Origin of the sequence: Rathayibacter sp. PhB186 (assembly GCF_003751825.1) — a bacterium.
Lineage (GTDB): Bacteria > Actinomycetota > Actinomycetes > Actinomycetales > Microbacteriaceae > Rathayibacter > Rathayibacter festucae.
On sequence record NZ_RJKO01000001.1, the window covers coordinates 843,962 to 900,720 of the forward strand.

The following is a 56,759-nucleotide window of genomic DNA, read 5'->3' on the forward strand; positions in this document are numbered from 1 at the left end:
GGGAGGGGTGCGCCTCGCGCCCGGGTTCGCGAGCTGACGAGGACATCTGCACGATCCTAGCGGCCGTCGCGGCTCGGCCCCGTCGCCGCAGGAGCGCCCCCGCGCGCGATTAGGATCGAGCGCATGTGTGGAATCGTTGGATACGTCGGCGCGCGCGACAGCCTGGCCGTGCTGCTCGGGGGACTGAAGCGACTGGAGTACCGCGGGTACGACTCCGCCGGTGTGGCCGTGATCGACGCCGACGGCCGGATCGACAGCCGCAAGCGCTCCGGCAAGCTCAGCGTCCTCGTCGACGACCTCGAGGCGCACCCCCTCGCGCAGGGCACCACCGGCATCGGGCACACCCGCTGGGCGACGCACGGCGGCCCCACCGACCGCAACGCGCACCCGCACCTTGCGGACGACGGGCGCCTCGCCGTCATCCACAACGGCATCATCGAGAACTTCCAGCCCCTCAAGGAGGAGCTGCTCGCCGAGGGCGCGGTCTTCGAGAGCGAGACCGACACCGAGGTCGCCGCGCACCTCATCGCCCGCGAGCACCGCCGCACCGGCGACCTCGTGCTCGCGTTCCAGGCCGTCGTCGCGCGCCTCGAGGGCGCCTTCACGCTGCTCGCGCTGCACCAGGACCAGCCCGGCGTCGTCGTCGGCGCGCGCCGCAACTCGCCGCTCGTGATCGGCCTCGGCGACGGCGAGAACTTCCTCGGCTCCGACGTCGCCGCGTTCGTCGAGTTCACCCGCCGCGCGGTCGCGATCGGGCAGGACCAGATCGTCACCATCACGCCCGACGCGGTGACCGTCACCGACTTCTTCGGCAACGCGGTCGAGACCGAGCCGTTCGAGATCGCCTGGGACGCCTCCGCCTCCGAGAAGGGCGGCTGGTCGAGCTTCATGGCCAAGGAGATCAGCGAGGGCCCGGAGGCGGTCGCCAAGACGCTCCTCGGCCGCATCCAGGACGGCGCGATCGTCCTGCCGGAGCTCGCGTCGCTCGACGCGACCCTCACCGACATCGACCGCATCACCGTGATCGCCTGCGGCACCGCCGCCTACTCCGGCATGGTCGCCAAGTACGCGATCGAGAAGTGGGCGCGCGTGCCGGTCGAGGTCGAGCTGAGCCACGAGTTCCGCTACCGCGACCCGGTGCTGACTCCGCGCACGCTGGTCGTCTCGATCAGCCAGTCCGGCGAGACCATGGACACGCTGATGGCCGTGAAGTACGCCCGCGAGAAGGGCGCGAAGACGCTCTCCGTCTGCAACACCCAGGGCGCGACGATCCCCCGCGAATCCGACGCGGTGCTCTACACCCACGCCGGCCCGGAGGTCGCGGTCGCCTCGACCAAGGCGTTCGTCGCCCAGATCGCGGCGCTCTACCTCTTCGGTCTGCACCTGGCCGCGGTCCGCGGTGCGGCCACGCCCGAGCTGGTCGCCTCGCAGGCCGCGCAGCTCGCGGCGATCCCCGAGAAGCTCTCGCGCGTCCTCGACGCCTCCGAGGCGATCGCCCAGCTCGCCGGCTGGATGGCGGACACCCGCGCGGTGCTCTTCCTCGGCCGCCACGTCGGCTACCCGGTGGCACTCGAGGGCGCGCTCAAGCTCAAGGAGCTCGCCTACATCCACGCCGAGGGCTTCGCTGCGGGCGAGCTCAAGCACGGGCCGATCGCGCTGATCGAGCCGGGGCAGGTCGTCTTCGTCATCGTGCCGAGCCCGAGTGAGTCCTACGAGCTGCAGCGCAAGGTGATCTCGAACATCCAGGAGATCAAGGCGCGCGGCGCCCGGGTGATCGCGATCGCCGAGCAGGGCGACGCCGCCGCGATCCAGATCGCCGACGAGGTCGTGCCGATCCCGCTGGCCGACCCGCTGTTCGAGCCGCTGCTCGCGGTGACGCCGCTGCAGATGTTCGCGATGGAGCTCGCCTCGGCCAAGGGCCTCGACGTCGACCAGCCGCGCAACCTCGCCAAGTCGGTCACGGTCGAGTGACCCTGCCGTGATCGTCGGGATCGGCGTGGACGTGGTGGATCTCGCGCGCTTCGAGCGGGCGATCTCCCGCACGCCCCGGCTCCGCGAGCGGCTGTTCGCCGAGAGCGAACGCGACCTGCCGACGGCCTCGCTGGCGGGACGGTTCGCGGCGAAGGAGGCTCTGATCAAGGCGCTCGGCGACTCGGCCGGCGCGCGCTGGCACGACATGGTGGTCGAGCGGGACGAGCACGGGAATCCGTCCTTCGTCCTGCACGGCGCAGCGCGCGCGGCGGCGGAGTCGCGCGGGATCGCGCGGGTGCACCTCTCGATGAGCCACGACGCCGGCGTCGCCTGCGCGTTCGTGGTGGCCGAGTCGTGATCGCGCCGCTCGCCTTCCGCGAGGCGCTGATCGATCTGGACGCCGTCGCGGCGAACACGGCGCGGCTCCGGGAGCTGACGGCCGCGCCCCGGCTGATGGCGGTCGTCAAGGCGAACGCCTACGGGCACGGCGCGCTCGCCGTCGCGCAGGCGGCGCTCGCCGGCGGCGCGGACGCGCTCGGCACGGCCGATCTCGACGAGGCGGTCGCGCTCCGCGAGGCCGGGATCCTGGCGCCGGTGCTCTGCTGGCTGCACGACCCCGAGCAGGACTTCGACACCGCTCTCGAGCACGGGATCGAGGTCGCCGTCTCCTCGGTCGGTCAGCTCGACCGGCTCGCGCAGGCCGCCGAGGACCGCGGCGTGCGCGGGGCGGTGCAGCTCAAGGTCGACACCGGACTCAGCCGCAATGGGGCGGCGGAGGCGGAGTGGGTGCCGCTCGCGCAGTCCCTCGTGCAGCACGCGGCGCGCGGCTCGCTGCAGCTCACCGGGCTGTTCTCGCACCTCTCCAACACCTCGCGCGAGGAGGACCTCGCGCAGCTCGCGCTGCTGCGCCGCGCGGAGGAGGTGCTGCGCGCGCACGGGACGCCGGCGCCGCTGGTGCACCTCGCCGCCACGGCCGCGGCGCTCCGCCTGCCGGAGGCGCGGCTCGACCAGGTGCGCACCGGCATCGGCGTGTACGGGCTCTCGCCGTTCGACGACGAGACGTCCCTCGGGCTCGGCCTGGTGCCGGCGATGACCCTGCAGGGGCGGGTGGCCGGAGTGCGGCGGGTGCCCGCGGGGACGGGCGTCAGCTACGACTACGCCTACCGCGCGTCCGGCGAGACGACGCTCGCGCTGGTGCCGTTCGGCTACGCCGACGGGATCCCGCGCGCCGCCTCCGGTGTCGCCGAGGTGTCGATCGGCGGGCGCCGGCACCGCATCGCCGGGCGGGTGGCGATGGACCAGTTCGTCGTCGACGTCGGGGATGCTCCCGTCGCGGTCGGCGACCCGGTGACGCTCTGGGGCGACCCGACCACCGGAGTTCCGTCGGTCGACGAGTGGGCGCGCTGGTGCGGCACCATCAACTACGAGCTCGTCACCCGGGTCGGGCACCGCGTTCCGCGGAGGACGGTCGGCGGCTCTGCGGGAGGCGTCCGTGCCTGAGCGGGACTGGTTCGCCGACCGCACCGTCGAGATCGCGGATCCGGAGGCGATGGAGGAGCTCGGTCGCTCCCTCGGCGGGGTGCTGCGCGCCGGCGACCTGCTGGTGCTGACCGGGCCGCTCGGGGCGGGCAAGACGACCTTCACCCGCGGGCTCGGTGAGGGGCTCGGGGTGCGCGGGCCGGTGACCAGCCCGACCTTCGTGATCGCGCGGACGCACCCGCCGCTGCACGGCGGCCCGCCGCTCGTGCACGTGGACGCCTACCGCGTCGGCTCCGCGGTGGAGCTGGACGACCTCGACCTCGACATCGAGCACTCGGTCGTGGTGGTCGAGTGGGGCGCCGGTCTGCTCGACGGCGTGGCGGACTCGTGGCTCGACATCGTCCTGGAGCGCCCGACCGGCGGCTCCGACGCCGAGGACGGCGAGGAGCCCATCGAGCCGCGCACGGTGCGCTTCCGCGGCACGGGCTGGCGCTGACCGCTCTGCTGACGGCGGGTCTCGAGACGCCGCTGTGCGGCTGCTCGACCAGCATGATCTGCATGCCGATCGAGCAGCCCTCGGAGAGGGCGTATCGAGATCCACCGAGCAGCTGCGGAGCGCCGCAGGCTCCTCGGCCGGTGCCCCGTCGCCCGCGGGTACCCTGTCAGGGTGCTGCTCGCGATCGACACCTCCTCCGGTACCTCCGTCGCCGTCGTCGGCGCCGACGGGGCGGTCCGGGCCGAGCGCACCGAGACCGACACCATGCGGCACGCCGAGGTCGTCGGCCGGCTGATCGAGGAGGCCCTCGGGGCGGCCGGCATCGGCCCCGACGCGATCGAGGCCGTCGCCGTCGGCATGGGCCCCGGCCCCTTCACCGGCCTCCGGGTCGGCATCGCCGCGGCCCGCGCCTTCGCGTTCGGCCGCGACGTACCCACTCTCCCGGTCGTCTCGCACGACGCGGTCGCGCTCGGCGCCCTGCGCCACGGCCGTGCCGCCGGCTTCCTCGTCGTCACCGACGCGCGCCGCCGCGAGCTCTACTGGAGCGCCTACGCCGGCCTCGACGAGCAGGGCCTGCCCGTCCGCACCGCCGGACCCGGCCTCGACAAGCCGCCCGCGCTGCCCTTCCCCGAGCTGCCCCTCCTCGAGGCGGAGACGGTGTCCGCCGCCGAGCTCGGCGTCGTGGCCGCGCTCACCCGCGCGGCCGGCCGCGACCCCGCGGCCGACGAGCCGCTCTACCTCCGCTCGCCCGACGTCACACTCTCGGCCGGTCCCAAGCGGGTCACCGCGTGAGCGCGGAGCTGCGCGACGCCACCGTCCACGACCTCGACGCGATCATGGCGATCGAGGAGTCCGAGTTCACCAGCGACGCCTGGTCCCGCACGATGATGCGCGAGGAGATCCGCAGCCGGCACACCCGCTACCTGGTCGCCGAGGACGCGGGCGAGCTGGTCGGCTACGCCGGGCTGCTCTGCCCGGTCGGCGCGCACGAGGGCGACGTGCAGACCATCGCGGTGCTCGCCTCCGCGCGCCGCACCGGACTCGGCAGGCGCCTCCTGCGCGCGCTCGTCGCCACCGCCGCCGAGCGCGGTGCCCGCGAGGTCTTCCTCGAGGTCCGTGCCGACAACCCCGTCGCCCAGTCGCTCTACCGCTCGGAGGGCTTCGAGGAGATCGGGGTCCGCCCCGCCTACTACCAGCCCGACAACGTCGACGCGCTCGTGATGCGCGCGCCGATCGCCGCCCCTCGACAGGAGTCGCCATGACCGCCGGTCCGCTCGTCCTCGGCATCGAGACCAGCTGCGACGAGACCGGGATCGGCATCGTCCGCGGCACGACGCTCCTCGCCAACACCATCGCCTCGTCGATGGAGGAGCACGCCCGCTACGGCGGTGTGGTGCCCGAGGTCGCCGCCCGCGCGCACCTCGAGGCGCTCGAGCCGACGCTGCGGACGGCGCTCGCCGAGGCCGGCGTCACGCTGCAGGAGCTGGACGCGATCGCGGTCACCAGCGGCCCCGGGCTCTCCGGGGCGCTGATGGTCGGCGTCGGCGCGGCGAAGGCGCTGGCGGTCTCGCTCGGGAAGCCGCTCTACGCGGTCAACCACCTCGTCGGGCACGTCGGGGCCGACGTCCTGCGCGCCGACGGCGGCGAGGGCGGCCCGGTCGAGGTGCCGACCATCGCGCTGCTCGTCTCGGGCGGGCACACCTCGCTCCTGCACGTGCGCGATCTCGTCTCCGATGTCGAGCTGCTCGGCGAGACGATCGACGACGCGGCCGGCGAGGCGTTCGACAAGGTCGCCCGCGTGCTCGGCCTGCCCTACCCCGGCGGCCCGCAGATCGACCGCGTCGCCGCCGACGGCGATCCGCGGGCCATCCGCTTCCCCCGCGGCCTCACCCTCCCGAAGGACAGGGAGAAGCACCGCTACGACTTCTCCTTCTCGGGGCTGAAGACCGCCGTCGCGCGCTGGGTGGAGAAGCGCCAGGACGCGGGCGAGGAGGTGCCGGTCGCCGACGTCGCCGCGAGCTTCCGCGAGGCGGTCGCCGACGTGCTGCTCACCAAGGCGATCGCGGCCTGCGTCGACCGGGAGGTGCCCCGGCTGCTGCTGGGCGGGGGAGTGGTCGCCAACGCGCGGGTCCGCGAGCTCGCCGAGGAGCGCTGCGCGGCGGCGGGTATCGCACTGCGGATCCCCCCGCTCTCGCTCTGCACCGACAACGGCGCGATGATCGCGGCGCTCGGCGCCCAGCTGATCGAGGCGGGGCACGCGCCCTCGAGCCTCTCCTTCGGCGCCGACTCCACGCTGCCCGTCACCGAGATCCAGGTGCGCTAGGCGCTCTACCGCAGTGCCGTCTCGCGTCACAAGCGCCGTCCAGGGTTTTGACAGCCCTCCGGGGACGCTGCCACTCTGAGCGCATCCACTCGTTCCTGATCAAGGGGGATCTTCCATGACTGCTCCGTACACGCCCGCGTCCGACCGCTACAACATCCTGGCGATCATCGGCTTCATCGCCTCGTTCTTCATCGCGATCGTGGGGATCGTCCTGGGCTTCATCGCTCTCTCGCAGATCAAGCGGACCGGAGAGAAGGGCCGCGGACTCGCGATCGCCGCCGTCGTGATCGGCTTCGTCGCGATCATCGTCTACATCGTCCTGTTCGTCACCCTGTTCTCCCTCGCAGGCATCGCGGGCACGACGAACTACTGATCCACTCCGCCCCGCCCTGCACGGCGGGGACGGCGGAGCGCTCGAGGAGGGCGACGTGAACGACGAGTCCACCGGCGATCCGGCACCGGGGTCGGTGCCGCCCCCGCCGCCGCGGTACGCGCCGCCCTCCGGAGCACCGTCCCCCGCCTCCGCTCCGCCGCCGGCGGCTGCCGGCGCCGCGTCCGGCTGGACCGGGGAGGCCGTTCCCTCCGGAGCCCCGGGCGGCCCGGAGGCCTTCGACGGCGCCGCGCATCCCGGCGCTCCCGCACCGCGCCCGCCGCTGAACGGCCTCGCCGTCGCCGCCCTGATCTGCGGCATCCTCGGGCTCGCGCCCGCCGCGATCGTCCTCGGGCACGTCGGCTTCGCGCAGGCGCGCCGCTCGGGGCAGCGCGGCCGCGGACTCGCGATCGCCGGCTTCCTCCTCGGCTACTTCGCGCTCGTGCTGCTGCTGGTCGGCGCCCTCGCCTACTCGGCCTTCGTCGGCGGACTCCGGACGGACGGCTACCTCCCGGCCTGAGCCGGTCGGCGGCCTCGTTCTAGACTTCGAGGCATGAGCGACAGCAGCCGGCCCGGGTCCGACGACCGACAGGGCCCTCCCGTCCCCCCTGCTCCCCCCGTGCCGCCGGCGCCCCCGGCCCCGCCCGTGCACTCCGGTGGCACTCCGGTGCCCCCGGCCCCGCCCGCGTACTCGGGTGGCACCCCGACGGCACCGGGACAGGGTGCCCAGGACACCCCGCCGCCCGCGTACGGGACGCCGCTCCCGCCGGCCCCGAACGCCGCGCCGCCGCAGTACGCCTACGTCCCGGCGCCCACGACGGTGCCCAAGACCCTGAGCCTCACCGGCATGATCCTCGGCATCGTGGGCCTGGTGATCTCGATCTTCGGCTGGGGCTTCGGCTTCATCCTGTCCGCGCCCGCGATCGTGCTCGGCTTCCTCGGCCGCCGTCGCGAGCCGGGAGCACGCGGCTTCGCGCTGACCGCGATCATCACCGGCATCGCCGGCGTCGTGGTCTCGCTGATCTACCTCGCCGTCACGATCGTGATCTTCGTGGTCGCCCTCGACGCGGCGACCTCCTCCTCCGGCTACTAGGCGCCGGCCCCCGGTCTCACACGACGCGCTCGGCGAGCAGGGCGCGGTGGCGCCCCTGGATCCTGGTGAGGATCAGGACGGCGCTGCCCCGCCCGGCCAGGCCGAGCTTCCTGCGGAAGCGCGCGGGGTCGACGTCCACGCCGCGCTTCTTGATCTCCAGGACGCCGATGCCGCGGGCGCGCAGCTCGCGCGCGAGGGTGCGCTCGTCCAGGGGCAGCTCCGCGAGCACGCGGAAGCTCCGCAGGAACGGCGACGCGGAGGGCTCGTCGCCCGTGAGGTAGGCGATGCCGGGCGAGAGCATCCGCGAGCCGCTGGTGCGGGCCAGCTCGCCGAGCAGGCGCGCGCGGATGGCCGACCCGTCCGGCTCGTGCACGAACGCGCCGAGGTCGCCCACCTCCTCGTCCTCGCTGTCGGCCGGCGCGGTGAGCTCCACGGCGCCGGTCGCCGAGAGCAGGAGCGCGGACCGGCGGACGCCCGGCCGAGCGAGCGGACCGAACCACAGGCCCGTCTCGACGAGCTCGCCGTCGACCGACACCCACTGCGCCTCCGCGTCCGCGGGGATCCGCTCGCGGTCGAAGCCCGGCCCGAGCTTCACGCCCACGGGCCGCGCCTCGGCGAGGCCGAAGGCGAAGTCGAGCGAGGGGGAGTAGTCGTCGGGATCGTCGAGGCGCCGGGTCTCGCGGTGGCCGGCGGTGCGGCGGGCCGGATCGAGGTAGACGGCGTCGAAGCCGTCCAGGTCGAACGCCTCGGCGTCGCCGTGCACGGCCTGCGCGGAGGGGAACGGGGCGAGGTTGAAGCTGGCCAGGGTCGCGGTGATCTCGTCCGCGTCCACCGCGGTCACCTCGAGGTCGATGGCCGCCATCGCGAGGGCGTCGCCGCCGATGCCGCTGCCGAGGTCGGCGATGCGGGTGAGCCCGGCGGAGGAGAAGCGGCCGGCGTGCAGCGCGGCGACCCGGAGGCGGGTCGCCTGCTCGAGCCCGGCGTCCGTGAAGAGCATCGACCGGGCGAACTCGCCGAACTTCCCGGTCGCCTTCGCCCGCAGCCGCGCCTGGGTCAGCACGGCCGACACCAGGCCGGGGGAGTGGCCGGCGGAGCGGAGCGCCGCGACGGCGCGCACCAGGTCGTCCGCGCGGTAGCCGTCGAGCGAGTCGAGGAGCCGGAGGCCCTCGGGGGAGAGGAGCTCGACCAGCTCGGCGCGTTGCATCCGGCCATGCTAGGCCACGCCCTCCGCACGACGCGGCGCGCCTGCCTGGCACTCTGATTGCACGAGTGCCAGCGGAACCTCTACAGTGGAGCTAGCACTCTCGGAGCGTGTCTGCCAACGGCGGCGCTCCGCCCCCGTCGTCGTCAAGAAAGAGGTCAACCGTGTCGGTGTCCATCAAGCCGCTCGAAGATCGCATCGTCATCAAGCAGGTCGAGGCCGAGCAGGTCACTGCTTCCGGTCTCGTCATCCCCGACACCGCCAAGGAGAAGCCCCAGGAGGGCGAAGTCGTCGCCGTCGGCCCCGGCCGCATCGACGACAACGGCAACCGCGTCCCGCTCGACGTGGCCGTCGGTGACAAGGTCATCTACTCCAAGTACGGCGGAACCGAGGTCAAGTTCGGTGGGGACGACCTGCTGGTCCTCTCCGCCCGCGACGTCCTCGCGGTCGTGGTCCGCTAGAGACGGATCCCCGAAGGGCCCGGCGACGACAGTCGCCGGGCCCTTCGTCTTTCAGTGCAGTGGGCCCGGCGACGCGAGTCGCCGGGCCCTTCGTCGTGCGCCCGGTCCTCTTCGCGACCGGTGGCCTGATCCTGACGTCCGGTGACCGTTCCGGGCGGTCCGCGGGCGCCGGCCCTGCGTAGCATCGGACGGGTGCCCGCCTCCCGCCTCCCCGCCGACCCCGCCTCGCCGACGACGGGCGACGCCGCGGCCGGCGAGGGCGTCGAGGCCCTGCCCGTGAAGGGCGCCGGCGGCGCGCTGTCGTCGACCGGCCTCTGGTTCGGCTTCGCCGCCTACCTGCTCTGGGGCGCGATGCCGCTCTACTTCATCGCGATGGCCCCCGCCTCGCCGTTCGAGATCGTCGCGCTGCGCGTGCTCTTCTCGCTGGTCTTCTGCCTGCTCCTGCTCACGGTGACACGCAGCTGGCGCGGCTTCGCGGCGCTCTTCCGCGAGCCGCGGCTGCTCGGCGTGATGGCGATCGCCGGCGTGCTGATCTACATCAACTGGCAGGTCTACGTCATCGCGACGACCACCGGCCACGTGATCGAGGCGGCGCTCGGCTACTTCATGAACCCGCTCGTCACGGTGCTGCTCGGCGTGATAGTGCTGCGCGAGCGGCTGCGGCGGGCGCAGTGGATCGCGATGGCGATCAGCGCCGTCGCCGTCCTCGTGATCGCCGTCGGCTACGGCTCCTTCCCCTGGGTCTCGCTGGCGCTCGCCTTCTCCTTCGGTCTCTACGGCCTGGTGAAGAGCCGGGTCGGCGGCCGGATGGACGCGGTCAGCGGTCTCACGCTCGAGACGCTCTGGCTCACGCCGCTCGCGATCGTGCAGCTGCTGGTCGTCGGCTCGACCGTCGGGCTGACGCTGGCGACGGAGGGCACGGGGCACGCGCTCATCCTCGCCTCGGCCGGCATCGTCACCGCGGTGCCGCTGCTGCTCTTCGCGGGCGCCGCCCGGCGGCTGCCGCTCTCGATCGTCGGCTTCATCCAGTACCTGACGCCGGTGCTGCAGTTCGTCGTCGGCGCCTTCCTCCTGCACGAGGAGATGCCGCCGGAGCGCTGGATCGGCTTCGCGCTCGTCTGGGCGGCCCTGGCGATCTTCTCAGTGGACCTCGTCTTGGCCGAGCGCCGGAGGCGACGCGTGACGGCCGGACCTGCGGATCGCGTCGCGGGAGAGCGCTCCGACGACGAAAAGTAACGATCAGGTCGCGAAACGCATCTGAAACACCCCCGTATTGTTCACGGCTTCTCCGAAGGTTAGGTTGGCCGAGCGGTTGCCTCCGGCACCGCTCCCACGACAGAACCTCTCAAGGAGAAACATGCGCGTTCACGCGAAGGCCGGGACGGCCCGTACGCGATCCCTCCGGGCGACCCTGAGCGGGGTCGCCTTCCTGGGCGCCAGCGCTCTCGTCCTCGCCGGTTGCGCCAGCGGCGGCGGCGGAGACGCGGGCACCGACGGCGGCGAGTCCGGCGACCTGTCCCTGAAGATCGGCACGATCCTCCCGCAGACCGGCACCCTGGCCGTCCTCGGCCCGCCCGAGATCGCGGGCGTCGACCTCGCGGTCAAGGACATCAACGACGCCGCTGCCGGCATCACGGTCGATGTCGAGCAGAAGGACTCGGGCGACACCACGACCGACATCGCGACGCAGTCCGCGACCTCGCTCATCGCCGACGGCGCCAGCGTCGTCATCGGAGCGGCTTCGTCGGGCGTCTCGAAGACGTTCATCGACCAGGTGACCCAGGCGGGCGTCGTCCAGATCTCGCCGGCCAACACCTCGCCGGACTTCACGACCTACGACGACGACGGCTACTACTGGCGCACCGCCCCCTCGGACGTGCTCCAGGGCCGCATCCTCGGCAACAAGATCCTCGGCGACGGCAAGACCAACGTCTCGATCCTCTACATGAACGACGCGTACGGCACCGGACTCGAGTCCAACATCAAGGAGACCCTCGAGGCGGGCGGCGCGACCGTCGCGGCCGAGGAGATCTTCGAGCCGGCCTCGACCGACTTCAACTCGGCGATCACCTCGGTGCTCGCGCCGAACCCCGACGCGCTCGTCGTCATCTCGTTCGACGAGATCAAGACGATCGCGGAGCAGCTCGCGGCGAAGGGCTTCGACTTCTCGAAGCTCTACGGCACGGACGGCAACTACGGCGTCATCACCGACGCGGACACGAACGTCGACATCGCCGGCGCGCAGTTCACCAACCCCGGTGTGCAGGCGTCGGAGGAGTTCCAGTCGAACCTCCAGGCTCTCGTGAAGGAGCAGGGGAACGACGCGCTGACGGTGTTCAGCTACGCTCCCGAGTCGTACGACGCCACGGTGCTCGCCGCGCTCGCCGCGCTCAAGGGCGGCGCGACCGACGGTGCGACGATCCGCGACAACCTGCAGGACGTCTCTGACGAGGGCACGAAGTGCACCACGTTCGCGGACTGCGCCACGATGATCGCCGACGGCGAGGACATCGACTACGACGGCCTCTCCGGCCCGATCTCGTGGGACGAGAACGGCGACCCGAGCGAGGCCTCGGTGTCGATCTACAAGTACTCCACCGGCAACGTCACCTCGTTCGAGGAGACCGTCGAGGGCTCGCTGAAGTAGAACACCGCTCGCGGCTCCGGCCGTGACGCGCGAAGGGGCCCGGTCATCCGACCGGGCCCCTTCGTCGTCCCCGAGGTCTCGATACGCCGCTGCGCGGCTACTCGACCAGCATGAAGCGCCGGCTTCCCGTCCCGGTGGACCCGCGCCGATCTCGATCGGCAGGCCATCTCCATGCTGATCGAGTAGCCCTCGGAGAGGGCGTATCGAGATCCACCACCGAACGAACGTGGGTCCCCGCTCCGTCCCTCCCGGTGCCGCACGACGCAGCGAGCGCGCGCCCCCGGGGGGACGCGCGCTCGACGGCGGGGCGGTGCGGCCTCAGGAGGCGCGGAGGAGCTCCGCCTCCTGGGCCAGGCGGTAGGTCACGAACGAGCGGCTGTAGTTGCGGCGCTTGCCGCCGGTGGTCTCGGCGATGACGACCTGCGCGTAGACGCCGACGACGGACCAGCGCTCGTAGTCGCCGATCGCACCGGTGCCGAAGGTCGCGCCGAGGGCGACGGGTGCGGGGGTGTAGCTCTTCATGGGTCGGCTCCTTCGAAGACGGGGACCGCGGCGCCGGGAGGGGACGCGGAAGGGGAAGGAATCGGTGCCGAGGACCGCGGGAATCCGCCCCTGATCAGGGGGAGAGGAGTCCGGCCGGGGTGTCGGCGCCGATGTCTCTTGTCACCAAAATTACGGCACGGCGGCCGCTGTCCTGGCCCTCGGGCGGGGGGTGCCAGCGCAGAGAGAGACTCGATGTCCGTGCGGCGCCGGCGCTCACTGCCAGCGGCAGGAGTCCTTGGCGATGAAGCGGTAGAGCGCCCCGCGCACGGCGTCGGAGACACCGATCGCGACGACTCCCGACGTGCCGTCGTCGAGCGTGACGGCGACCGGGAAGAACGTGCCGCGCTTGTCCTCCGAGACGGTGTGCGTGTTGCAGTTGTTCGGCACGATCGCGAGGTCGACGCGGGTCGTGGCGGCGCCGGCGTCCATCCGCACCCCGACGGGTCAGCTGTCCTGTCCCGAGGCGGGACGGAGCAGGATCGTGCGTCCGACCGAGGCGATCGAGACGCCCCCGTCGGCCCCCGTCGGCGTCAGGGTGAGCGGCAGGTGTGCGACGGGCTGTCCGCCCTCCTGAGCCACCGTGACGGCGTCTCCGGGCACGATCGACACCACCTCCGCCACGCGCTGTGCGAGGCAGTCCTCGGCGTGGATGCGCGGCAGGCTGCCGAGCGGATCGTCCGGCGCGACCACCGCCGTCCCCGAGACCCCGCCCTGCGTGAAGGCGAGCCGCACACGGGCGTCCGCGCCGGGGTCCGCGCAGTCCGGGGGAGCGAGCTGCAGCCGGAGCGCGGTCGTCGTCCCCGGGCGCACCGTGGTCGGGCCGTCGGTGGCGGCCGGGTCGGTGAAGGCGGGGGAGTCGAGCCGCGCCTCCCAGACGTCCAGGGGCTCGTCGGCGGTGTTGGTCACCAGGACCTCGAGCCGGCGGGGACCGTAGTCGTCGCGGTTCTGCTGCACGCCGACGGAGACGCCCGCCGGCAGCTCCGAGACCGGCCCGGGTGCGCAGCCGGAGAGGAGCCCTGCCGCGAGCGCGACGACGACCAGAGCGGCGCTGCGGCGCATCCGGTCCTCCTCCTCGACGACGACGGGCCCGCCCCCGCCTCTCGGCGGGTGACGGGCCCGAGGGTGCGGCGCCCTCAGCCGCCGACGGTGGGCGTGCTCGTGGTGACCTCGTTGGTCGTCGCGAGCGTGCCGAGGTAGAGCTCGATCACCTTCGGATCGTTCATCAGCTCGCGGCCGGGACCCTCGTAGGCGTCGCGGCCCTGGTCGAGCACGTAGCCGCGGTCGCAGATCTGCAGCGCGCGGCGGGCGTTCTGCTCGACGATCATGATCGAGACGCCGGCGCGGTTGATCCGCTGGACGTTGACGAAGGTCTCGTCCTGGCGCATCGGCGAGAGACCTGCGCTCGGCTCGTCGAGCAGCAGCATCGACGGGTCCATCATCAGGGCCCGCGACATCGCGACCATCTGGCGCTCACCGCCCGAGAGCGAGCCGGAGCGCTGCTTGAGGCGCTTGGTCAGCTCCGGGAAGAGCTCCGTCACGAACTCGAGGCGGTCCTTGAACATCTTCGGCTTCTGGTACATGCCCATCTCGAGGTTCTCCTCGATGGTGAGCGACGGGAAGACGTTGTTGTTCTGCGGCACGAAGCCGACGCCCTTGGAGACCAGCTTGTCGGCCTTGAAGCCGGTGATGTCCTCGCCGTTGAGCAGGACCGTGCCCTGGCGGATGTTCACCAGCCCGAACATCGCCTTGAGCAGCGTCGACTTGCCGGCTCCGTTGGGGCCGATGATGCCGACGAGCTCGCCCTTCTTCACGTAGACGTTCGACCCGTTCAGGATGTTGACTCCCGGCACGTACCCCGCGTGGAGGTCGTGCGTCTCGAGCGTGTTCTGGGTCACTTCTCGTCCTTTCCGAAGTCGACGGCGGGCGCGTCGGTGGTCGGCGCGATGCTCGTCGGTGCGCCGTCCGCGGGGGCGGCCGTCGCGGGGGCGTCGTCCGCGGTGGAGGCGGTCGCGGTGGAGGCCGTCGCGGTGGAGGCCGCAGGGGTCGCCGCGGCGGCGTGCTCGCCGCCCGTGTGGTGCACGTCGACGCCGGCCGCCTCGGCCCGCTTCTCGACGTCCTCGCGGACGAGGTCCGAGTCCATCTCCTCCGCCACCTCGAGCTGGCCCTCGATCGTGCCGAGGTCGGTGTCGTGGTGCGCGCCGAGGTAGGCGTCGATGACCGCGGGGTCGTTCATCACCGTCGAGGGCGGTCCCTCGGCGACGACCTTGCCCTCGGCCATCACGATGACCCAGTCGGCGATCGTGTTGACCATGTGCATGTCGTGCTCGACGAAGAGCACGGTCATGCCCTCGTCCTTGAGGTTCACGATGTGGCCCAGCAGCGACTGCGTCAGCGCCGGGTTCACGCCGGCCATCGGCTCGTCGAGCATGACCAGCTCGGGCTCCGACATCAGGGCGCGCGCCATCTCCAGCAGCTTCTTCTGGCCGCCCGAGAGGCTGGACGCGTAGTCGTCCTTCTTGGTGTCGAGCTTGAACTTCTCCAGCAGCCGGATCGCGCGGGTCTCGATCGACTCCTCCTCCTTCGACCACAGCGGCCGGATGAGCGAGGTGAGGATGTTCTCGCCCTTCTGCCCCTTGGCGCCGAGGAGCATGTTCTCGAGCACCGTCATGCCGCCGAGGGCCTTGGTGAGCTGGAAGGTGCGCACCATGCCCATCCGGGACACCTTGTAGGCGGGGACGTTCGCGAGGTTCTTGCCCTTGAAGTTCCAGCGCCCGGTGTTGGGCTTGTCGAAGCCCGTCAGCAGGTTGAAGAACGTGGTCTTGCCGGCGCCGTTCGGGCCGATCAGGGCGGTGATCGAGCCGCGCGGGATCTCGACGTGGGCGACGTCGACCGCGGTCAGGCCGCCGAAGCGGCGGCTGACGCCGTCGGCGACGAGGATGGGGTCCTTCTTGACGACCCCGGGGACGATTTCCTGCTCGGTGATGTCCGAGACCGGCGTTTTAGGCAAAGTGCAGATCCTTCTTCTTGCCGAAGATGCCCTGGGGTCTGAAGATCACCAGGAGCATGAGGGCCACACCCACCACGATGAACCGGATCGGTCCGGTCTGCACCGTGGTGAGCTTGATGAGGTCGTTGTTGAGGACCCCGGTGTCGATCCCGAGCGTGAGCAGTCCGTCGGTCAGACCGAGGACGACCCAGAAGACGATCGAGCCGACGACCGGCCCGAAGACCGTCGCGGCACCGCCCAGCAGCATGATCGTGTAGAGGAAGAACGTCAGCTGGGTGCCGTAGTTGTCGGGCTGCAGCGAGCGCGGCAGGATGAACAGCGCTCCGGCCAGGCCGCCCAGCACGCCGCCGAGGATCAGCGCCTGGATCTTGTAGGAGAAGACGTTCTTGCCGAGCGAGCGCACGGCGTCCTCGTCCTCGCGGATGCCCTTGATGACGCGGCCCCAGGGGCTGCGCATCAGGAGGAAGACCAGCAGGCAGGCCAGGAGCACGAGGCCCCAGCCGACGATGCGCACCCACCACTGGTCCTGGTTGTAGGTGAGGATCCCGATCCCGAAGCGCCCCTCCGGCAGCGGGTTGAGGTCGTTGAACGCCTTCGCCGCGCCGTTGATGCCCTCCGAGCCGCCGGTCACCGCCGAGAACTCGGGTGTCTTGACCGAGAGCCGGACGATCTCGGCCGCCGCGATCGTGACGATCGAGAGGTAGTCCGCCCGCAGTCTCAGCGTCGGGATGCCGAGGATGAGGGCGAAGAGGGTCGCCGCGACGATCGTCGCGAGCAGGGAGCCCCAGACGGGCCATTCGAACTTGACCGAGGTGATGGCGAAGGCGTAGCCGCCCACCGCCATGAAGCCGGCCTGGCCGAAGTTGAGGAGGCCGGTGAATCCGAAGTGGATGACCAGGCCGATGGTCGCGAGCGCGTAGGCGGCGACGGTGGGATCGACGATCTGCCCGATCGCCAGCCAGATGAAGTTGAGGTTCATGGTGTCAGCCGATCCGTTCCTTGCGACCGAGGATGCCCTGCGGTCTGACCAGCAGGATGATGATCATGAGGACGAGCGGAGCCACGTACTTGAGGTTCTCCGGGATCCAGATCGTCGAGATGTTCATCATCAGGCCGATGATGAGCGAGCCGACCAGCGCTCCGTAGGCGGAGCCGAGTCCGCCGAGCGTGATCGCCGCGAAGATCAGCAGCAGGATCGACGCTCCGGTGTCCCAGCGCAGCGACTGGTAGTAGCCGATGTAGACGCCGGCCAGCGCGGCGAGGGCTCCGGAGAGCACCCAGACCACGCGGATGACGCGCTCGACGTTGATGCCGGAGGCGGAGGCGAGGGCCCGGTTGTCGGACACCGCGCGCATCGCCTTGCCGATCTTGGTCTTCGTGAGCAGCAGGGCGACACCGACGATGCAGACGATGCCGACGGCTGCGCCGACGAGGTCGGTGAACTTGAGGCTGATGCCGAGCGCCGGGACCGTGAAGAACGGCGCCGTGCTGTTCGGCAGCGAGAGGCGGTCCGCGCCGAAGAAGAAGACGAAGGTGTAGCGCAGCGCGAGCGACAGGCCGATGGTCACGATCATCAGCGGGATCAGCTGGATGTTCCTCTTGCGCAGCGGCTTCCAGAGCAGTCCGTCCTGCGCGAAGCCGAACGCCCCGCCGAGGATCACCGCGATCGGGATCGCCAGCAGCGCCGGCAGCCCGAAGACGCCGGAGAAGAGGTACGCCATCAGCGCACCGAAGGTGACCAGCTCGCCGTGGGCGAAGTTGTTCAGCCCGGTGACGCCGTAGATCAGCGAGGCGCCGATCGCCGCGAGGGCGATCAGGAGTCCGAAGATCAGGCCGGTGACGACCTTGGGCCAGAAGATGATCCAGAAGGTGTCTGCCGAGACCGGCTGGTTCACCGCGTTCGAGGTCCCGTCGGGGTTCGTCGCGTCGTTGCCCGTGGTGCCCTCGGTGGCGGGGCTCGTGGGGGCGGCGGAGTCGGTCGGGACCGGAGCGCTCGCGCCCGTGCCGATCGGGTTGGCCGTCGAGACGATGAAGTTCACGATCTGGTTCTGCGAGGAGACGATCGTCACCTGCTTCGGGTTCTGACCCGCTGCCGGATAGCCCTTGTCGGCGGGGAGCGTCTCCTCGTCGACCGTCACGCTGAAGGTGCCGGCCTCCTCGAGCGGGAAGACGGCGCGGCCGTCGTCGCCCGTGGTGAGGGTCGCGGTGGCGTCGCCGCCGAGCTCGACGGTCACCCCCACCAGGTTCTCGTTCGTGCCCTGCACGCGGACCCAGGCGATGATCGACTGGTCGGCCGTGGTCTCGGCGGTCGCAGCGGGTGCTGCAGCGGCGACGCCGGTCAGGGTCGCGGCGAGCAGGCCGAGTGCGACCAGGCCGTCGCGGAGCGTGCGGAGTGTGGGGAGCCGCCTAGGCACGGGGAGCCTCCCGGTCCGTCGGATGCAGGGTCGTCGCGCGCTTGTGGCGCGTCGAACGGCTGGCTGTGAGCAAGACGTCTACCTCTCGTCAGGGTGCACAGACGGATGGGGTCCTCGGGCGCGCCCGGATCGCCGTCGTCAAACAACGTTGGTTGACCATACGTTCCGCATGTGTCGGCGGTGTTTCCCCACCTGCACTACTGCGTGACGACATTATGCGGGGCGGAGAGCGCTCCCGTGTCCCCCGCACGGGTCGCGAGCGCGCCCGGAGCACATCCGAGGGACGTCCGGGCAGGAATACCGGGCGCGTCGCCGCGCTTAAGATTGAGCATCCGGGACACCCGTGACCGGATGCGCGACCTCCACCACCGGGCCACCCGCACGACCTGCTAAGGGGCATTGATGGACCAGCCGGATCCCTTCGGATTCCTCGGACTCACCTACGACGACGTCATGCTCCTCCCCGGGCACACCGACGTCATCCCGAGCGAGGCCGACACGGCCTCCCGGCTCACCAAGCGCATCACGGTCGCGACCCCGCTGCTCTCGGCGGCGATGGACACCGTCACCGAGTCGCGGATGGCGATCGCCATGGCCCGTCAGGGCGGGCTCGGGATCCTGCACCGCAACCTCTCGATCGCCGATCAGGCCGACCAGGTCGACCGCGTCAAGCGCAGCGAGTCGGGCATGGTGTCGAACCCCGTCACCACCACCCCCGACGCGACGGTCGCGCAGGTCGACGACCTCTGCGGGCAGTACCGGATCAGCGGCCTCCCCGTCGTCGACGCGAGCGGCGTCCTCGTCGGCATCATCACCAACCGCGACATGCGCTTCGTCTCGCCGTTCGAGAAGGCGTCCACCCTCGTCCGCGACGTGATGACGAGCGCCGGCCTGATCACCGGCCGCGTCGGCATCCCCGACAGCGAGGTGATCGCGCTCTTCGCGCAGCACAAGATCGAGAAGCTGCCCCTCGTCGACGCGCAGGGCAAGCTCGCCGGACTCATCACGGTCAAGGACTTCGACAAGTCCGAGCAGTACCCGAACGCGACCAAGGACGAGGAGGGTCGCCTGCGCGTCGGCGCCGCCATCGGCTTCTTCGGCGACGCCTGGCAGCGCGCCACCGCGCTCCTCGACGCCGGGGTCGACGTCCTCGTCGTCGACACCGCGAACGGGGACTCCGCCGGGGTCCTCGAGATCATCCGCCGCCTCAAGGCCGACCCGGCCTTCGCCGGCGTCGACGTCATCGGCGGCAACGTGGCCACCCGCTCCGGCGCCCAGGCGCTCGTCGACGCGGGCGCCGACGCCATCAAGGTCGGAGTCGGCCCCGGATCCATCTGCACCACCCGCGTCGTCGCCGGCGTCGGCGTGCCGCAGGTGACCGCCGTCTACGAGGCGTCGCTCGCCGCCCGCGAGTCGGGCGTTCCCGTGATCGCCGACGGCGGACTGCAGTACTCCGGCGACATCGCGAAGGCGCTCGTCGCCGGCGCCGACACCGTCATGCTCGGCTCGCTCCTCGCGGGCTGCGAGGAGAGCCCCGGCGACCTCGTCTTCCAGAACGGCAAGCAGTTCAAGACCTACCGCGGCATGGGGTCGCTCGGCGCGCTGCAGACCCGCGGCGAGCGGACCTCCTACTCGAAGGACCGCTACTTCCAGTCCGACGTCCCCACCGACGACAAGCTGATCGCGGAGGGCATCGAGGGCCAGGTGCCGTACCGCGGGCCGCTCGCGAATGTGGCGTACCAGCTGGCGGGCGGGCTGCGGCAGTCGATGTTCTACGTGGGGGCGCGGACGATCTCGGAGCTGAAGCAGCGCGGGAAGTTCGTGCGGATCACGGCGGCGGGGCTCAAGGAGTCGCACCCGCATGATGTGCAGATGGTGGTGGAGGCGCCGAACTACCGGCGCTGAGGCTGATGCTGGGGCTCTGGGTGGGGGTCGGCGTCGGGTCGTGAGGGCGGCCCCTCTGCCCGATGGGCCTTCGGCCCATACGCCCACCACGCCGGAGGGGCCGCCCTCACGACCCGACGCCTCCCACTCGGGGCACGCGGACGTGTGTGAGACCGAGGGACGCAGCGCGAGCGGCGCTGGCGCGCCGCCGCGACTGCGCCGGCTGTCGGCAGCGCGAGCGGGCTGCGCCCGCCGCGACTGCCCCCCCAGACACGCTCGGCAGCAGGGTGGGAGCGCTATCCGGTGATCCGCGTGTCAGCGGATCGGCGTGCGCGGAAGTAGGACGCTCTGCGGGACGCGACCACCTGCCTGAGCCGACTGCGGCCGTGCAACGAGCGGAGCGAGGCGCACGGCACGGGAAGCACCGCCCGCCGATCCGCGTGCCAGCGGATCGGCGTGCGCGGACGCGAGACGCTCCATGGGACGTGACCGCCTGCTCGAGCCGACTGCGGGCGACAGACGAGCGGAGTGCTGAGCGGAGCGAGGCGCGGAGCGAGGATGGAGCCACAGGTAAACTGCCGCTCATGGAGATCGAGATCGGGCGCGCCAAGCGCGCCCGCCGCGCGTACGCCTTCGACGACATCGCGGTGGTCCCGAGCCGCCGGACCCGCGACCCGGAGGTGGTCTCGGTGAAGTGGGCGATCGACGCGTACCAGTTCAGCACTCCGATCCTCGCGGCGCCGATGGACTCGGTGGTCTCGCCGGCGACGGCGATCACGCTGGGCCGGCTGGGGGCGCTGGGCGTCCTCGACCTCGAGGGGCTGTGGACGCGCTACGAGGACCCGGAGCCGCTGCTGGCGGAGATCCGGGAGCTGCCGGCGGAGCGGGCGACGCAGCGCATGCAGGAGATCTACTCGGAGCCGGTGAAGCCGGAGCTGGTGACGGCGCGGCTCGCGGAGATCCGCGCGGCCGGCGTGACGGTCGCGGGTGCGCTGTCGCCGCAGCGCACCGCCGAGCTGTACCAGACGGTGGTCGACGCGGGGGTCGACGTGTTCGTCATCCGCGGCACGACCGTGTCGGCCGAGCACGTCTCGCGGGACACCGAGCCGCTCAACCTCAAGAAGTTCATCTACGAGCTCGACGTGCCGGTCATCGTCGGCGGCGCCTCGACCTACACGGCCGCCCTGCACCTGATGCGCACGGGCGCCGCGGGCGTCCTCGTCGGCTTCGGCGGCGGCGCCGCCTCGACCACCCGCGCGACGCTGGGCATCCAGGCGCCGATGGCCACCGCGGTCGCCGACGTCGCCGGCGCTCGCCGCGACTACCTCGACGAGTCCGGCGGACGCTACGTGCACGTCATCGCGGACGGCGGCCTCGGCACCTCCGGCGACATCGTGAAGGCCGTCGCGGTCGGCGCCGACGCCGTGATGCTCGGCTCCGCGCTCGCCCGCGCCACCGACGCGCCCGGCGGCGGCTGGCACTGGGGTGCCGAGGCGCACCACCAGCAGCTCCCGCGCGGTCGCCGCGTCCAGGTCGGCACCGTCGGCACGCTCGAGCAGGTCCTCTACGGCCCCGCGACCGACGCGAACGGCACCGCCAACCTGATCGGCGCCCTGCGGCGCTCGATGGCGACCACCGGCTACTCCGATCTCAAGGAGTTCCAGCGCGTCGAGGTCGTCGTCGCCCCGTACCAGCCCAGCTAGCCGGCACTCCGGTCGAGGCGTCCCCGAACGGTCGAGACGTCCCGCAGCAGCGGGACGCTTCGACCGTTCGAGGCCGTCTCGGTGGGGCGCACTCCGGCGCGCGCAAGGGCGGCGAGCATCGGGCGCGCGGCGTAGGCGTCCTGCCAGCGCCAGCGGACGACGCCGCTGACGAGAGCGCGGAGGCGGTCCTCCCGGCGCTTCTCGTCGAGCAGCGCCCGCTCGGGGCTGCGCCCGCGGAGGAACCGCGGATCCGTGTACTTGTGCGCCCGTCGGCCTCGCCGATGACGCCGGCGTCCTCGAAGAAGAAGTCGACCGGGCCGATCAGGCCCTCGTCGTCGTGGAACGGCCGCTGGAGCACAGGACGGGGGAGCCCCGCCTGGTGCATCGCGACCCGGCTGATCGACTCCAAGGGCGAGTCGGCGCGCTCGTCGGCGAAGTCGATCGCCCGCGCCGCCGCCGCACGGCCGCGGGCCCCGCCGGGAAGGACGGCGAGGCGCTCCCTCAGCTCCTCCAGCTCGAGAAGGTGCTCGCCGTGGCTGCCGCGCATCCGCAGGGCGTGGTCCGCCGCGGTGACGGCGCGCCGGAAGGAGGAGAAGCGGCAGAGGTCGAGCACGGTCTGCGCGAGATCGGAGATCGTCAGCCCGTCGACGACCACCACCGAATCGGATGACACGCCGCGGTGCTCGGCGACGCGGTTGCGCGATCGGCTGCCGACCGCCGGCGACGCCGCGACGTGCACGGTCTCCTCGAGCGGCTCGACCAGGGGGAGGCCCCAGACAGCGGCGGCGGATTCACGGAGGAAGACGGGCCGGCCCCACGTCGCGGCGACCGCGTCGATGCGGGCGCGGTGGCGCGCGTCGACCGAGGCGCCCGCCCACTCCGCCGCGCGCACGTGGACCCCGCGACGGAGGCGGACGAACTCCGCCGACCTCCCGCAGGCCCCTCCCCGGAACAGCTCCACCCGTGTCATCCCGGAACCCTCCCACTCCGGGTGCCCTCATCGGCCGACCTCTCCCCACCTCTGGTGACGGCGCGCGACGCCCTGTGGAGAGCGAGGCGTCCCACTGTGGTCGAGACGTCCTGCTGCGGGTGGACGTCTCGACCGTTCGGGGACGCCTCGGCGGCGGCGACCGGTGGCCGGTGGCCGGGTCCTCCGTGGGCGAACGCGGGTCGGGGGTGGGCGGTGGCCGCCTAAACTGGGGGGATTCCCGACGTCGGAGCGCTGCGAGGCGCGGATGGAGCACGCATGGTCGAGGTCCGCAGGGTCAAGCTGCCCGGTGTCGGTGTCCTGCACACCTTCCTCACCGCCGACGGCGGCAAGGTCGGCGTGATCGCCCACCGCTCGGGTCACAGCGACCTGATCACCTTCGCCGAGGGCGACCAGGACGGCGCGAAGGTCTCGCTCCGCCTCAGCGACGACGAGGCGCACACCCTCGCCGAGCTGCTCGGCGGCACCCAGATCACCGAGTCGCTCACCGCACTCGACCAGATCCCCGGGCTCTCGATCGACTGGTTCACCGTCGACTACGACGACCACATCGCGGGCCAGCAGCTGGGCAAGCCCGCCGACCGCGGCATCGTCGGCCTCACCGTCGTCGCCGTCGTGCGCGGTGACGCCGCGAACCCCGCTCCCGCCCCCGACTTCCGGGTGTTCCCGGGCGACACGCTCGTCGTCGCAGGCAGCCCCGAGAAGGTCGCCAAGGCCTTCGCCTTCTTCCGCTCCGGCGTCTTCGCCAAGGCTCCCGAGACGCCGCCCGGAGCCTGAGGATGCACCACGGCGAAGACCTCATCGTCCTCGGTGTCCTGTTCGTCGTCGCCTACGTCCTCGGGCGGCTGGGGCGCACGATCGGCCTTCCGGCCATCCCGATCTACATGGTCGTCGGCCTGCTCGCGAGCCCGAACTTCCACCTGTTCCCGCTCGACTTCGAGTCGTCCTACATCGAGCTGACGGCGGTCTTCGGGCTGATCCTGCTGCTGTTCAACCTCGGCCTGGAGTTCGATCAGGACGAGTTCTACGGCAACGCGGCGCGGCTGATCCTCTCCGGCGGCTCCTACATCGCCGTCAACATGGCGGCCGGCCTGGCCTTCGGATTCGTGCTGGGCTGGGGCAGCCGCGAGGCGCTGATCATCGCGGGCATCACGGCGACGAGCTCGAGCGCGATCGTGACGAAGCTGCTGATCGAGCTCAAGCGCCTCGCCAACCCGGAGACGCCGATGATCCTCGGCGTGACCGTCGTGGAGGACATCTTCATCGCGGTCTACCTGGCGATCGTGTCGGTCGTGCTCTCGGGCGAGACGGAGCCGTGGCCGGTCGTCCTGAAGCTGGTCATCGCGTTCGCGTTCCTCGTGGTGATGTTCGCGATCGCGCGCTGGGGCGGCCGGGTGGTCTCCCGGTTCTTCCGCACCCGCGACGACGAGCTGTTCACGATCCTCTTCTTCGGTCTCGCGATCCTCTTCGGCGGGATCGGCGAGGTGCTCGGCGTCACCGACGCGATCGGCGCGTTCCTGATCGGCCTGGTGATCGGCGCCACCCGCTTCCGCGCGCGGGTCGAGCGGATCGCGATCCCGCTCCGCGACGTGTTCGGCGCCTTCTTCTTCGTGAACTTCGGCCTCGGCCTCGACCCCGGGGCGTTCCCCGACGTCGTGCTGCCGGTGATCGCCGCCGCGGTGATGACGATCGTGCTCAACCTCGGCGCCGGCCAGTTCGTCGCCTGGCTGAACAAGCTGGGTCCGCGCGCCGGGCTGAACGCGGCGTTCATCCTGCACAACCGCGGCGAGTTCGCGCTGATCCTCGCGACGCTCTCGCTCTCGGCGGGGCTCGACGAGCGGATCCAGCCGTTCGCGGGTCTCTACGTGCTGATCATGGCGATCGTCGGCCCGATCCTCGCGTCGCGCTCGGAGAGCATCGGGCAGTTCCTCTCGCGGCGGCGGCACCGGCCGAAGCCGGCCACCCGCAGCGCGATGGCGGAGGAGGACTTCGCCCTGGTCGAGGCGGCGATGGCGGACGGGGCGGCGGACGAGCGTCCGGCGGCCGACCCCGCCGAGGCGCCGGTCGCCGAGCCTGCTCCCCGCCCGCGCCGACCCGTCGAGCCCGACGAGCTGGACGACGAGTTCCCGGACCCGATGCGGCAGGCCCTCATCGACCAGGCGATGCAGCAGTCCGACGGCATCGACTCCGACCGGCCGCGGCGCCCGCGCGAGCCCGACTACTGATCCGGCGACTTCGGTCCCCTGCGCGGAGTCCGTGAACGATGGGATGTCCCCTGCTGATCGAGTAGCCCGCGGAGCGGGCGTATCGAGATCCACTTCGATCAGCAGGACGTGTCTGCAGGCCCGCCGTGCTGATGGCGGTGGGTCTCGATATGCCCCTGCGGGGCTACTCGACCAGCATGGGAGACGCTCCTGCGGCGCTGCCGGCCAGCAGGGGAGACGCTCCTGCGGGGCTGCTCGACCAGCAGGAGGGGCAGCGATCCGAGGGTCCTCCCACCCTGGTTGGCTAGGCTTCAGCGGTCCGCCGCCGCCGAGCGGATCCGCCCCGAACGAGGAACGCATGACGCAGAGCGCCCCGCCGCAGAGCACGGTCTGGCAGGTCGCCCGGCGACCGCGCTGGCTCGCGGCCCTGGCCCTGGCCCTCGTCATCGCGGGGCTCTTCGCGGCCCTCGGCCAGTGGCAGGTGGGACGCGCGGTAGAGGCCGCCGCGCCCGACTCCGGCGTCTCCGAGACGGTGCTGCCGCTCGACGAGGTCGCCGCCCCGTCGCGCCCGATCACCGCGACCGCCGACGGCCAGCGCGTGGCGGGCAGCTCCGAGTTCGTCCCGGGCGGCGCCGAGATCCTCGGCGGGCGCCTGAACGGCGAGCAGCCGGGCTGGTGGGTCATCGCGCGCACCCGCACCGCTGACGCCGACCTCGTCGTCGCCTACGGCTGGACCGCGGACGAGGAGCAGGCGCGGAGCGTCGCCGAGCGCCTGAACGACGGCGCGGAGGCGGCGCCGACCGGCTTCACCGGCCGCCTCGTCGCGAACGAGGCCGCCGAGGTGCCCGCCGAGGGCACCGATCCGATGACCCTCACCGCGCTCTCGATCCCGGCACTGATCAACCGCTGGCCGGACCCGCCACTGGATGTCTACCAGGGCTACGTCGTCGTCGACCAGCCGGTCTCCGGGCTCGAGGCGATCGACTCGCCCGCCCGCGTCACCGACGTCTCGCTGAACTGGCTCAACGTCTTCTACGCGATCGAGTGGGTCGTCTTCGCCGGCTTCGCGCTCTACCTGTGGTTCCGCCTCGTCCGCGACGCCTGGGAGCGCGAGACCGAGGAGGCCCTCGAGGCCGCCGAGCTCGCGCAGAGCCCGGTCACCGCCTCCGCCCCGTAAACTGGACCCCATGCCCCTCGAGCCCAAGCCCGCGCAGTTCCCTGCGATCCGGAGCGCGCTGCGCTTCTACCGGGTGACCTCGATCATCACCGGCGTGATGCTCCTGCTGCTCTGCGCGGAGATGCTGCTGAAGTACGTGTTCCACCTCGAGCTGTTCGTCTTCGGGCAGCAGGGGATCGCGCACTTCGCCCCGATGTACGAGGTGCCGGGCGGCGAGTGGAAGTCGAGCGGGACGGGCGCGAACCTGTCCACCGGCATCCTGATCGCGCACGGCTGGTTCTACGTCGTCTACCTCTTCGCCGACTTCCGCCTGTGGAGCCTGATGCGCTGGCCGTTCTCGCGGTTCGTCCTCATCGCGCTCGGCGGCGTCGTGCCGACCCTGTCCTTCTTCGTCGAGACCCGCATCGCCCGCGAGGTGGAGCAGTACCTCGAGCGGCGCACCGCCGCCCTCGAGCCGACGACCCCGACCGACTCCGTGGAGGCCCCCCATCAGTGAGCAGTCCGGCGCCAGCGCGCCGCAGTCCGCCCCGCAGCCGCACCTCGCCGCCCAGCCCGTGCTCGTCGTCGACTTCGGCGCCCAGTACGCGCAGCTGATCGCGCGGCGCGTCCGCGAGGCGAACGTGTACTCCGAGATCGTCCCGTCCGGCACGACGGCCGCGGAGATCGCCGCCAAGTCGCCGGTCGGGATCATCCTGTCCGGCGGTCCCTCGAGCGTGTACGAGGAGGGGGCGCCGCAGCTCGACCCCGCCATCTTCGACCTCGGCATCCCCGTGCTGGGCATCTGCTACGGCTTCCAGGTGATGGCCAAGACGCTCGGCGGCGAGGTCGCGAACACGGGCCTCCGCGAGTACGGCGCGACCGACGCGTCCGTCACGGCCGACGGCGGTGTGCTCCTCGGCGACCAGCCCGTCGACCAGACGGTCTGGATGAGCCACGGCGACCAGGTCTCGAAGGCACCCGCCGGCTTCGACGTGCTCGCCTCGACCGGCTCGACCGCCGTCGCCGCGTTCGGCAGCGACGCGCGCCGCCTCTACGGCGTGCAGTGGCACCCCGAGGTCAAGCACTCGGCGCACGGCCAGGCCGTCATCGAGAACTTCCTGCACCGCGCCGCCGGCATCCCCGCGGACTGGAACTCTTCCAACGTCATCGACGACCAGGTCGCGCTGATCCGCGAGCAGGTCGGCACCGGCCGCGTCATCTGCGGTCTGTCCGGCGGCGTCGACTCCGCCGTCGCCGCGGCGATCGTGCACCGCGCCGTCGGCGACCAGCTGGTCTGCGTCTTCGTCGACCACGGCCTGCTGCGCAAGGACGAGCGCCGCCAGGTCGAGGAGGACTACGTCGCCGCCACGGGTGTGCGCCTGGTGACGGTCGACGCGCGCGAGCAGTTCCTCGACGCGCTCGCCGGCGTCAGCGACCCCGAGCAGAAGCGCAAGATCATCGGCCGCGAGTTCATCCGCACCTTCGAGGGCGCCGCCGAGGCGCTCGTGCTCGAGGCGCAGGGCGAGGGCACGTCGATCGACTTCCTCGTGCAGGGCACGCTCTACCCCGACGTCGTCGAGTCGGGCGGCGGTACGGGCACCGCGAACATCAAGTCGCACCACAACGTCGGCGGCCTCCCCGAGGACCTGCAGTTCGCGCTCGTCGAGCCGCTGCGGACCCTCTTCAAGGACGAGGTCCGCGCCATCGGCCGCGAGCTCGGGCTGCCCGAGACGATCGTCGGCCGCCAGCCGTTCCCCGGCCCCGGCCTCGGCATCCGCATCGTCGGCGAGGTCACCCAGGAGCGGCTCGACCTGCTCCAGGAGGCCGACGCGATCGTCCGCGCCGAGCTCACCGCCGCCGGCCTCGACAGCGAGATCTGGCAGTGCCCGGTCGTGCTGCTCGCCGACGTCCGCTCCGTCGGCGTCCAGGGCGACGGTCGCACCTACGGCCACCCGATCGTGCTGCGCCCCGTCTCCTCCGAGGACGCGATGACGGCCGACTGGACGCGACTGCCCTACGACCTGCTCGCCCGCATCTCCAACCGCATCACCAACGAGGTGAGCGGCGTGAACCGCGTCGTGCTCGATGTGACGTCCAAGCCGCCGGGCACCATCGAATGGGAGTAGCCGCGACCGCGGTACGTGAACGGGCCTCCTGCGGGGGCCCGTTCGTCGTGGTGGGCGGGTGGTCCGATGAGCAGGTGATCCCGGCGCGAGAGCGCGCTCACCCGCGTCGGACGTGAACGGGCGGCCGGATCGCCTGCGAATCGGACGGGGGCAGGCGGGACGGGCGGGTCAGACGGGGGTGTCGAGGACGCCGACGAAGCGGGTGCCGATGCCGTCGTACTCGTCGCGGCGGTGTCCCTCGGGGTGGTGCGGCCACGCGTCGGGCGAGTGGTCCTCGCAGACGAGGAAGCTGAAGTCGGGCCACCACTTCTTCGGGCGGGCCGACTCGGAGCGACCGCAGATGGCGCAGTCCAGGGTCACCCAGACCGGGCGCTTCCCGGTGCGGTTCTCGCGCGACTGGGCGAGCCAGGCGGGCGGATCCTGCTCCAGGGCGACGAGCTCCTCCTCGGAGAGGCGCGTGGGCAGCCCGTGCCGCGTCGCCATCTCGACGGGGATGTCGAGGCGCTGAGCGGCTTCGCGTCGCGTGATCATCGGATCACCCTAGCCGAGCGCCGGGCGGGCGGCCCGGGTGCGCGGCCGGAGCGAGGTCCGCGCGACCAGCCACTCCAGCGGCCCCTGGCCGACGAAGCGGCGCCAGAGCAGGGCGCCGAACACCGCGACGACCGTGAAGGACGCGAGCAGCGTCCAGCTCTGCCAGGCGGCGAAGTCGAAGGGCTCGTAGGGGATCAGGTAGACCGCCAGCGCGACGAGCTGCACGGAGTAGACCGTGAGCGGCATGGCCCCCACCGCGGCGAGCGGCGCGGTGACCGCACGGACGACGGCGAGGCGCGCGGTGAGCGCGGTGAGCGCTCCGATCGCGACGGCCGCGACACCGCCGGCGCCGACGATCTCGGCGGTGGTGCTCGAGTGCGCCTCCACGCTCTCCGGCCCGCCGAGGGCGAGGCCGACACCGTAGCCGAGGACCGCGGCGATCGCGCCGCCGATCACGAGCCAGCGCTGCGTCGTGGCCGAGCGGATGTCGCAGCGCGCGATCAGCAGCCCGAGCATCACGTAGGCGAGCCAGGAGGGCACGGGGTAGTACTGCGTCAGCCAGGTGAGCGGCATCCGCGCGAGCAGGGCGTCCTCGGGGGACAGCGTCGTGATCCAGTCGTTCCCGGCGGTGACGATCCGGTCGACGAGCAGGGGGCCGCCGACGGCGGAGACGGCGGCGAGGGCCGCGAGCACCGCCCGCGGCAGGAACATCAGCAGCGCCGCGACGACGAACATCAGGCCGTAGTGCGGCAGGATCACCGCGATCGGCGTGCCGAGCAGGTTCAGCCCCAGGCCGATCACGAGCAGGTAGAGGCCGCGCAGGAGGATCGACGCGGTGTCCAGGAGCGGACGGGTCGAGCGGGTCGCTCCGCCGGACATCAGGCCGATCGAGACGCCCGCGAGGACGGCGAAGAGGACGGCGCTGCGGCCGTCCCAGATCATCTCGCGCTCGGCGGGGGCGAGGTGCGCCGCGAACATCCCGAGCACGGCGAGACCGCGGGCCACGTCGAGGCCGACGATGCGGGTCGGAGCGGCGGCCATCATTCCTCCATCGTCTCAAAAGCGGCGGGCGGGGCTGCGCGGCCCGGCCGCAGAACGACGAACGGGCGCCCGACCGTGAGGTCGAGCGCCCGTCGCGCCGGTCCGGATCGCTCCGGAGGGGAGGTGACTACTGGCGGAAGATCGAGATCAGTCGCAGCAGCTCGAGGTACATCCAGACGACGGTGACGAGGATGCCGTAGGCGCCCGTCCAGCCGTAGATGCGCGGGGCGCCGTTGCGGACGCCCTGCTGGATGAACTCGAAGTCCATCACGAGGGAGTAGGTGGCGAGCGCGATGGCGATGAGGCCGATCACGATGCCGATGAAGCCGGTGCGGAGACCGAAGCCGCCGCCGACGCCGAACAGGCCGAGGCCGAGGTTGACCAGCGAGAAGACCGCGTAGCTGATCATGCCGATGAAGAAGATCTTGTTCAGCTTCGGCGAGGTGCGGATCTTGCCGTTCATGAACAGCGCCAGGGTGACGCCGATCACGACGACGGTCGCGAGCAGGGCCTGGACGACCGCGCCCTCGTAGGCGCTCTCGAAGAAGCGCGAGATCGCGCCGACTCCGATGCCCTGGAACGCCGCGTAGCCGAGGATCAGGCCCGGCGACGGCACCTTCTTGAAGGCGTTGACGATGCCGAGGACCAGCGCGACGAGCACGGCCGGCAGCATCAGCCCGGGGACGAACCAGCCCACCGCGGCACCCGCGAGGAGCACGACGAAGGCGAGTGCCGTCTTCGCGAGGGTGTCCTCGACGGTCATCCGGTTGGTGTCGGCCGAGCCCGCGGCCGGACGGTTGTACATCTGGTCGAGCGTGCCGGGCGACACGTCCGGGACGTCCTGCACGCGGCCGGCGTAGCCCCGGTTGCTGAACTCCGGACGACCGAACGCCGGGTTGTTGCTTGCCATGGTTCCTCTTCTCTCAGGTGCGCTCGACGGTGACGGACGGATCCGTCGGGACTCGCGGAGCTGAGTCGCTGTGACTGCGGGATCCACCGGCTGCCCTCTCGGGCCGCAGGCGGTAGGTCCACAGTATCTGAGAACATCTCTCAGAGTCTGGCTATTCCCTTCGCGGGAGCCCCGGTTCCGCCCGGAGTCGCCTGCCGCCGCCCGTAGGATCGCCGCATGCCGACCCGTCCCGTCCCGCTCGTCATCGGCCACCGCGGGGCCAGCGGCTACCGCCCGGAGCACACCAGATCGGCCTACGAGCTGGCGATCGCGCTCGGCGCCGACGCCGTCGAGCCGGATCTCGTCGCCTCGCGCGACGGGGTGCTGGTGCTCCGGCACGAGAACGAGATCTCCGGCACGACTGACGTGGAACGTCGCCCCGAGTTCGCGCAGCGCCGCACGACGAAGCGCGTCGACGGCAAGGAGATCACGGGCTGGTTCACCGAGGACTTCACTTGGGCCGAGCTGTCGACGCTCCGCGCGCGGGAGCGGCTGCCGGCCGTCCGCGCCTCGAGCGCCACCTTCGACGGGCAGTTCCCGATCCTGCGCTTCAGCGATCTCCTCGCCCTGCTCGACCGGGCGGGAGAGGAGTCGCCCCCGTCGCCGCCGGGGCTCGTCGCCGAGATCAAGCACGCCACGTACTTCGATGCGCTGGGTCTGCCGCTGGACGTCCTCCTCGAGCAGGAGCTGGCCGCGGCGGGCTGGGCGCGCACCGATCCGCGGCTGACGATCGAGAGCTTCGAGAAGACCGTCCTCGAGCGCCTCGCGGTCCGCGGAGTGGGCACCCGGCGCGTCTACCTGATCGAGTCCCGCGGCACCCCGCCCGATCTCGTCGCCGCCCACGGCTCCCGGGCGACGCCCTACGCCGACTTCGTCACCCCCGCGGGCCTGCGCGGTCTCGCCGGAACGGTCGACGGCGTCAGCGTCGACAAGAGCATGCTCTTCGGGCGGGACGGCGCCGGGCGGGCCGTCGGAACGAACTCGCTGGTGGCCGACGCGCACGCGGTCGGCCTGCAGGTCTACACCTGGACGCTGCGCGCCGAGAACCGCTTCCTCGAGAAGGTGCACCGCGTCGGCCGCGAGCCGGAGGCGTACGGCGCCTGGCAGGACGAGTTCCGCGCGATCCTGCGCACCGGGATCGACGGGGTGTTCGCGGACCAGCCCGACCTGGCCATCGAGGCGCGCGCCGCCGAGGACGACGCCTGGGCGGGGTCCGCCGGCTGACCACGATCGCGCGGTCCGGCGAGTGCGCAGGCGACCGGGAGCCTCCGCTGGCATCATCGGGCCGACGACCCCGCCGCCCGGCGCCCCCGCCGGTGCCGACCGACCCCGCCCCGCGCATCCCGAGAGGAGCCCGACCGTGAAGACCCGCGCCCGCATCACCCGCCGCTGGATCGTGTTCGCCGTGCTCGCCGCGCTCGGGGTCGCCGTGGTCTACGGGCTCGCCGTGCTCACCCCGCAGGGGCAGGCGGCCGAGAACTCCGGGCTGCGCGGCGCGGACCTGGTCTTCGGCCGGGCCACCGGCACCGCGGCGGGTGCGCTCGCCGACGTCACCCCGGTGTCGATGATCGGCGGTGCGCTGCTGGTCGCGGCGATCGCGCTGATCCGCCGGCGTCCGGCGCTGGCGCTCGCCTCCGTCGGCTCGATCGTCGTCACGGCCGGGCTGACGCAGCTGCTGAAGAACGTGGTGCTCGAGCGGCCGCTGCTCGTGGAGACCGACTCCTGGTACACCGGCGGCAGCTTCCCGAGCGGGCACACCGCGGCGGCGGTGTCGGTGGTCTTCGCGCTGGCGATGGTCGTCCCGGGGCGCGGACGCACGGTCGTGCTGGCGATCGGCGGCGCCGTGGTGGTGCTGGTCGGGAATCTGACGATGGCCGCCTCCTGGCACCGCGCGAGCGATGTGCTGGGCGCCGATCTGGTCGGTCTCGCCTCCGCCTCCCTGGCCTGCGCCTGGCTGTCGACGCGGGCGCAGGTGGGGCGGGCGCCGCGTAAGCCGCCGCGCCGGGCGGTGCTGCGGGTGCTGCTGGTCTGCTCGATCGTGCTCGTGCTGACGCTCGGGGCGCTAGCCGTGCAGGGCATCCAGTACTACCCCGATGACACCAAGGACCTCACGGCGTTCGTGCTGCTGCAGGTGCTCGCGGTGGCGACCTCCACCGTCGCGGTGGTCGGCTTCGCGTTGGCCTGGCGCGGGCTCGACATCGGCGGGCCGCTCACCGCGCCCGTGCTGCGGCCGCGCGCCGCCTGATCGGAGCCCGACCGCGCGGCGTCCCGCGGCGGGGTGTCGGAGGCGCGATCTACACTCGGAGGGTCATGAGCCTCCTCTTCGATCCGAGCGATTCCCGCGCCACCCCGGTCATCGTCGGCGCGCCCGGCGGGCCCTCCGGCGACTCCGCGCGCACCGACCCCGAGCACGAGCGCCTCGTGGCGGGACTCAACCCGCAGCAGCGCGAGGCGGTCGAGTACCGCGGCGACGCGCTGCTCATCGTCGCGGGCGCCGGGTCCGGCAAGACCAGCGTGCTGACGCGGCGCATCGCGAGCCTGCTCGGGAGCGGCGAGGCCTGGCCCAGCCAGATCCTCGCGATCACCTTCACCAACAAGGCCGCCGCCGAGATGCGCGAGCGCGTCGAGAAGATCGTCGGCCAGGCGGCCGAGGGGATGTGGATCTCGACCTTCCACTCCGCCTGCGTGCGGATCCTGCGGCGCGAGGCCGAGAACTTCGGGATGACCTCCTCGTTCACCATCTACGACTCGGGCGACCAGCGGGCGCTGCTCAAGCGGATCGTGAAGGACCTCGAGGCGGACTCGCTCGGCATCACGGTCGCGAGCGCCTCGTCGAAGATCTCGAAGCTCAAGAACGAGCTCGCCGACGTCGACTCCTACGCGCGGACCGCGAACATGAGCGACCCGAACGAGGAGATGTTCCTCCAGGTCTTCCGCGCCTACTCGCGTGCGCTCGAGAGCGCGAACGCCTTCGACTTCGACGACCTGATCGCGCAGACGGTCTACCTCTTCCGCGCGTTCCCGCACGTCGCGGCGAAGTACCAGCGCCGCTTCCGGCACGTGATGGTCGACGAGTACCAGGACACGAACCACGCGCAGTACTCGCTGATCCACGAGCTGACCCGGGCCGTGCCGCCCGCGACGATCGCGGCGGCCGCCTTCGACCGGCCCTACCGCGGCCCGGTGACGGCCGACGGCTCGATCCCCGGCGCCTCGCTCACGGTCGTCGGCGACTCGGACCAGTCGATCTACGCGTTCCGCGGGGCGGACATCCGCAACATCGTCGAATTCGAGCGCGACTTCCCCGGCTGCCGGGTGATCCTGCTCGAGCAGAACTACCGCTCCACCCAGAACATCCTCTCGGCGGCGAACGCCGTCATCTCGAACAACTTCGACCGCCGCGCGAAGAACCTCTGGTCGGCCAGCGGCGAGGGCGAGAAGATCATCGGCTACACCGGGTACTCCGGCCACGACGAGGCGCAGTTCGTCGTCGACGAGATCGCCCGGATCCACGCGGCCGGCACCGGCTACGACGAGATCGCCGTGTTCTACCGCACCAACGCGCAGACCCGCGCGCTGGAGGAGATCTTCATCCGCTCGGCGCTGCCCTACCGGATCCTCGGCGGCACCAAGTTCTACGAGCGCGCCGAGATCAAGGACGCGCTCGCGTACCTGATCACGGTCGCGAACCCGGCCGACGTGCTGGCGCTGCGGCGGATCATGAACACGCCCAAGCGCGGCATCGGCCCGGCGACGGAGGCGCAGCTGCAGTCCTTCGCGGACACCAACGCGGTGACCCTGCGCGAGGCGATGCGCAACGCCGGGTCGCTGGGCATGGGGCCGAAGGTGACGAAGGCGATCGTCGACCTCGCGACGCTGCTCGACGAGTGCGCCCTGATGCTCGACCCGGGGCGGCCCGAGGGCGAGGCGAAGGTGCACGAGGTGCTGTCGGCGCTGCTCTCCCGCAGCGGCTACATCGACATGCTCCGCGCCAGCCGCGACCCGCAGGACGAGGCGCGCGCCGAGAACGTCGACGAGCTGATCGCCGTGACGAAGGAGTTCGCGCGCAACAACCCCGACGGCGGTCTGGTCGACTTCCTCACCGAGGTGTCGCTGGTCGCCGCGGCGGACGACCTCGACGACGACTCCGGGACCGTGTCGCTGATGACCCTGCACACCGCGAAGGGGCTCGAGTACGACGCGGTGTTCCTCACCGGCATCGAGGAGGACCTGCTCCCGCACCGCATCTCGGCGAACGAGCCGGGCGGCCCGGCGGAGGAGCGGCGGCTGTTCTACGTGGGCATCACCCGCGCGCGCAAGCGGCTCTACCTCTCGCTCGCGATGACTCGCGCGCAGTACGGCGAGACGTCGGTCGCGATGCCGAGCCGGTTCCTCCAGGAGATCCCGGCCGAGCTGATCGAGTGGCGCCAGTCGCCGGGGGCGGCGACCTCGCGCGGCGGCACGCAGCCGCGGGCGCTCAACGCGCAGCGGCCCGGCTTCGGCCGCTCGAAGTCGAACACCGAGTTCCGCCAGGCGCTCGCCGCGGCGCCGAAGGCGAAGGGCGAGTTCCCCAATCGGATCACCGGGATGGTGCGCGACAACGGCGACCTCGAGCTGATCGCGGGCGACCGCATCCGGCACACCGACTTCGGCGAGGGCCGCGTGAACGCGGTCACCGGCGAGGGCAGCAAGCGGGTCGCGCACGTGCTCTTCGACCAGGTCGGCGCCAAGAAGCTGCTGATCAAGGTCGCGCCCATCGAGAAGATCTGAGCCGGTCGGAATGCCCCGTGCCGGTCGACGAGTCGTGAGCCGCTTCGGGGGCCCTGCGGCCGACACCGCGACGAGCGGACGCGGGCCGCTCGCGGCGCGGGTGGCGACGGAGGCGTTCGCGCCGCCGGTGCTGGCGATGGTCGTCCCGCTGATCGTGGGCGCGCGGGTCGCGGACCCGCCGCTGCTCGGCGTGGCCTGGGGAGCACTCGCGGCGCTGTTCGTGGGCGTGCTGCCGTACCTCGTGGTGCGGCTGCTGATGCGCGCGGGGCGGATCCGCGGCGATCACCACGTGCCGGACCGCCGCGAGCGGGCCCTGCCGATCGGGCTCGCGCTGGTCTCGATCGTGGTCGGGCTCGTGCTGCTCGCCGTGCTCGGCGCGCCGGCCGCGGTGACGACGTTCGGCGTGGTGACGGTGGCGGTGCTCACGGTGATCGGGATCGTCAACCTGGGCTGGAAGCTGTCGGGCCATGCGGCGGTCGTCGCGACCTGCGCGGTGGTGGTGCTGATCGCCTACGGCCCGTGGTCGCTGCTGATCACCGTGCCGATCGCGCTCTGGACCGGCTGGTCGCGCGTGCGCCTCGGCGCGCACACTCCCGCTCAGGTGATCGCGGGCGCCCTGGTCGGCGCCGTGCTCGCCTCGCTGGTCTGGTCGCTCCTGAGCTGACCCCCCGCCGCGAGATGCCACTTGTGCACGCTCGACACGGCGTGTCGCGTGCGCAAGTGGCATCTCGCGGCGGGGGAGGGGGTTACTTGTCGCAGGCGATGCCGTCGCCGTCGTTGTCCAGGCGGTAGCTGTCGGGGCCGACGACCGTGACCGGGCCCTGGATGTAGACGGGGCCGTCGCCGGAGCCCGCGGCGCAGTCGCCGTCGGAGGCGATGGGGACGCACTCGCCGGCGTAGCTGGGGTGGCAGCCGGCGTCGGCTGCCGCGGTGACCGGGGCGGGGGCCGGGGCCAGCGTGCCGACGCGGGTGACGTCGTCGACGGCGGGAGTGGTGACCGCCTCCGACAACTGCGCGCGGGAGACCTCGACGCCGTCGTGCTTGACGACCTCGAAGGTGCGGGTGAGCACGCCGTCGACGCCCGCCACGACGGTGCTCGTGCCCTGCGCGGCGCTCGGGTCGTCCTCGGTGCGGGCGGATCTGGCGATCGGGGCGGTCTCGGTGACCTGCTCGGTCGTGATCACGACGGTGGGGGTCGGGGTCGGGGTTGGCGTCGGCGTGCGGGTGGGCGCCGGCGTGGTCGTGCGAGTCGGAGCGGCGGCGAACGACGCCGGGCTCTCGGACCCGGACGCCACGGCCTGCTCGTCGGCCGGTGCCGACGCGGACGTGGATCCGAACGCGGAGGTGCTCAGGACGAGCACGAGCATCGCGGCGGCCCCCGTCATCGCTGAGGCGCGGCGGCGGCGCGGCAGTCCGAGCCAGGTCGGCCGGCGCAGGAGCACGCCGTAGGCCGCCGTGATCAGAACGACGAGGGCGACCATCATCAGCGCCGACCAGGGCCCGCCCGTCAGCCAGGCGACGAGGGCGAGGAAGGCGGTGACGCCGCCGACGACCCACTGCAGCGGCGTGAGGCGGAGGCGGGTGAGCCGCAGCGATCCCGCCCGCAGCGGCCGGCGCCCGGACGGGCTGCGGTCCGCGGAGGCGGGGGCGGCGGGAACGCTGTCCTGCGGCCGGCCCGCGGACCGGAGGAGGGCGGGCAGGGCGGCCGCCCGCCGGCGGACGGCGGAACGCGGATCGACGGAGCGGGCGTTCCGGCGGGCGCGACCCGGCAGATCGGGCGGGAGGTGCGGGTGGCGGGGGCTCATCATCGTTTCTTCCTGGTGGCGCGGCGGACGCCTCAGCATGCCCCACCCGCGCCCCTCCCCGTGCCCCCCTTACAGGGGAACTCTGCACCGCGCTCCCGAGCTCGCCTCTCCGCGAGATGCCACTTATGAGCGCGACACGCCGTGAGAGGTGTGCACAAGTGGCATCTCGCGAAGAGGAGGAAGGGGTCAGGAGTACTGGGCGACGAGCTCGCGCTTCAGGATCTTGCCGCTCGGGCCGAGGGGGAGAGTCTCGACGAGCTCGATACGGCGCGGGAACTTGAAAGCGGCGAGGTGCTCGTTCGCGTAGGCGATCAGCTCCTCCGCGGTCGCCGTCGCCGAGGGCAGCAGCACGACGGCGGCCATGATCTCCTGGCCGTGCTTCTCGTCGGGGACGCCGAAGACGGCGGCGTTGGCCACGGCGGAGTGCCCGATCAGGACCTCCTCGACCTCGCGCGGGTACACGTTGTAGCCGTTGCGGATGATCATGTCCTTGGTCCGGTCGAGGATGCGGATGTAGTCCTCCTCGTCCTTGGTGCCGAGGTCGCCGGTGCGGAACCAGCCGTCGACGACCGCGGCGGCCGAGGCCTCGGGGTTGCCGAGATAGCCCTTCATCAGGTTGTGGCCGCGGACCACGATCTCGCCCAGCTCGCCGCGGGGGAGCAGCTCGATCCGGTCGGCGACCTCGGCGCGGGCGACCTCGACGTCCACGCCCCAGATCGGCGTGCCGACGGTGCCGGCGCGCGGCGGGACGCCGACGTGGTTGAAGGTCGCGACGGGCGAGGTCTCGGTCAGGCCGTAGCCCTCGTAGATCTCGACGCCGAACACCTCGCGGAAGCGCTCGATCACGGCGACGGGCAGGGCCGCTCCGCCGGAGACCGCGTAGCGCAGCGGTGGGCGGTCCTCGCGGCGGGTCGCGGCGTCGAGCAGTGCGACGTACATCGTCGGCACGCCCTCGAACACGGTGCACTCGTGCGCGATCATCGCCTCGAGCGCGGCGTCGCCGTCGAACTTGGGCACGAGCACCACGGTCGCGGCGGTGCGGAACGCGGTGTTCATCGCGCAGACCTGGCCGAAGGTGTGGAAGAGCGGCAGCGCGCCGAGGACCACGTCGCCCTGGTGCAGGTCGAAGGTGTTCATCAGGAGCACGTCGGACTGCGAGACGATCGCGAAGTGCGTGCCCTCGGCGCCCTTGGGCCGGCCGGTGGTGCCGCTGGTGTAGAGGATCGTCGCGGTGTCGAACGGCGAGCGCGGCACGTAGGTGTCGATCGGCGTCGCGTCGGCGGCGAGGTCCTCGAGGCGGGGGAAGGGGCTCTCGGTGCCGTCGGGCACCAGCACGCTCAGCACGGGGACGTCGGCCAGGGCCGCACCGGCGGCGCCCTCGGCCAGCAGCGGAGCCGCGCAGATCAGCGCGGTCGCTCCGGAGTCGCGCAGCACGTAGGCGATCTCGTCGTGCTTGAGCAGCGCGTGCACGGGCACCACGACGGCGCCCAGGGCGAGGACGGCGAAGTAGCCGCGCGGGAAGTCGGGGACGTTGGGGATCAGCAGGGCGACCCGGTCGCCGGGGCCGATGCCTCGCGCGCGGAGAGCTCCGGCGTAGGCGCGGGTCTGCTCCCAGAGGGTCCCGTAGTCGATCGCCTGCGGGCCGACCCGGACCGCGATCGTCGTCGGCGTGCGGCGGGCCGCCTCCGCCAGGATCGCCGCGACCGAGACGCTGCCGAACCCGGCCGTGGGCGGGGGTGCGGCGAGTGCCTCGGTGGTGCGCGGTTCGGTGATGCTCATCGGGGCTCCAGTCGTCGTTGACCGCCGCGGCGCGTTCGCCGGGTGCTTCACGGTAGATCCGCCGGGGGCGCCGTTCAAGCGCTGCGCATCGGATGCTCAGCGTGCCCTCCCTCTGCGACAGTGCGGCGGCAGGCTGGTGGTGGTCGTCGGCGAGGGAGCGGATCCCGCCGGAGACTAGGGCCTGCACCCGAGCACGGGCGCCCGTACAGTCGAGGCGACGACGGAGGAGGCGCTCATGCGCGGCGAGGCGACGCTCTACACCGAGACGATCGCGACGGCGCCGTTCGCGCTGGCCGTGATCGCGGAGGCGACGGGCTCGCGGGTGGTCGGCGCGCGCACCGCGGATGCGCACGTCCCGCTCTACAGCGGTCCGACCAGCGCGCGGGTCTCGGTCGCGGGCTTCGGCGACAGCGTGCCGATCAGCGTCGACGTCCGGGACGAGCGCGGGCAGGACGAGGCGCGGGCCGCCGCGCAGGCGCTCGGGTTGGAGCTCGCCGCCTACGCGGGCTGGACGATCACGGCCGGCTTCTGAGACCCCGGTCGGACTCCGCGCGCACCCGGGCCAGGAAGAACCGGCTCGGCGCGGTGCGCACCGCGGTCGGCAGGACGCGGTAGACGGCGAAGGTGCGGGCGAGCGCCCGGTCGAACCGCTTCTGCTGCCGGGCGCTCCAGCGGAAGCCGAACGGCGCGCGGAGCTCGGGCGGCAGGAGGCCCGCCGTCATCAGGCGGAGGTAGGGGCCGACCGGTCGCAGCCACCAGGCGGCGATCCCGCCGTCGAGCAGGTCGTGGGCGACCCGGCGCGCGGCGGGCGTGACCTCGAGCCGGGCGAGTTCCCGCTCCCAGTAGGCGTCGAAGGCCGCGCGGGAGTCGGGCCAGAGCTCCTCGGGCATCTGCAGCGCCGTGCCGACGACGCGGGAGCGGTGCACGATCTCGTCCGCCTCCTCGCGGCCGAGCGGGCCGAAGGCGCCCTCGTGGAGCTGGAGCATCGACTGGGTGATCGTCGCGGCGACCCAGCGCTGGAGCTCCGGATCGAACGCGGTGTAGCCGGGGCCGCGGACCGGCGCGTGCGCGCGGTTCACCCGGCGCTGGACCGAGCGGACGTCCTCGGGGCTGCCGAACTGCAGGGCGTAGAGGTAGGAGAGGGTGCCGAACAGCCGGCCGAGCGCGCGGTGGACGAAGTCGGAGTGCTCGGCGACGCCGGCGCCGACCGCGGGGTGCGCGATCTGCAGGAGGATGGCGCGCGCGCCCGCGACGAGGAAGACGCCCTCGCGGAAGACGTCGCGGTCGGCGGGTGCGCGCAGGGGCATCCCTCCACGGTACGCGGGGCAGGTCCCTCCACACGCGGCGATCCGGTGGTCCCTCCACAGTCCGCCGCTGCGCGCCCCGCGGCGCAGGAACGCCTCGCGGGGTCCGGAGTAGAGTTGGCGCGGCCCAGGAAGAGTGCCGACACAGAACCGTGCCGAGACTCCGGACAGCGCAGCGGACCACCAGCGCGGATCCGGACAGCACGGACCGCCGGCGCCGTGGGCCGACCTCGGACTCGGAACGCAAGCGCGCTCGGCGCGGAATGGGAATGCAGCGTGGATCTCTTCGAATACCAGGCCCGTGATCTGTTCGAGAAGTACGGCGTGCCCGTGCTCCCCGGCATCATCGCCGACACGCCGGAGGAGGTGCGCGCCGCGGCGGAGAAGCTGGGCGGCGTCACCGTCGTCAAGGCGCAGGTCAAGATCGGCGGCCGCGGCAAGGCGGGCGGCGTGAAGGTCGCGAAGACCGCGGACGACGCGTTCGAGGCGGCGAAGTCGATCCTCGGCCTGGACATCAAGGGCCACGTCGTCAAGCGCGTCATGGTCGCCGGTGGCGCCCGCATCGACCGCGAGTTCTACTTCTCGGTCCTGCTCGACCGGGCGAACCGCTCCTACCTCTCGCTCACCTCCTACGAGGGCGGCATGGAGATCGAGCAGCTCGCCGTCGAGCGCCCCGAGGCGCTCGCGCGCGTCGAGGTCGTCCCCGGCCAGGGCATCGACCAGGCCAAGGCCGAGGAGATCGCCCGCGCGGCGAAGTTCCCGGAGGAGCTGATCGCCAAGGTCGCCCCCGTGCTCGTGAAGCTCTACGACGTCTACACCGGCGAGGACGCGACGCTCGTCGAGGTCAACCCGCTCGTGCTCACCGAGGAGGGCGACATCGTCGCGCTCGACGGCAAGGTCTCGATCGACGAGAACGCCGGCTTCCGCCACCCCGAGCACGCCGCGCTGGAGGACAAGGACGCGGCCGACCCGCTCGAGGCCAAGGCCAAGGAGAACGACCTCAACTACGTGAAGCTCGACGGCGAGGTCGGCATCATCGGCAACGGCGCGGGCCTGGTCATGTCCACGCTCGACGTCGTCGCCTACGCCGGCGAGAAGCACAAGGGCGTGAAGCCCGCCAACTTCCTCGACATCGGTGGCGGAGCCTCCGCCCAGGTGATGGCGAACGGCCTCGACGTGATCCTCGGCGACGAGCAGGTCAAGAGCGTCTTCGTCAACGTCTTCGGCGGCATCACCGCCTGCGACGCGGTCGCCAACGGCATCCTGCAGGCCCTCGAGATCCTCGGCGACTCGGCGACCAAGCCGCTCGTCGTGCGCCTCGACGGCAACAAGGTGGAGGAGGGCCGCGCGATCCTCGAGGCCGCCGCCAACCCGCTCATCACCCTGGCCGCGACGATGGACGAGGGCGCCGACAAGGCCGCCGCACTCGCCGCCGCGTAACGACCCCCTCGACTCAAGGAATCAGAGAACAAGCATGTCGATCTTCCTCAACAAGGACTCCAAGGTCATCGTCCAGGGCATCACCGGCGGCGAGGGCACCAAGCACACCGCGCTGATGCTCAAGGCCGGCACGAACGTCGTCGGCGGCGTCAACGCCCGCAAGGCCGGCACGACCGTCACCCACGGCGACGTCGAGCTGCCCGTCTTCGGCACCGTCAAGGAGGCCATCGAGGCCACCGGCGCCGACGTCTCGATCGCGTTCGTCCCGCCCGCCTTCTCGAAGGACGCCGTCATCGAGGCGATCGACGCCGAGATCGGCCTCCTCGTCGTCATCACCGAAGGCATCCCGGTGCAGGACTCGGCCGAGTTCTGGGCCTACGCGCAGGAGAAGGGCAACAAGACCCGGATCATCGGCCCGAACTGCCCCGGCATCATCACGCCGGGCGAGTCGCTCGTGGGCATCACCCCCGCGACGATCACCGGCAAGGGCCCGATCGGCCTCGTCTCCAAGTCGGGCACGCTGACCTACCAGATGATGTACGAGCTGCGCGATCTGGGCTTCTCGACCGCCATCGGCATCGGCGGCGACCCGATCATCGGCACCACGCACATCGACGCCCTCGCGGCGTTCGAGGCGGACCCCGAGACCAAGGCGATCGTCATGATCGGCGAGATCGGCGGCGACGCCGAGGAGCGTGCGGCCGACTTCATCAAGGCGAACGTCACCAAGCCGGTCGTCGGCTACGTCGCGGGCTTCACGGCTCCCGAGGGCAAGACCATGGGCCACGCCGGCGCCATCGTCTCCGGCTCCGCGGGCACCGCGCAGGCGAAGAAGGAGGCCCTCGAGGCCGCCGGAGTCCGCGTGGGCAAGACGCCCTCCGAGACGGCCGACCTGCTCCGCGAGGTCTACGCGGCGCTGTAGCGCACCACCGTCCCGCGCGCCACGGGACGCGATCGCACGGGATCCTCTGCCTCGGCAGGGGGTCCCGTGCGATCGTTCGGGCCCCCGGCGGCGGTAGCGTGCAGGGGTGACCCGCCGCCTCGGACTCGACTTCCTGACCTTCGTGCCCTACCCCGAGGGCCCCGAGCAGCCGGGCGATGCGGCGCGCAGCCTCGAGGACGGCCTCGCGCTGTTCGAGCTCGCGGAGGAGCTCGGCTACGACACCGGCTGGGTGCGGGTGCGGCACTTCGAGCGCTTCCTCGCCTCGCCGATGACCTTCTTCGCCGCCGCCTCGCAGCGCACCCGGCGCCTGCGCCTCGGCACCGCCGTGATCGGCGCGCGCTACGAGTCGCCCGTCCGCCTCGCCGAGGACGCGGCCACGGTGGACCTGCTCTCCGGCGGCCGGCTCGACCTCGGCGTCAGCAGCGGCTTCGCGCACCTCGCCTCGGTCTTCGACGGCGTCTTCGGGCAGGCCGAGCGGGAGTTCCGCGCCGAGGCGCAGGAGCGGATCGAGCGCCTGCGCGACGCGCTCTCGGGCTCGGTGCTCGGCATCGCGGAGTCGGCACTGATGTCGGTGCCGGTCGGCGATCCGCTCGTGCAGCAGCCGCACGCGCCCGGTCTGGCCGACCGGCTCTGGTACGGCGCCGGCACCACCGCCTCCGCGGTCCGCGCCGGGGAGCAGGGCATGCACCTCCAGGTCTCGACGCTGAACACGGAGGAGACCGGGCTGTCGTTCGCCGAGCAGCAGGCCGCGCAGATCCGCGCCTACCGCGAGGCGTTCGCCGCCGCCCACCCCGGGCGCACCTCGCGGGTGACGGCGGGGCGCATCGTGCTGCCGCTGACCGGCCCCGCGGACGAGGAGGCGCACCGCCCCTTCATCGAGGGCTACCTCGCCCGGATGAACGACGACGGCCGGCCGCGCACCGCCGACCGCTCGATCATCGCGGCGCCGATGCGCTTCAGCCCGCTGCACCTCGGCACGGTCGACGAGATCGTCGCGTCGCTCTCGGCCGATCCGGCCCTGGCGGAGGCGGACTCGCTCACGATCACGCTGCCCGCGGTCGGCGGGGTCGAGTCGCACCGGCGGATCCTGCGGACGATCGCCGCAGAGATCGCGCCGCGGCTGGGCTGGACGCCCGCCGCCTAGCTGCGGCGCAGCAGGAGCAGCGAGAGCGGGCGCTGGGCGATCAGCAGCAGCAGCCACCAGAGTCCGACCGAGGGCACGAGCAGTGCGAGCGCGAGGGCGAGCACGAGGAGGGCGAACGGGACGACGGCGGGGGCCAGCCGGACCGGCCCGGCGCCCTCCCGCAGCAGGTGCGGCCGGCGCCGCAGCCGCAGCTCGATCAGCAGCAGCGCCCCGCTGACCACGACCATCGTGCCGATGTAGAGGCCGATCGTCGCGCGCGAGTCGGGCAGCAGGGCGATGGCGCTGGTCGAGAACGGGAAGAACGCGATCGCGACCAGCCAGAGCAGATCGAGCCAGACCAGCCCCGCGTCGTAGTCGCCGGCCAGCTCGAAGACCCGGTGGTGCGGCATCCAGAACACCGCGATCAGCGTGAAGGAGAGCGCGAAGGCGAGCACCGAGTCGAGGTGCCGGCCGAGGACCTCGCCCACGCCGCCGCCGTCGCGGCCGATCTCGGGAGCGAGTTGGACCAGCGGGAGCACCAGGATCGTGATCGCGATCGCCACGGTCGCGTCGGAGAAGTTGACCAGGCGGTCGAGGCCCCGCTCCGTGCGGGTGGGCCGGTGCCGCTCCGGCGGGTGACCGCGGTGCACCAGGCGCTCGATCGGGCCGGAGAGCAGCAGCAGCAGGAGCGCGAACATGTTGACGCTCGGGAGGGTGACGGCGAGCACGAGTGCAGCGGCCAGCAGCGCGATCACGATCAGGGAGCGCGAGAGCGAGCGGAGCGGGTCCGTGCCGGGCACGAGGAGGGCGGGGTCCCGGCGCAGGATCAGCTGCATCGCCAGGGTCGCGGTGCTCGCGACGATCATGGTGCCGATGTAGAGCGCGAACACGCTCGGGTCGGTGGTGAAGACGTTCGACAGCAGATTCGCCGCGAACGGCAGCAGCACGATCGCCGCGAGCCAGACGAAGTTCACCGCGACCAGCGCGGGGGAGTAGCGGGCCACGCCCTCGAAGACCGCGTGGTGCACCAGCCACAGCCGCCCGATCACGGCGAAGGTGATGAAGAACGCCGAGAGCGTGCCGTAGTGGCCGCCGAGCAGCGCGCCGAGGTCGGTCGCGCCGCCCTCCTCGACGACGTCGACGAGGGGGAGCACGAGGAACGTGATCGCGATGGCCACCGTCGCGTCGGTGAAATTCACCAGGCGGTCGAGTCCGCGCTCGGTGCGGGAGGCGCTGGTCGTCACGGCTCGACCCTAGGGGACGGCTGCTCTGGTGACGCAGGTGGATCTCGATACGCCCGCTGCGCGGGCTACTCGATCAGCATGAGCGGGCCCATGCATGTCGGTCGTTCGGCACGATCGGGCTATGCCAGTGCCGATCGATCTACGCGACGGGGCCCTTCCCATGCTGGTCGAGTAGCCCCGGAGGGGCGTATCGAGACCTACCGTCGTCAGCGGGGCTTCCGGTCCCGGTCCGGGGCGTCGCTGAGCGGTCGCGGGCGGGGCCGCCGATAGGCTCGACAGGCTCATGAACCGGATCACCGTCGCACTCCTCGCCGCCTTCGACGCCGCGCTCTCGGCGCTGATCGGCCTCGCGATCCCGCTCGTGCCGCTGACGATCCTCTGGGCCGTCCAGTACGACACGGCCGTCGACTGGAGCGTCTTCTGGCGCGTCGCCGCGGACGCCTGGCTGCTCGGCCACGGCGCGGATCTGCAGGCCGCCTTCGCCCCCGACTCCCCGCTGGCGCTCGGACTCCCGGACGGCGGGCAGCCCTTCGCGATCACGATCGCGCCGCTCGCGTTCGCGCTCCTCGCGATCCTGCTCGGCGCCCGCACGGGCCGCCGCGCGCAGGAGTCGCCCTACCGGCTGCTCGGCATCGGCTCCGCGATCGCCACCTATCTCCTCGTCGCGCTCCTGGTGACCCTCGGCGCGACCACCGACGTCGCCCGGGTCGACGTCGTGCAGGGCACGCTGCTCCCGCCGCTCGTCTTCGGCCTCGGCGTGGTGATCGGAGCCGCGACCCACTCGGCCAGGAGCGGCGAGCGCGACCCGATCGGCGAGTTCGCCGACCGGACGCTGCACCGCCTGCCCGAGCCGGCCGCGCCGCTCGTCCTCGCCTCGCTCCGCGGCGGGACGCTCGCGGCCGCCGGCGTGATCGGGGTCGCCGGCGTGCTCGTCGCGGTGCTGCTGGTCGCCGACTACGCCGCCGTCGTCGCGCTCTACGAGGGTCTCGGCGGGGAGGCGCTCGGCGGCCTCGCCCTGACGCTCGGGCAGCTGGCGATCCTCCCGAACCTGGTGATCTGGGCGGCGAGCTGGCTGATCGGACCGGGCTTCGCCCTCGGCACCGGCTCGTCGGTCGCTCCGGCCGGGACGCTGCTCGGACCGATCCCCTCGATCCCCGTGCTCGCAGCACTGCCGCAGGGCGAGCTCGCCTTCGCCTTCCTCGGTCTGCTCGTGCCGCTGCTCGCCGGCTTCCTCGCCGGCTGGCGGATGCGCGCGGAGGTCGTCGACGGGCTCGACGGGCGGTCGCTGCTGCGCTGGGGTGCGGCCGCGGCGGGCGGCATCGGAGTGGTCGGCGGTCTGCTGCTCGGGCTGTTCGCCTGGTTCTCGGCCGGAGCGGCCGGGCCGGGGCGCCTCGTCCAGGTCGGGCCCGACCCGCTGCTCGTCGGCGCGTTCGCGGCGCTCGAGCTGGCGCTCGCCGCGGGTCTCGGGCTGGCCGCCGGCCGCCTCCGCCGCGGCTGAGCGCCGGGCCCGACCGCCGGTGGTCGTCGCGGAGGCGTCCCCCTAGACTTGCGCAGTGCTGAAGTTGGTCGTCCTCATCTCCGGCGGTGGCTCCAATCTCCGCGCGCTGCTCGAGGCGACGCGCGACGACCGCTTCCCCGCCCGCGTCGTGGCGGTCGGCAGCGACACCGACGCCGACGGCCTGCGCCACGCCGAGGCGCACGACGTCCCCTCCTTCACCGTGACGCCCGGCGCCTTCGCCTCCCGCGACGCCTGGGGCGCGGAGCTGCTCGAGCAGATCCAGGGCTGGCAGCCCGACCTGGTGGTCTGCGCCGGCTTCATGCGGATCCTGCCGCCCGTCGTCGTCGACGCCCTCAGTCCGCGGATGATCAACACGCACCCGGCACTGCTGCCGCTGTATCCCGGTGCGCACGCCGTCCGCGACGCCCTCGCCGCCGGCGCCACCGAGACCGGAGTGACGGTGCACGTCATCGACACCGGCGTCGACACCGGCCCGGTCATCGCCCAGGAGAGCCTCGCCGTGCTCCCCGGCGAGAGCGAGCATGCGCTGCACGAGCGCATCAAGACCATCGAGCGTCGCCTGCTGGTGCAGACGGTGCTCGACATCGCCCACGGAACCGTCGATCTCGAGGAGCTCGCCCGCGCATGAGCATCACCGCACACGATCCCAGCAGCTACGACGACCGCGACGTCGTCCCCGTCCGCCGGGCGCTGATCTCGGTCAGCGACAAGACCGGACTGCTCGAGCTCGCCTCGGCGCTGGCCGGCGCCGGCGTCGAGCTGGTCTCCACCGGCTCGACCGCCGCGACCATCCGCGACGCGGGCCACTCCGTCACCGACGTCTCGGCCGTGACCGGCTTCCCGGAGTCGCTCGACGGCCGGGTGAAGACCCTGCACCCCGGCGTGCACGCGGGCATCCTCGCGGACGTGCGCCTCGCCTCGCACCGCGAGCAGCTCGAGCAGCTCGAGATCGCGCCGTTCGAGCTCGTCGTCGTGAACCTCTACCCGTTCCGCGAGACCGTCGCCGGCGGCGCCGACGCGCCGACCGTGGTCGAGAACATCGACATCGGCGGCCCCGCGCTCGTCCGCGCCTCGGCGAAGAACCACGCGAACGTGGCGATCGTCGTCGATCCGGCCGACTACGCCGGTGTCGTCGCCGCGCTCGGCACCGGCGGCACGACCCTCGCCGCACGCCGCACGCTCGCCGCGCGCGCCTTCGCGCACACCGCCTCCTACGACTCCGCCGTCGCCGCCTGGTTCGCCGGGCAGGAGGCGGGCGGCGAGTCCGAGTTCCCCGGCTCGGTCGAGATCCGCGGCACCCGGCAGCAGGTGCTCCGCTACGGCGAGAACTCGCACCAGAAGGCGGCGCTCTATGTCTCGCCCGACGGCACCGGCATCGCCCAGGCGCGCCAGCTGCACGGCAAGGAGATGTCGTACAACAACTTCGTCGACGCCGACGCGGCCGTCCGCGCGGCCTACGACTTCGTCCTCCCCGCCGTCGCGATCATCAAGCACGCCAACCCGTGCGGCATCGCGATCGCCGGCGCGAAGGCCATCGACCCCATCGCGTCCGCGCACCGCCGCGCCCACGAGTGCGACCCGGTGTCCGCGTTCGGCGGCGTCATCGCCGCGAACCGGACCGTCACCCTCGCCATGGCCGAGACGGTGAAGGAGATCTTCACCGAGGTCCTCGTCGCCCCCGGCTTCGAGCCCGAGGCGCTCGAGGTGCTGAAGACCAAGAAGAACCTGCGCCTGCTGCAGCTCCCCGACTTCTACGCCCCGGTCGGGACCGAGTTCAAGCAGATCTCCGGCGGGATCCTGCTGCAGCAGCCGGACCGCTTCGTCGGCGGCCCCGGCGAGGTCAGCTCCGGCTGGGAGCTCGTCGCCGGCGAGCCCGCCGACGCGGACACGATGCTCGACCTCGAGTTCGCCTGGAAGGCCTGCCGCGCCGTCAAGTCGAACGCGATCCTGCTCGCCAAGGGCGGCGCCTCCGTCGGCGTCGGCATGGGCCAGGTCAACCGCGTCGACTCCTGCCACCTCGCCGTCTCTCGCGCCGGCGACCGCGCCCCCGGCTCCGTCGCCGCCTCCGACGCGTTCTTCCCCTTCGCCGACGGCCTCGAGGTCCTCCTCGCCGCCGGTGTGAAGGCCGTCGTCCAGCCCGGCGGCTCCGTCCGCGACCCCGAGGTCATCGAGGCCGCGAAGCGCGCCGGCGTCACCATGTACACGACGGGGGAGCGGCACTTCTTCCACTGAGCGCCGCAGGCGCTCAGTGGGCGCCTTCTTCCACGCCGCTCCCTGCGCGGCGTGGCGCGGTCGGCCTCTCGGGGTGGTGCGTTCCGCAGAGCGGGTCGCGTCGGCCGCCGCGGGAATCGCCTGGCACGCGATCCCCGCACGCGGCCTCTCCCTTCGGGAGTCGGGGTCTGCCCGCTCCACTCCTCAGAAGTTGTCGTAGTCGAGCGTCGAGTCCGACAACATTTGCGGACTCGGGGTGCGTGCCCGGCGCCGCGCCGCCACTCTCCAAAAGTTGCGGTAGTGGCATGCGAGTACCGCAACTTCTGCGGAGTCGGTGGCCTCCGAGCGCGGACGGGTCCCTCCGCTCTCCAGAAGTTGTCGTAGTCGAGCGTCGAGTCCGGCTACTTTTGCGGACTCGGGGAGCGAGCCCGGCGCCGCGCCGCCACTCTCCAGAAGTTGCGGTAGCGGGGCGCGACTACCGCAACTTCTGCGGAGTCGGCGGCCTCCGGGCCTGGACCGAGGTGTCTGCTCTCCAGGAGTTGTCGTGGTGGGGCGTCGAGTACGACAACTTCTGCGTCCTCGGGGGAGCGGACCCGGTGCGCGCCGCCACTGTCCAGAAGTTGCGGTAGCGGGGCGCGACTACCGCAACTTCTGCGGAGTCGGCGGCTGCCGAGCGTGGAGGAGCCGCGCCGCTCTCCAGGAGTTGTCGTGGTGGGGCGTCGAGTACGACAACTTCTGCGTCCTCGGGGGAGCGGACCCGGTGCGCGCCGCCACTCTTCAAAAGTTGCGGTAGTGGGGCACGACTACCGCAACTTCTGCGGAGTCGGCGGCTTCCGAGCCGCGGAGGGCCCGCTCTGCTCTCCAGGAGTTGTCGTACTGGGGCGTCGGGTACGACGACTTCTGAGGAGTGGCGGGGGAGCCGGGCGGGCGCGGCCCGGCCCGCGGCTCTCAGACGGCTGCAAGGGTCTGGGCAGGGGGCGCAGGGGTGCGGGCGCGTAGGGTCTCCGGGTGCCCTCCGACTCGACGCTGAACGCGCCCACCGCCCCGACCGCCGCCACCGCTCCGACCGTGAGGCGGCGCCTGCTGACGGCGCTCGCCGCCGCGGCGGCCACGGCGGTCGCGGCCCACCTCGCCAACCTGCTCGCCTTCTTCATCGGCAACCAGCTGGCGCCGACGTCGATCCCGCAGGTCAACGCCTACTTCCTGCTCTCGAGCGTGCTCGCCTTCGTGGTGGTGCTCGTCCTCGCCGCGGCCGGGCTGCTCGCCCGCGCCTGGACGGCCGCGATCGCCGGACTCGTCGCAGGGCTCGTCGGCGCTGTCTTCGGCACCCTCGTGCAGGCCAGCGCGACGGGCGACCCGATCACCGGCGCGGTCTGGTTCTCCATCGTGCAGACCTTCGGCGGGCTCAACCTCGTCTTCCTGCTCGCCTTCGTGATCGCCGCCGCGACCCTCGGCCACCGCATCGCCGTCGCCTCGGCACCTGCCCGCGCCGGGAGGTCCTCGGCCACCGCCGCCCGCCCGGAGCGCCGCATCGCGCTCATCCGGCAGCCCGCGGACGACCTCGACGCCGGCGAGCTCACCCACCTCGAGCGCGTCCCCGTCGACCGGGTGAAGGCGCTGCAGCAGTGGGAGGAGTACGTCGACGCACTCGAGGATGCCGGCTGGGAGACCGTCCAGGTCACGACGGCGCCCGAGCTGCCCGACTCGGTCTTCCTCGAGGACGCGCTGCTCGTCGTCGACGGGCACGCGGTCCTCACCCGCCCGGGCGCCGAGTCGCGCCGCGGCGAGGTGGACGGCGCGGAGGAGGCGGCCCGCGCCCTCGACCTGATCGTGCACCGGGTCGAGGCGCCCGGCACCCTGGAGGGCGGCGACGTCCTCCGAGTCGGCTCCACCGTCTACGTCGGCCGCGGCGGCCGCACCAACGCCGAGGGAGTCGCGCAGCTCCGGGCCCTGCTCCGCCCGCTCGGCCTGAGCGTCGTCGCGGTCCCGCTCACCCGCGCCCTGCACCTCAAGAGCGCCGTCACCGCGCTGCCGGACGGCACCGTGATCGGCTGGGAGGCCGTCGTCGACGAGCCGCGGCTCTTCCCCTCCTTCCTGCCGATGCCGGAGGAGGGCGGCGCCCACGTGGTCGTGCTCGGCCCGGACACACTGCTGATGGCGGCGTCCGCGCCGCGGAGCGCGGAGCTGCTCCGCGAGCTCGGCTACCGCGTCGTGACGGTCGACATCTCGGAGTTCGAGAAGCTCGAGGGCTGCGTGACCTGCCTGTCGGTGCGGGTGCGCTGAGCCGCGCCGGAGCCGCTCGCCCGGGGCCCTGCACACAGATCCCCGCGGAGAACGGGCCGATCCCGACGATCCGCGACCGCGGGCTCCGAGCGGTGGACGACGTCGCCTGACCGGGTATAGCCTTCAAGGCTGCCCAGAAGCCCTCAACGGGCCGGTGGCATCCCCGCCCTCGCGACGCCACGGTGCCGCGGGGCTCCGTCCTCCGTCGCGAAAGCCCAGCACCGTGCTCGCACAGTCCTCCCCGCCCGCCGCTCCGAAGCGCCCGAACACCCTCCGCACTCTGCTGCGCCTGGTCCCGTTCGTCGGCGACGCGCTGCCCCGCCTGGTCGGCGGCATCGCGATCGCCCTCGTGGCCAGCCTCGTCTCGCTCGCGATCCCGATCGTCCTCCAGCAGCTGGTCGACGGACCGCTCGGCGACGGCGCGACCGCCGCCGGCTCCGGCGACCTCGGCCCGCTGATCGGCCCGGTCGTCGTCGTGCTCCTGCTCGGCGTGCTCGAGGCCGCCGCCATCGCGCTGCGCCGGCGGATGGTGCTCACCCCGAGCACGCGGGTCGAGGCGCGGATGCGCAGCGCGCTCTACCGCCAGCTCCAGGATCTGCCCGTCTCGTTCCACGACCGCTGGCAGAGCGGGCAGCTGCTCTCGCGCGCGATGAGCGACCTCAGCCTCATCCGCCGCTGGATCGCCTTCGGCTTCGTGCTGCTGGTGGTCAACGCGCTCACGATCGTCGTCGGCTTCGGCGTCCTGGTCTACTGGAACCCGATCCTCGGCGCGCTGTTCGTGGCCTGCTCGATCCCGGTCTGGATCTACGGCTTCGCCTTCGAGAAGCGCTACTCGAGCATCGCGCGCCGCAGCCAGGACCAGGCGGGCGACCTCGCCACCACGGTCGAGCAGTCGGTGCACGGCATCCGCGTCCTCAAGGCGTTCGGCCGCCACCAGCACGCGCTCGCCGGCTTCGCCGACCAGGCGGAGAAGCTGCGCGGCACCGAGGTGGAGAAGGCGAAGGCCATCGCGGGCATCTGGGTGGTCCTGCTGCTCATCCCCGACATCGCCTTCGCGCTCTGCCTCCTCGCCGGAGTCTGGCTGGCCGCGGACGGGCAGCTCAGCGTCGGCGAGCTCTTCGCCTTCTTCGCCACCGCGACGGTGCTGCGCTGGCCGGTGGAGTCGATCGGCTTCCTGCTCTCGATGACGTTCGACGCGCGCACCGCCGTCGACCGCTACTTCGAGGTGATGGACAGCCGGAACACGATCACCGATCCGGAGTCGCCCGCGACGATCGCCCGCCCGCTCGGCCGAGTGAGCTTCCGCGACGTGCACTTCCGCTACCAGGACGCGCCCGAGCGCTTCGCCGACCTCCTCGACGGCGTCGACCTCGAGGTCGAGCCCGGCGAGACGATGGCGCTCGTCGGCCTCACCGGCTCCGGCAAGACGACGCTCACCGCGCTGCTGCCGCGCCTCTACGACGTGACCGGCGGGGCGATCGAGATCGACGGCGTCGACGTGCGGCACCTCCGGCGCGACGAGTTGCGCTCCCACGTCGGCATGGCCTTCGAGGACGCGACGCTGTTCTCCACCTCGGTGCGCGAGAACGTGCTGCTCGGCCGCCCCGACGCCTCGGAGGCGGAGCTGCTCGAGGCGCTCGAGATCGCCCAGGCCGACTTCGTGCACTCCCTGCCGAACGGGCTCGACACCACCGTGGGCGAGGAGGGGATGAGCCTCTCCGGCGGCCAGCGCCAGCGGCTCGCCCTCGCGCGCGCCATCGCCGCGCGGCCCGCCGTCCTCGTCCTGGACGATCCGCTGTCGGCCCTCGACGTCGACACCGAGGCGCGGGTGGAGAAGGGCCTGCGCCGCGTGCTCGGCGACACCACCGCGCTGATCGTCGCGCACCGCCCCTCGACGGTCGCCCTCGCCGACCGCGTCGCCCTCCTCGAGGAGGGCCGCGTCACGGCGGTCGGCACCCACACCGAGCTGCTCGCGAGCAGCCCGCACTACCGCTTCGTCATCTCGAGCCTCGAGGAGGACGAGCTCGCCCGTCCCCGGGGCACCGAGCGCGTCGGGTCGCGCCCGCGCGCCGAGGCCGAGCTGACGGACCTGACCGACCTCACGGAGCTGGAGACCCGATCATGAGCACTCTCGGATCCACCGAGGAGCGCGACGACCTCACTCGCGCGGAGTCCGCGGCCCTGCGGCGGCGCTCGCTCGCGCTGCTCGGGTCGCTGCTGCGCCCGCTGCGGCTGCGGCTGGTGCTGACGGCCGTCGTCGTGGTGATCTCGACCGCCGCGCAGGTCGCCGGGCCGGCGCTGATCGCGCTGGGCATCGACAACGGGCTGCCGGCGATCCTCGACGGCGACGCGACCCCGCTGGTCCTCACCGTGATCGCCTACGTCCTGACCGGCGTGGTCGGCGCCGTCCTCGTCGCCTGGTACACCGTGCTGTCGGCGCGGGTGAGCCAGGCGATCCTGATCGACCTGCGCAAGCGCGTCTTCCTGCACACCCAGAAGCTGAGCCTCGAGTTCCACGAGAACTACACCTCCGGCCGGATCATCTCCCGGCAGACCAGCGACCTCGACTCGATCCGCGAGCTGCTCGACTCCGGCATCAACCAGCTCGTCCAGGGCGCCCTCTACATGGGCTTCGTCGCCATCGCGCTGGTCTCGCTCGACGGCGTCAGCGGCCTCGTGCTCGCCTGCGCTCTCGTGCCGCTGGCGATCCTGACCCGCTGGTTCCAGAAGCGCTCGCAGTCGCTCTTCCGCGGCACCCGCGTCGCGTCGTCCCGCCTGATCGTCCAGTTCGTCGAGACGATGACCGGCATCCGCGCGGTGCAGACCTTCCGCACCCAGGAGCGCAACGAGTCGGCCTTCGGCGTCGTCGTCGAGCGCTACCGGGTCGCCTACAAGAAGGTCTTCGGCGTCTTCGGCACCTTCGACCCCGGTCTCGTGCTGATCGGCAACGTCACGATGGCGGCCGTGCTCTTCTTCGGCGGGATGCGGGTGCTCGACGGCGGTCTCGAGATCGGCGCTCTGCTCGGCGTGCTGCTCTACACCCGGCGCTTCTTCGCGCCGGTGCAGGAGATGGCGATGTTCTACAACTCCTACCAGTCCGCGGCGGCCGCACTCGAGAAGATCTCGGGCGTCCTCGCGGAGGAGCAGAGCGTCCCGGATCCGGCGCACCCCGTCGACCTCCGCGAGGCGCGGGGGGCGCTCGGCTTCGAGGGCGTCCGCTTCGCCTACACGACCGACCGGGAGATCCTGCCGCGCTTCGACCTGCGGATCCCCGCCGGCCAGACGATCGCGCTGGTCGGCTCGACCGGCGCCGGCAAGTCGACGCTCGCGAAGCTCATCTCGCGGTTCTACGACCCGACCGACGGAGTGGTGACCCTCGATGGCGTCGACCTCCGGCAGCTGCACCCGAAGGACCTTCGGCGCGCGATCGTGATGGTGACCCAGGAGTCGTACCTCTTCTCCGGCTCCGTCGCGGACAACATCGCGATCGGCCGGCCCTCGGCCTCCTACGACGAGATCGTCGACGCGGCGAAGGCGGTCGGCGCGCACGCGTTCATCCAGGCGCTGCCGGACGGCTACGACACCGACGTGAACAAGCGCGGCGGACGGGTCTCGGCCGGCCAGCGCCAGCTGATCTCGTTCGCGCGGGCGTTCCTGGCGGACCCGGCGGTGCTGATCCTGGACGAGGCGACCTCCTCGCTCGACATCCCGAGCGAGCGGCTGGTGCAGCTCGGCCTGCAGACGCTGCTCGCGGACCGGACCGCGGTGATCATCGCGCACCGGCTGTCGACGGTCGCGATCGCCGACCGGGTGCTGGTGATGGAGCACGGCCGCATCGTCGAGGACGGGACGCCGGAGGCGCTGATCGCGGGCGACGGCCGCTTCGCCACGCTGCACGCGGCCTGGCGGGACTCCCTGGTCTGACCCGGAGCGGCTGCCGCGTCAGGGCGTCCAGCGCGCGGCGCGGACGTCCACCCGGTAGCCGCCCGGCGTCGTGACGAGCGGCGTGCCCTCGCGCTCGTAGTGCTCGCGAGCGCGCTCCTCGTGCCCGATCGCGGGCGCGCCGCCGGAGCGGACGACCCGCCACCAGGCCACGTCGGAGCCGTAGCGGGCGAGCACCGTGCCGACGGCGCGGGCGGCGCGGGTGCCGAGCAACGCGGCGATCTCGCCGTAGGCCATCACGCGGCCGGGCGGGATCGCGTCGACGACGGCGAGGACCGCCGAGACGAAGTCGGCGGGGTCCGCCGCGTCGTCGGGACGCTCGGTCAGAGCTTCAGCGCCCCGATGTTCTCGCCGTACGGGGTCTCGCCGATGACCTCGAAGCCGATCCAGCGGAAGAACTGCTCGGGGCCGTCGGCGCCGGACTCCCAGATCACGGTGAGGGTGTCGAAGCCGCGGGCCCGCGCCTCGTCGGCGGCGGCACGGACGGCGAAGGTCCCGACACCGCGGCCCTGCTTGGCCGCGTCGATGTTGATCCGCCAGATGCAGCTGCGGAACTCCTCCGGCGCCTGCGGGTCGAAGTGCGCGTGGATGAAGCCGACGAGCTCGTCGCCGTCGAGGATCGCCCGCTGCCAGGCGGCGCCCGGGTCGATCACGGCGGCGGCCGCGGAGTACGACTCCGGTGCGACGAACTGCTCCTGACCCGGTTTGAGGCTCAGTCCGTTCACGGCGGAGATGTTCGCGGCCGACAGCTCTTCCAGGCGGAGGTCACTCATGCCGCCCAATCTAGCGGCCCGGCTCGGCGGCGGTCATCCTCCTCGCGGACGAGCGTCGCGGCGCGCAGGGTGCGGGGCTCCTCCTCGCGGAGAACTGTCTCGACGTCGAGACAGTTCCGGCCTCGGGTAGGCTGGTCGAGGCCGTCTGGAGCGGCCGCGGAGCCACCCGTCCCTCGCAGCAGCGGGGCGGTGCAACGAGACCCTGGGAGTGCAATGTCGAAGATCAAGGTTGAAGGAACCGTCGTCGAGCTCGACGGCGACGAGATGACGCGGATCATCTGGCAGAAGATCAAGGACACCCTGATCCACCCGTACCTCGACGTGAACCTCGAGTACTACGACCTCGGCATGGAGTACCGCGACCAGACCGACGACCAGGTCACGATCGACGCGGCCCACGCCATCCAGAAGCACGGTGTCGGCGTCAAGTGCGCGACCATCACGCCCGACGAGGCGCGCGTCGAGGAGTTCGGCCTGAAGAAGATGTGGAAGTCGCCGAACGGCACGATCCGCAACATCCTCGGCGGCGTCATCTTCCGCGAGCCGATCATCATCTCGAACATCCCGCGCCTGGTGCCCGGCTGGAACAAGCCGATCATCATCGGCCGCCACGCCTTCGGCGACCAGTACCGCGCCACCGACTTCGTCTTCAAGGGCAAGGGCACGCTCACCGTCGAGTTCACCCCCGAGGACGGCTCCGAGCCGATGAGGTTCGAGGTCTACAAGGCCCCCGACGACGGCATCGCGCAGGTCCAGTACAACCAGGACTCGTCGATCCGCGACTTCGCGCGCTCCTCCCTCAACTACGGTCTGACCCGCAACTACCCGGTCTACCTCTCCACGAAGAACACGATCCTCAAGGCCTACGACGGCCGGTTCAAGGACATCTTCGAGGAGATCTTCGAGACCGAGTTCAAGGAGCGCTTCGAGGCCGCCGGCCTCACCTACGAGCACCGCCTCATCGACGACATGGTCGCCTCGGCCATGAAGTGGGAGGGCGGCTACGTCTGGGCCTGCAAGAACTACGACGGCGACG

54 protein-coding genes (2 of these 54 running past the window's edge) are annotated in these 56,759 nt (G+C 72.1%); 36 read left to right on the top strand and 18 right to left on the bottom strand.

The window, feature by feature from the left end; translation table 11 throughout:
• A protein-coding gene (coaA, locus tag EDF45_RS03985) for a type I pantothenate kinase (RefSeq protein ID WP_123445076.1) crosses the window boundary here: on the bottom strand, positions 1-46 show its beginning. The gene continues 911 nt to the left of window position 1, outside the view; the window shows 46 of its 957 coding nt (coding positions 1-46); the start codon lies at positions 44-46; the stop codon falls past the left edge of the window.
• Between the two features lie 77 nt (positions 47-123).
• Between coaA and glmS the strand changes: the two genes are divergently transcribed.
• The 10 genes from glmS to EDF45_RS21165 all read left to right on the top strand — a co-directional run bounded on the left by glmS (position 124) and on the right by EDF45_RS21165 (position 7,732).
• Positions 124-1,971: a glutamine--fructose-6-phosphate transaminase (isomerizing) gene (glmS, locus tag EDF45_RS03990; protein ID WP_123735041.1), complete on the top strand. Its 1,848-nt coding sequence runs from the start codon at positions 124-126 to the stop codon at positions 1,969-1,971.
• A gap of 7 nt (positions 1,972-1,978) precedes the next feature.
• Positions 1,979-2,329 carry a holo-ACP synthase gene (locus EDF45_RS03995; RefSeq protein WP_123445078.1) on the top strand — a complete coding sequence of 117 codons (351 nt, stop codon included), beginning with the start codon at positions 1,979-1,981 and terminating at the stop codon, positions 2,327-2,329.
• The gene (gene alr / locus EDF45_RS04000) at positions 2,326-3,471 is read left to right on the top strand and encodes an alanine racemase (protein WP_123735042.1); all 1,146 of its coding nucleotides are present in this window, start codon (positions 2,326-2,328) and stop codon (positions 3,469-3,471) included. The genes EDF45_RS03995 and alr overlap by 4 nt, the downstream gene beginning before the upstream one ends.
• Before the next feature lie 49 nt (positions 3,472-3,520).
• Positions 3,521-3,946, top strand: coding sequence for a tRNA (adenosine(37)-N6)-threonylcarbamoyltransferase complex ATPase subunit type 1 TsaE (tsaE, locus tag EDF45_RS04005; RefSeq protein ID WP_123735574.1), 426 nt, complete (start codon positions 3,521-3,523; stop codon positions 3,944-3,946).
• A gap of 171 nt (positions 3,947-4,117) precedes the next feature.
• On the top strand, positions 4,118-4,738 hold the full coding sequence (tsaB, locus tag EDF45_RS04010) for a tRNA (adenosine(37)-N6)-threonylcarbamoyltransferase complex dimerization subunit type 1 TsaB (RefSeq protein ID WP_123735043.1): 621 nt from the start codon (positions 4,118-4,120) through the stop codon (positions 4,736-4,738).
• Positions 4,735-5,208: a ribosomal protein S18-alanine N-acetyltransferase gene (gene rimI, locus EDF45_RS04015; protein WP_311316330.1), complete on the top strand. Its 474-nt coding sequence runs from the start codon at positions 4,735-4,737 to the stop codon at positions 5,206-5,208. Before tsaB ends, rimI begins: the two co-directional genes overlap by 4 nt.
• Entirely contained in the window at positions 5,205-6,269 is a 1,065-nt protein-coding gene (tsaD, locus tag EDF45_RS04020) for a tRNA (adenosine(37)-N6)-threonylcarbamoyltransferase complex transferase subunit TsaD (protein ID WP_123735044.1), read from the top strand. Before rimI ends, tsaD begins: the two co-directional genes overlap by 4 nt.
• Positions 6,270-6,384: 115 nt before the next feature.
• Positions 6,385-6,642: a DUF4190 domain-containing protein gene (locus EDF45_RS04025; RefSeq protein WP_123735045.1), complete on the top strand. Its 258-nt coding sequence runs from the start codon at positions 6,385-6,387 to the stop codon at positions 6,640-6,642.
• A gap of 55 nt (positions 6,643-6,697) precedes the next feature.
• Positions 6,698-7,159 carry a DUF4190 domain-containing protein gene (locus EDF45_RS04030; protein WP_123735046.1) on the top strand — a complete coding sequence of 154 codons (462 nt, stop codon included), beginning with the start codon at positions 6,698-6,700 and terminating at the stop codon, positions 7,157-7,159.
• 33 nt (positions 7,160-7,192) lie between these two features.
• Positions 7,193-7,732, top strand: coding sequence for a DUF4190 domain-containing protein (locus EDF45_RS21165; RefSeq protein ID WP_185020079.1), 540 nt, complete (start codon positions 7,193-7,195; stop codon positions 7,730-7,732).
• Positions 7,733-7,748: 16 nt separating this feature from the next.
• On the opposite strand, the gene EDF45_RS04045 is transcribed toward EDF45_RS21165, so the two are convergent.
• On the bottom strand, positions 7,749-8,936 hold the full coding sequence (locus EDF45_RS04045) for a class I SAM-dependent methyltransferase (RefSeq protein WP_123735048.1): 1,188 nt from the start codon (positions 8,934-8,936) through the stop codon (positions 7,749-7,751).
• A gap of 161 nt (positions 8,937-9,097) precedes the next feature.
• Here EDF45_RS04045 and groES point away from each other — a divergent pair, with 161 nt between their 5' ends.
• The 3 genes from groES to EDF45_RS04060 all read left to right on the top strand — a co-directional run bounded on the left by groES (position 9,098) and on the right by EDF45_RS04060 (position 12,041).
• Positions 9,098-9,394, top strand: a complete 297-nt coding sequence (gene groES, locus EDF45_RS04050; protein WP_068251574.1) for a co-chaperone GroES — start codon at positions 9,098-9,100, stop codon at positions 9,392-9,394.
• Between the two features lie 276 nt (positions 9,395-9,670).
• The gene (gene rarD / locus EDF45_RS04055) at positions 9,671-10,630 is read left to right on the top strand and encodes an EamA family transporter RarD (RefSeq protein ID WP_397460038.1); all 960 of its coding nucleotides are present in this window, start codon (positions 9,671-9,673) and stop codon (positions 10,628-10,630) included.
• Positions 10,631-10,751: 121 nt separating this feature from the next.
• The gene (locus EDF45_RS04060; RefSeq protein ID WP_123735049.1) at positions 10,752-12,041 is read left to right on the top strand and encodes an ABC transporter substrate-binding protein; all 1,290 of its coding nucleotides are present in this window, start codon (positions 10,752-10,754) and stop codon (positions 12,039-12,041) included.
• Between the two features lie 318 nt (positions 12,042-12,359).
• Here EDF45_RS04060 and EDF45_RS04065 read toward each other — a convergent pair whose 3' ends face one another.
• The 7 genes from EDF45_RS04065 to EDF45_RS04095 all read right to left on the bottom strand — a co-directional run bounded on the left by EDF45_RS04065 (position 12,360) and on the right by EDF45_RS04095 (position 18,005).
• Positions 12,360-12,563, bottom strand: a complete 204-nt coding sequence (locus EDF45_RS04065; RefSeq protein ID WP_123445088.1) for a hypothetical protein — start codon at positions 12,561-12,563, stop codon at positions 12,360-12,362.
• Positions 12,564-12,797: 234 nt separating this feature from the next.
• Positions 12,798-13,013 (bottom strand): hypothetical protein, encoded by a 216-nt coding sequence (locus EDF45_RS04070; RefSeq protein ID WP_123735050.1) that lies wholly within the window; start codon positions 13,011-13,013, stop codon positions 12,798-12,800.
• A gap of 15 nt (positions 13,014-13,028) precedes the next feature.
• Positions 13,029-13,643, bottom strand: coding sequence for a hypothetical protein (locus EDF45_RS04075; RefSeq protein WP_123735051.1), 615 nt, complete (start codon positions 13,641-13,643; stop codon positions 13,029-13,031).
• Between the two features lie 74 nt (positions 13,644-13,717).
• A complete protein-coding gene (locus tag EDF45_RS04080) occupies positions 13,718-14,479 on the bottom strand; it encodes an ABC transporter ATP-binding protein (RefSeq protein ID WP_123445090.1) in 762 nt (253 codons plus the stop codon).
• Entirely contained in the window at positions 14,476-15,591 is a 1,116-nt protein-coding gene (locus EDF45_RS04085) for an ABC transporter ATP-binding protein (RefSeq protein ID WP_123735052.1), read from the bottom strand. Before EDF45_RS04085 ends, EDF45_RS04080 begins: the two co-directional genes overlap by 4 nt.
• Positions 15,584-16,570: a branched-chain amino acid ABC transporter permease gene (locus EDF45_RS04090; RefSeq protein ID WP_123735053.1), complete on the bottom strand. Its 987-nt coding sequence runs from the start codon at positions 16,568-16,570 to the stop codon at positions 15,584-15,586. Before EDF45_RS04090 ends, EDF45_RS04085 begins: the two co-directional genes overlap by 8 nt.
• Positions 16,571-16,574: 4 nt before the next feature.
• Entirely contained in the window at positions 16,575-18,005 is a 1,431-nt protein-coding gene (locus EDF45_RS04095; RefSeq protein WP_243582580.1) for a branched-chain amino acid ABC transporter permease, read from the bottom strand.
• Positions 18,006-18,407: 402 nt separating this feature from the next.
• On the opposite strand from EDF45_RS04095, the gene guaB reads away from it, so the two are divergent.
• The 8 genes from guaB (at position 18,408) to guaA (ending at position 28,066) form a co-directional block, all read left to right on the top strand.
• Positions 18,408-19,910: an IMP dehydrogenase gene (gene guaB / locus EDF45_RS04100; RefSeq protein ID WP_123735054.1), complete on the top strand. Its 1,503-nt coding sequence runs from the start codon at positions 18,408-18,410 to the stop codon at positions 19,908-19,910.
• A gap of 563 nt (positions 19,911-20,473) precedes the next feature.
• Positions 20,474-21,592 carry a GuaB3 family IMP dehydrogenase-related protein gene (locus EDF45_RS04105; protein WP_123733534.1) on the top strand — a complete coding sequence of 373 codons (1,119 nt, stop codon included), beginning with the start codon at positions 20,474-20,476 and terminating at the stop codon, positions 21,590-21,592.
• A 379-nt stretch (positions 21,593-21,971) separates the two neighbouring features.
• On the top strand, positions 21,972-22,262 hold the full coding sequence (locus EDF45_RS20965; RefSeq protein WP_148060215.1) for a hypothetical protein: 291 nt from the start codon (positions 21,972-21,974) through the stop codon (positions 22,260-22,262).
• A gap of 576 nt (positions 22,263-22,838) precedes the next feature.
• Entirely contained in the window at positions 22,839-23,357 is a 519-nt protein-coding gene (locus EDF45_RS04115; protein WP_123445096.1) for a cation:proton antiporter regulatory subunit, read from the top strand.
• A gap of 2 nt (positions 23,358-23,359) precedes the next feature.
• The gene (locus tag EDF45_RS04120) at positions 23,360-24,805 is read left to right on the top strand and encodes a cation:proton antiporter (protein ID WP_123445097.1); all 1,446 of its coding nucleotides are present in this window, start codon (positions 23,360-23,362) and stop codon (positions 24,803-24,805) included.
• Between the two features lie 337 nt (positions 24,806-25,142).
• Positions 25,143-25,961, top strand: a complete 819-nt coding sequence (locus EDF45_RS04125) for an SURF1 family protein (protein ID WP_185020080.1) — start codon at positions 25,143-25,145, stop codon at positions 25,959-25,961.
• 10 nt (positions 25,962-25,971) lie between these two features.
• A complete protein-coding gene (locus tag EDF45_RS04130; RefSeq protein ID WP_123445099.1) occupies positions 25,972-26,457 on the top strand; it encodes a DUF3817 domain-containing protein in 486 nt (161 codons plus the stop codon).
• 58 nt (positions 26,458-26,515) lie between these two features.
• Positions 26,516-28,066 carry a glutamine-hydrolyzing GMP synthase gene (guaA, locus tag EDF45_RS04135; protein WP_221181081.1) on the top strand — a complete coding sequence of 517 codons (1,551 nt, stop codon included), beginning with the start codon at positions 26,516-26,518 and terminating at the stop codon, positions 28,064-28,066.
• Between the two features lie 168 nt (positions 28,067-28,234).
• On the opposite strand, the gene EDF45_RS04140 is transcribed toward guaA, so the two are convergent.
• The 3 genes from EDF45_RS04140 to EDF45_RS04150 form a co-directional block, all read right to left on the bottom strand.
• Positions 28,235-28,597 (bottom strand): hypothetical protein, encoded by a 363-nt coding sequence (locus EDF45_RS04140; RefSeq protein ID WP_123445101.1) that lies wholly within the window; start codon positions 28,595-28,597, stop codon positions 28,235-28,237.
• Positions 28,598-28,606: 9 nt separating this feature from the next.
• Entirely contained in the window at positions 28,607-29,641 is a 1,035-nt protein-coding gene (locus EDF45_RS04145; protein ID WP_123735058.1) for a DUF418 domain-containing protein, read from the bottom strand.
• Positions 29,642-29,765: 124 nt separating this feature from the next.
• Positions 29,766-30,548, bottom strand: coding sequence for a Bax inhibitor-1/YccA family protein (locus EDF45_RS04150; RefSeq protein WP_123735059.1), 783 nt, complete (start codon positions 30,546-30,548; stop codon positions 29,766-29,768).
• A 216-nt stretch (positions 30,549-30,764) separates the two neighbouring features.
• On the opposite strand from EDF45_RS04150, the gene EDF45_RS04155 reads away from it, so the two are divergent.
• The 4 genes from EDF45_RS04155 (at position 30,765) to EDF45_RS04170 (ending at position 36,021) form a co-directional block, all read left to right on the top strand.
• Positions 30,765-31,811 carry a glycerophosphodiester phosphodiesterase family protein gene (locus EDF45_RS04155; RefSeq protein ID WP_123735060.1) on the top strand — a complete coding sequence of 349 codons (1,047 nt, stop codon included), beginning with the start codon at positions 30,765-30,767 and terminating at the stop codon, positions 31,809-31,811.
• Positions 31,812-31,947: 136 nt separating this feature from the next.
• The gene (locus EDF45_RS04160) at positions 31,948-32,832 is read left to right on the top strand and encodes a phosphatase PAP2 family protein (RefSeq protein ID WP_123735061.1); all 885 of its coding nucleotides are present in this window, start codon (positions 31,948-31,950) and stop codon (positions 32,830-32,832) included.
• A gap of 65 nt (positions 32,833-32,897) precedes the next feature.
• Entirely contained in the window at positions 32,898-35,357 is a 2,460-nt protein-coding gene (locus EDF45_RS04165; RefSeq protein ID WP_123735062.1) for an ATP-dependent helicase, read from the top strand.
• A 34-nt stretch (positions 35,358-35,391) separates the two neighbouring features.
• The gene (locus EDF45_RS04170) at positions 35,392-36,021 is read left to right on the top strand and encodes a phosphatase PAP2 family protein (RefSeq protein WP_123735063.1); all 630 of its coding nucleotides are present in this window, start codon (positions 35,392-35,394) and stop codon (positions 36,019-36,021) included.
• An 82-nt stretch (positions 36,022-36,103) separates the two neighbouring features.
• Here EDF45_RS04170 and EDF45_RS21690 read toward each other — a convergent pair whose 3' ends face one another.
• Entirely contained in the window at positions 36,104-37,165 is a 1,062-nt protein-coding gene (locus EDF45_RS21690) for a G5 domain-containing protein (RefSeq protein WP_260311762.1), read from the bottom strand.
• Between the two features lie 183 nt (positions 37,166-37,348).
• Positions 37,349-38,941 (bottom strand): long-chain fatty acid--CoA ligase, encoded by a 1,593-nt coding sequence (locus EDF45_RS04180; RefSeq protein ID WP_123735064.1) that lies wholly within the window; start codon positions 38,939-38,941, stop codon positions 37,349-37,351.
• A 235-nt stretch (positions 38,942-39,176) separates the two neighbouring features.
• Between EDF45_RS04180 and EDF45_RS04185 the strand changes: the two genes are divergently transcribed.
• On the top strand, positions 39,177-39,473 hold the full coding sequence (locus tag EDF45_RS04185) for a hypothetical protein (RefSeq protein WP_123702176.1): 297 nt from the start codon (positions 39,177-39,179) through the stop codon (positions 39,471-39,473).
• On the opposite strand, the gene EDF45_RS04190 is transcribed toward EDF45_RS04185, so the two are convergent.
• A complete protein-coding gene (locus EDF45_RS04190; protein WP_123735065.1) occupies positions 39,457-40,248 on the bottom strand; it encodes an oxygenase MpaB family protein in 792 nt (263 codons plus the stop codon). The two genes, EDF45_RS04185 and EDF45_RS04190, sit on opposite strands and share 17 nt — an antisense overlap.
• 273 nt (positions 40,249-40,521) lie before the next feature.
• Between EDF45_RS04190 and sucC the strand changes: the two genes are divergently transcribed.
• The 3 genes from sucC (at position 40,522) to EDF45_RS04205 (ending at position 43,772) form a co-directional block, all read left to right on the top strand.
• Positions 40,522-41,685 (top strand): ADP-forming succinate--CoA ligase subunit beta, encoded by a 1,164-nt coding sequence (sucC, locus tag EDF45_RS04195; RefSeq protein ID WP_123702180.1) that lies wholly within the window; start codon positions 40,522-40,524, stop codon positions 41,683-41,685.
• Between the two features lie 34 nt (positions 41,686-41,719).
• Positions 41,720-42,607, top strand: coding sequence for a succinate--CoA ligase subunit alpha (sucD, locus tag EDF45_RS04200; protein ID WP_123445113.1), 888 nt, complete (start codon positions 41,720-41,722; stop codon positions 42,605-42,607).
• 106 nt (positions 42,608-42,713) lie between these two features.
• A complete protein-coding gene (locus EDF45_RS04205) occupies positions 42,714-43,772 on the top strand; it encodes an LLM class flavin-dependent oxidoreductase (RefSeq protein ID WP_123735066.1) in 1,059 nt (352 codons plus the stop codon).
• On the opposite strand, the gene EDF45_RS04210 is transcribed toward EDF45_RS04205, so the two are convergent.
• A complete protein-coding gene (locus EDF45_RS04210) occupies positions 43,769-44,995 on the bottom strand; it encodes a TMEM175 family protein (protein ID WP_123735067.1) in 1,227 nt (408 codons plus the stop codon). The genes EDF45_RS04205 and EDF45_RS04210 overlap by 4 nt on opposite strands.
• A gap of 283 nt (positions 44,996-45,278) precedes the next feature.
• On the opposite strand from EDF45_RS04210, the gene EDF45_RS04215 reads away from it, so the two are divergent.
• The 6 genes from EDF45_RS04215 (at position 45,279) to EDF45_RS04240 (ending at position 54,932) form a co-directional block, all read left to right on the top strand.
• The gene (locus EDF45_RS04215; protein WP_123735068.1) at positions 45,279-46,493 is read left to right on the top strand and encodes a DUF6350 family protein; all 1,215 of its coding nucleotides are present in this window, start codon (positions 45,279-45,281) and stop codon (positions 46,491-46,493) included.
• A 55-nt stretch (positions 46,494-46,548) separates the two neighbouring features.
• On the top strand, positions 46,549-47,142 hold the full coding sequence (gene purN, locus EDF45_RS04220) for a phosphoribosylglycinamide formyltransferase (RefSeq protein ID WP_123735069.1): 594 nt from the start codon (positions 46,549-46,551) through the stop codon (positions 47,140-47,142).
• Positions 47,139-48,746 carry a bifunctional phosphoribosylaminoimidazolecarboxamide formyltransferase/IMP cyclohydrolase gene (gene purH, locus EDF45_RS04225; RefSeq protein WP_123735070.1) on the top strand — a complete coding sequence of 536 codons (1,608 nt, stop codon included), beginning with the start codon at positions 47,139-47,141 and terminating at the stop codon, positions 48,744-48,746. The genes purN and purH overlap by 4 nt, the downstream gene beginning before the upstream one ends.
• Before the next feature lie 987 nt (positions 48,747-49,733).
• Positions 49,734-51,008 carry a dimethylargininase gene (ddaH, locus tag EDF45_RS21895; protein ID WP_311316331.1) on the top strand — a complete coding sequence of 425 codons (1,275 nt, stop codon included), beginning with the start codon at positions 49,734-49,736 and terminating at the stop codon, positions 51,006-51,008.
• A 223-nt stretch (positions 51,009-51,231) separates the two neighbouring features.
• Positions 51,232-53,133 (top strand): ABC transporter ATP-binding protein, encoded by a 1,902-nt coding sequence (locus EDF45_RS04235; RefSeq protein ID WP_123735071.1) that lies wholly within the window; start codon positions 51,232-51,234, stop codon positions 53,131-53,133.
• Entirely contained in the window at positions 53,130-54,932 is a 1,803-nt protein-coding gene (locus tag EDF45_RS04240; protein ID WP_123735072.1) for an ABC transporter ATP-binding protein, read from the top strand. Before EDF45_RS04235 ends, EDF45_RS04240 begins: the two co-directional genes overlap by 4 nt.
• 18 nt (positions 54,933-54,950) lie before the next feature.
• On the opposite strand, the gene EDF45_RS04245 is transcribed toward EDF45_RS04240, so the two are convergent.
• The gene (locus EDF45_RS04245; RefSeq protein ID WP_311316335.1) at positions 54,951-55,379 is read right to left on the bottom strand and encodes an MGMT family protein; all 429 of its coding nucleotides are present in this window, start codon (positions 55,377-55,379) and stop codon (positions 54,951-54,953) included.
• Positions 55,274-55,723 (bottom strand): GNAT family N-acetyltransferase, encoded by a 450-nt coding sequence (locus EDF45_RS04250; protein WP_123445122.1) that lies wholly within the window; start codon positions 55,721-55,723, stop codon positions 55,274-55,276. Before EDF45_RS04250 ends, EDF45_RS04245 begins: the two co-directional genes overlap by 106 nt.
• A 213-nt stretch (positions 55,724-55,936) precedes the next feature.
• On the opposite strand from EDF45_RS04250, the gene EDF45_RS04255 reads away from it, so the two are divergent.
• Positions 55,937-56,759, top strand: the 5' portion of a protein-coding gene (locus EDF45_RS04255; RefSeq protein ID WP_123735074.1) for an NADP-dependent isocitrate dehydrogenase. Its footprint extends 395 nt past the window's final position; 823 of the gene's 1,218 nt are visible here — the first part of the coding sequence; it begins with the start codon at positions 55,937-55,939; its stop codon lies off the right edge, out of view.

Bases quoted from the DNA above. Each gene is read 5' to 3' on its own strand.
- EDF45_RS04150 (WP_123735059.1), bottom strand. From the start codon at position 30,548: ATGGCAAGCAACAACCCGGCGTTCGGTCGTCCGGAGTTCAGCAACCGG.
- EDF45_RS04165 (WP_123735062.1), top strand. From the start codon at position 32,898: ATGAGCCTCCTCTTCGATCCGAGCGATTCCCGCGCCACCCCGGTCATC.
- EDF45_RS21165 (WP_185020079.1), top strand. From the start codon at position 7,193: ATGAGCGACAGCAGCCGGCCCGGGTCCGACGACCGACAGGGCCCTCCC.
- EDF45_RS04185 (WP_123702176.1), top strand. From the start codon at position 39,177: ATGCGCGGCGAGGCGACGCTCTACACCGAGACGATCGCGACGGCGCCG.
- EDF45_RS04070 (WP_123735050.1), bottom strand. From the start codon at position 13,013: ATGGACGCCGGCGCCGCCACGACCCGCGTCGACCTCGCGATCGTGCCG.
- EDF45_RS04075 (WP_123735051.1), bottom strand. From the start codon at position 13,643: ATGCGCCGCAGCGCCGCTCTGGTCGTCGTCGCGCTCGCGGCAGGGCTC.
- EDF45_RS04025 (WP_123735045.1), top strand. From the start codon at position 6,385: ATGACTGCTCCGTACACGCCCGCGTCCGACCGCTACAACATCCTGGCG.
- guaB (WP_123735054.1), top strand. From the start codon at position 18,408: ATGGACCAGCCGGATCCCTTCGGATTCCTCGGACTCACCTACGACGAC.
- EDF45_RS04090 (WP_123735053.1), bottom strand. From the start codon at position 16,570: ATGAACCTCAACTTCATCTGGCTGGCGATCGGGCAGATCGTCGATCCC.
- EDF45_RS04045 (WP_123735048.1), bottom strand. From the start codon at position 8,936: ATGCAACGCGCCGAGCTGGTCGAGCTCCTCTCCCCCGAGGGCCTCCGG.
- glmS (WP_123735041.1), top strand. From the start codon at position 124: ATGTGTGGAATCGTTGGATACGTCGGCGCGCGCGACAGCCTGGCCGTG.
- EDF45_RS04145 (WP_123735058.1), bottom strand. From the start codon at position 29,641: ATGATGGCCGCCGCTCCGACCCGCATCGTCGGCCTCGACGTGGCCCGC.
- EDF45_RS04155 (WP_123735060.1), top strand. From the start codon at position 30,765: ATGCCGACCCGTCCCGTCCCGCTCGTCATCGGCCACCGCGGGGCCAGC.
- EDF45_RS04120 (WP_123445097.1), top strand. From the start codon at position 23,360: ATGCACCACGGCGAAGACCTCATCGTCCTCGGTGTCCTGTTCGTCGTC.
- EDF45_RS04125 (WP_185020080.1), top strand. From the start codon at position 25,143: ATGACGCAGAGCGCCCCGCCGCAGAGCACGGTCTGGCAGGTCGCCCGG.
- tsaD (WP_123735044.1), top strand. From the start codon at position 5,205: ATGACCGCCGGTCCGCTCGTCCTCGGCATCGAGACCAGCTGCGACGAG.
- EDF45_RS04115 (WP_123445096.1), top strand. From the start codon at position 22,839: ATGGTCGAGGTCCGCAGGGTCAAGCTGCCCGGTGTCGGTGTCCTGCAC.
- EDF45_RS04215 (WP_123735068.1), top strand. From the start codon at position 45,279: ATGAACCGGATCACCGTCGCACTCCTCGCCGCCTTCGACGCCGCGCTC.
- EDF45_RS21690 (WP_260311762.1), bottom strand. From the start codon at position 37,165: ATGATGAGCCCCCGCCACCCGCACCTCCCGCCCGATCTGCCGGGTCGC.
- sucD (WP_123445113.1), top strand. From the start codon at position 41,720: ATGTCGATCTTCCTCAACAAGGACTCCAAGGTCATCGTCCAGGGCATC.
- EDF45_RS04065 (WP_123445088.1), bottom strand. From the start codon at position 12,563: ATGAAGAGCTACACCCCCGCACCCGTCGCCCTCGGCGCGACCTTCGGC.
- EDF45_RS04130 (WP_123445099.1), top strand. From the start codon at position 25,972: ATGCCCCTCGAGCCCAAGCCCGCGCAGTTCCCTGCGATCCGGAGCGCG.
- tsaE (WP_123735574.1), top strand. From the start codon at position 3,521: ATGGAGGAGCTCGGTCGCTCCCTCGGCGGGGTGCTGCGCGCCGGCGAC.
- EDF45_RS04190 (WP_123735065.1), bottom strand. From the start codon at position 40,248: ATGCCCCTGCGCGCACCCGCCGACCGCGACGTCTTCCGCGAGGGCGTC.
- EDF45_RS04140 (WP_123445101.1), bottom strand. From the start codon at position 28,597: ATGATCACGCGACGCGAAGCCGCTCAGCGCCTCGACATCCCCGTCGAG.
- EDF45_RS04060 (WP_123735049.1), top strand. From the start codon at position 10,752: ATGCGCGTTCACGCGAAGGCCGGGACGGCCCGTACGCGATCCCTCCGG.
- EDF45_RS04240 (WP_123735072.1), top strand. From the start codon at position 53,130: ATGAGCACTCTCGGATCCACCGAGGAGCGCGACGACCTCACTCGCGCG.
- EDF45_RS04105 (WP_123733534.1), top strand. From the start codon at position 20,474: ATGGAGATCGAGATCGGGCGCGCCAAGCGCGCCCGCCGCGCGTACGCC.
- EDF45_RS04250 (WP_123445122.1), bottom strand. From the start codon at position 55,723: ATGAGTGACCTCCGCCTGGAAGAGCTGTCGGCCGCGAACATCTCCGCC.
- purH (WP_123735070.1), top strand. From the start codon at position 47,139: ATGAGCATCACCGCACACGATCCCAGCAGCTACGACGACCGCGACGTC.
- EDF45_RS04180 (WP_123735064.1), bottom strand. From the start codon at position 38,941: ATGAGCATCACCGAACCGCGCACCACCGAGGCACTCGCCGCACCCCCG.